Raw genomic sequence first — 57,671 nt, 5'->3', positions numbered from 1 at the left:
AGCCCATTGGAGAACCTGCATTCCTCCCATAGATCCCCCGATTACACAGAGTAATTGTTTAATTCCTAATGAATCAATTAATTTCTTCTCGGCATGAACCATATCTGAGATTGTAATAAATGGAAAATTAAGACCATACTCTTTACCGGTTTCAGGGTTGATTGATGCGGGACCTGTTGTTCCAGAACATCCTCCTAAAACATTAGATGCTATTACGAAATATTTATTGGTATCTAAAGCTTTACCTGGTCCTATTAATATTTCCCACCATCCCGGTTTTTTATCACCTTCATGCCATCCTGCTGCATGTGCATCTCCACTTAAAGCATGGCAAACTAAAATAGCATTATTTTTTTCTTTATTTAGTTCTCCATATGTTTCATATGCTATTGTAACATCTTTTAGGCTTTGGCCTGACTTGAGTTTCAATTCATCATGAATTGTATAATATTGTGTTTCTACAAGACCAATAGATTTTTTTTCCATTTTCATCCCTAATGTAATTCTTTTTTTTTAAATTGATTAATTATTAATATTATATATTTTCTATCTTATTTAATTAATATATATAAATATAAATTATATAATATAAATAACTATTGTTATAATATAATTTAAATATTATTTCATATAATAAAAAAGTGTTATAGGTGTATATAATATAAAAGAAATAATTTTATATGAGAATATTAAATATTTATCTAAATTAAAGGAGGCTTGAATGGTGAAGATTTGTCCTCAGTGTCATAGTGAAAATAAAGATGAAGCTAAATCTTGCATTAAATGTGGGTATACTTTTAGGGATGATGTACCATATTATCACAGGGTACAATTAAAATCTATTCGATGTCCTCAATGTCATAATGTTATAACAAATTTAAGTTATGGATTCTGTCCTAAATGTGGATTTGAATTTCAAAAAAAGGAGAAAAATGTAACTTATAACTATTTGGAAGTTATACCTAAATCCGAACATGAAAACTCAATAACTTTTGGATATATATTCTCAGTTTTCATACCAATAATAGGTCTTGTTTATGGAATATATAATTTTACAAGAAAAGGAGATGTTGAGGCTAAAAAAGCTGGTATTAATCAGATAATAATGTCTGTACTATTTCTAGTTATGGACATAACATATTTCTATTTCTTGTTTAATATGGGTTTATTTAAATTTTAATTATTTTAAATTAATTATTAAACCCTTTATGTAAAAATGCTATTTTTTTTAAACTATCCCTCTTATGGAATAAATTTAGTTTTTAATGAGATTTAATAAATAAAATTCAAAGTCATCAGCTTATTTTAAATATATTGTAGACAATCAGAATATACATTCTAGATTATTTTAATGGATTAAAGAAATAGTTGGTTTATTTTAGTTATCTTATGAATTAACTATAGAATAGTAAACTTATTTTAAATTAGTTTTGTATGAAAAAAAGTTATAAAAACAGTAGATTTATTCTACTGCCTTATTTAATGCTTGATCAAGGTCGGCTATAATATCTTCCACATTTTCAATACCTACGGATAACCTTATAAAATCAGGTGTTACACCACTTGCAAGCTGTTCCTCAGGTGATAGGTTTGAGTGTGTGGTAGTTGCCGGATGTACAACCAATGTTTTAGTATCTGCAATGTTTGCAAGATGACTTGCTAAATCCACATTTTCAATGAATTTTCTACCTTCTTCAAGACCACCCTTGATACCAAATCCTATAATGCCTCCATACTTACCATTTAAGTATTTTTTTGCATTTTTATGTGTTGGGCAGGATTCAAGTCCAGGATAATTTACCCAAGCAACTGCAGGATGTTTTTCTAAGAATTTAGCAACCTCTAATGCATTTGCACAATGTTGGTTGACCCTTAGGGACAAGGTTTCCAGACTTTGCATAAATAAAAATGAGTTAAATGGACTAATACAGGTTCCAAGATCCCTCATCATTTGAACACGTGCCTTTGTAATGTATGCTTTGTTTCCAAATTCCTCACTATAAACAATTCCATTATAACTTTCATCAGGCTCTGTAAATTCCGGGAATTTACCGTTTGTCCAGTCAAAGTTACCACTATCTACAATCACACCACCCATACTTGAACCATGACCGCCTATAAATTTAGTGGCGGATTCTACTACAATGTCTGCACCATGTTCAATTGGTTTAACCATTGTAATTGCTGAAGTGTTATCAACAATTAGTGGTATGCCATGGGAATGTGCAATTTCTGCTAATTTATCAAAATCAGGAACATCTAATTTAGGATTTCCAATTGATTCACAGTAAATAGCTTTAGTTTTATCGTTTATCGCAGCCACATATTCTTCAAGATTCTGGGAATCTACAAAATTAACTTTAATGCCCATTTTTGCTAGTGTTTTTTTAAAGAGTATAAATGTTCCACCATACAGATTATCTGCAGATACAATCTCATCCCCACATTTTGCAATATTAAAAATTGATAAAAATATTGCTGATAAACCTGAGGATTGAGATAATGCACCTACTCCCCCTTCAATTGCATTAACACGTTCCTCAAATGCTGAATTTGTAGGATTTGATAACCTTGTATAAATATGTCCCTCTTCTTTAAGGGCAAATAATTTAGCAGCATATTCTGTACTTTCAAACATATATGAAGTAGTCTGATAAATAGGTAATGCCCTTGAACCAGTTGCAGGATCTGCCTCTTCCTGACCTGCATGAACTTCTAATGTACGTTCACCATATTTTTTATTTTTATCCAATTTATCACCTTAATATAATTGATACATTAATGATTTATTAAAATAATATTATATAAATTTAAATCATTTCTAATTTTCAAATATTAATTAGATAATTTTACTTGTATTTTTATTAAGAGTAACTTTAGCTAATTTTATTCATGGATTTAAATATAACGATAAAATCTATAAAAAATCAGTATTTCTTTTATAACTCTTTAAACTTGATTTATTAAAGTTTATTTTACTTTTATAATGAGACAATTATGTAGATATGTAGCCTTTTTTTGAAAATTATTGTTATTTCTTAAAAATATTTTATAAAATCATTTAAATTTAAATATGATAATTAACATAATATTTTTAATATGTTAATTAATATAAGTGGGAGAGTAATTAAATACATATTTTAAACATGATTTTTCATGGTTTAATTAAATGAATAAAACTTATTTTTTCTTTAATGGGGTATTTGAATAAATATAATTCTTAAATCCTAATTATTAAAAGAAATAGCTTATATATCAATTTTTTAATTAATTATTTTATAAAAAAACTCTTGAATTTGATAGCATGTGTGGAATTGTAGGATTAATTGGAAATTTTAGGGGAAACGATTTAATTTCAATGATGAAAACTATTGAAAGAAGAGGTTTAGATGCACATGGAGTGTATTTAGAAAATGATGAACATACTGTTTTTAATGATAACATTGATTTAGATTCTTTTAGCGATAATAGTTCATATGATGTAGGTTTTGGACATAATTTATTATCAATTACTAATTTTTATAAGGAGGATAATACTCTTAATTTACAACCTAAAAGAAGGGATAATCTTGTCTTGTCTTTTAATGGTGAAATCTATAATTATAAAGAAGTCTTAGATTTTTTAAAGTCTAATTTATACAACGATGAACCACCTAAAAGTGATAGTGAACTGTTAATTATTCTACTTGATTATTATTATAAAAAGGATCATAATCTGTTAAATGCCGTAACCCGTACTAATATGATTATAGATGGGGATTATGTTTACTCTGTTTATGACGGTGAAAATCTTGCGGTTGCAAGGGATAAAGTAGGGGTTAAACCAATTTATTATGGACAACACAATGAGCTTAAGGGATATGCGTCTGAAAGAAAAGCATTGTGGAAAATAGGAATTGAGGATATAAACTGTTTAAAACCGGGATATATTTTATATAATTTTGAGGAAATTCCACCAAAGTACTTCCTATATAATTATGAATCTCATAAGAATCATAAATATGAAACTTATAAAAAAGAATTGGATAATCTAATTACAAAATCTATTAAGGATAGAATCGCAAATATTGATGATATTGCTGTAATCTTTTCAGGCGGTGTAGATAGCACATTACTTGTATACTATATTTATGAAAATCTGGAGGAAGGTCAAAGTTTGAGCTTATATTCCGTTGGTAATGAGGATTCACAGGATTTAAAATATTCCAGAATGTTGGCTGAAAGATTAGATTTGCCTCTTAGAGAAGCAATTGTCAATGAAGAACTTGTTAGAGATTGTCTAGATGATGCTTTACTTGCAATTGAAGAGCCGAGTATGATGAAGCTTGGTGTTGGAATGACCATGTATATTGCATGTAGAATGATACATGAGGATGGAATTAAAGTTGCAATATCAGGTCAAGGTGCCGATGAGTTATTTGCAGGTTATAAGCGATATTTAAATACTTATAATGAGGGTTATGTCGATGATGACGGTTTGATTTATAAACGTTTTAGAGCTGTAGAACATGAACTAAGACATGACGTTTCTAAAATCCATAGTGTTAACTTAGAACGTGATGATGCTGCAGCAATGGCTAATACTGTAGAGCTTAGGGTACCTTATTTGTCAGAAAACCTTGTTAAATGGACATTGGATATACCTGCTAAATATAAGATATCTGGTGGAGATGACAATGTTCGAAAGAACATATTAAGGGATTTAGCTATTGATAAAGGCATCCCCGAATTTATTGCTTATAGAAATAAAAAAGCAGCACAGTACGGTTCTGGAATTGATAAGATCTTAAGAAAAAAAATATTTAAAAACCAGAATATTAATAAGTACTTTAATAATCTAAAGGAAAATATCTAATCAAACTATTTTTTTTACTTTTTTATTAAATTCTAAAATATTTTATTTTATTATCTTTTTTTTATTTAATTTTGTATTAAAATCTATAAGTTTATTAATATAAAAATATAAACACTAAAACATAATATATAATTTATTTATAATTATAATTTTTTTATTTAATTATTAAAGGAGACTAATAATGGAAATTAAAGAAGATGCAGAAAAAATTCTTAATGAATTTTCAAAAACCTTAGATAGTATTCCTGATTTAGAAGAAACATATTATATTACAGACAACTTAAATCTTACTCGTAAAGATGAGGCTGTTAAAAAAGATCCAAGCAAAATCTTAAGGAATGCTAAAATTGATAAAAAAGGCGGTTTAGTAGTTAAAAAAGCAAAATGGACACAATAAAGGCGATAGTATGAAAATGGATTTAGTACTTGAACTATCAGACACTCCTGGACAATTAGTCACCTCACTTAAACCGTTTAAAGATTTAGGTGCTAATCTTGTTACTGTTATTCATGATAGAACTTTTAAACAAGAAAATGGTAAAATACCAGTTCAGATAACAGTGGAAGGAGAAAGAGAAAATCTTGAAAAGCTTATTGAAAAATTAGAATCTGAAGGAATAACCATTCTTAAAGTAGATAGTACAATTTTAAAAGTAAAATATAGTACTATACTTATAGGACACATTATTGATACAGATGCTAGAGATACGGTAGACAAATTAAATGAATTGGAAAATGTTACTGTAACAGCTTTAGACATTGAATTTAATAATGAAGAAAAATCATCTGCATTAATAACTGTTGAAATGGCTTTAGGATTAAAACAAAAAGTACTAAATAGAATTAACGAAATTGCTGCATCCAAAGACCTTTTAGTTATTAATGAAGTATAATAATGAGGGTATTTTATGAAAGATTTGAAATTATGTATAATGGGATTTGGTGCTGTTGGTCAGGGAGTAGCAAAAGTCGTCTCATTAAAGAAAGAAACAATCAAGGATATTTATAATGTAAATTTAAAAATTGTATCAGTTGCTGATTCATCAAGCTCAGCTATCTGTGAAGACGGATTAAATGAGGATGAATTAATCAAGGTTAAAAATGAAACAGGAAAATTAAGTGATTATCCTGAATATGGTAGTAATATTTCTGGTCTAGATGTATTGGATGCATGTGACTATGATGTACTTATGGAAGCAACTCCTACAAACATTAAAGATGGTGAACCTGCAAGATCATTAACTTTAAAAGCATTTGGTGATGGTAAGGATGTGGTAACATCCAATAAGGGACATCTTGCTTTAAACTATCAGGAATTATTAGATGCATCTAATGAAAATGATTGCATATTTAAGTTTGAGGCTAGTGTAGGTGGAACAATGCCTATTATTAACCTAGCTCAGGAAACCTTACCTGCAAATAAAATTGAATCAATTATAGGTATTTTAAATGGTACCACCAATTATATTCTTTCAAGAATGACCTCAGAGGGTACTTCATATGAAGATACCTTAAAAGAATCACAGGAGTTAGGAATTGCTGAAACTAATCCTACACAGGATGTGGAGGGTATTGATGCTGCTTGTAAAACTGTTATTCTTGCAAACTCTGTACTTGGAATTCCTGCAAAATATGAGGATGTTAAGGTTAAAGGTATTTCAGATATAACATCTGAAGCTATTTCACTTGCAGATAAACAGGGATATTTGATTAAACTTATTGCCGAGGTATCCCCTGATAATCTTGAAGTTTCTCCAAGACTTGTTAAGAAAGGTAGTCCCTATGATATCAATGGAACATTGAATATGGCTACACTTAAAACAGATTTATCTGGAGAGGTTACTGTAATGGGTATTGGTGCAGGTTCTGTAGAGACCGCATCAGCAATGATGACTGATTTAATTCATGTTATAAGAATAAGAAACAATTAAATATTCTTATAATCTATTTTAATCTACTTTTTTTATATTAAGGAGACAACTTTTATGAAATATGTTGTAATTATTGGAGACGGTATGTGTGATTACCCTATTGATGAATTAGGTGGTAAAACTCCATTGGAATATGCCAATATTCCAAACATGGATAGAATAGCTAAAGAGGGAAAATGTGGTCTTACTAATAATGTACTTGACCAGTATCAACCTGGTTCTGATGTAGCTAATATGAGCATATTCGGTTTTAATCCCGCTAAGTATTATACTGGTAGAGGTCCACTAGAGGCAGGAAATATAGACATCGGTCCAACAAGTCAAAAGGATTTAATATTTAGATGCAACACTGTCACTGAAAAGGATGGTACATTGGATGACTTTAATGCTAATCACATTACCACTGAAGAAGCTACAGTATTACTTAATGATTTAAACATATATTTTAAGGACAAATATCCTGATTTTCCCGGAACTTTCTATCCAGGTGTAAGTTATAGGCATGTATTTGTATATACTTGTCCTGATATAGAGACAGCTTATGAAAATTCTGATTTTCCAACAGCTGCACCTCATGATATTGTCGGTGAAAAAATCGATGATTATACCAATTGGGATACAGATTTCCAAAAGGGCATTAAGACTATTATGTTAGAGTCTAAAGACTTTCTTGAGAATCATGAAGTTAATAAAAAGAGGATTGAAAAGGGATTAAAACCTGCAAACATGGTTTGGTTATGGAGTCAGGGAACTGTTCCTACTCTTGACAATTTCACAGATCTCTATCATAAGAAAGCAGCTGTAATAACCGGTGTGGATTTACTTAAAGGTATTGCAAACTATGGTGGATTAGATGTAATCAATGTACCTGGAGCAACTGCATACTTTGATACTGATTATAAGGCAAAAGGCCAATATGCAATAGATAATATTCCAGATTATGATATTATCTTTGTTCATATTGAGGCTCCGGATGAGGCAGGCCATGCTAAAAATGTTGGGGAAAAGGTTAAGGCGATTGAATCAATTGATAAATATATCCTTGGACCTATCTGGAAATATCTTGATGAGAACTATGATGAGTATAAAATAGCTGTTTTACCGGATCATCCAACTCCAATACCTGTTGGAACCCATACACGTGATGATATTCCACAGGCAATATATACCAAAAACGGTAAGGCAGATGATGTTGAATCATATACCGAAAAGAATATCGCAAAAGGTTCCCTTAAAAAAGAGTCTGGATATAAACTTGTAAGTAGATTGTTTAATAATGAAATTTAAAATCCTTTCTACTTTTTTTTAATTTTTTTTATAGATTCTTTGCTATTTTTAATATTTTTTTTAACTTTGACCTAATTTTAAAACATAATTTTCAATAAAATTTATATATATAATAATTATAAATATTATAAATATATATTTATATTATATTTAAAGGGTTAAATTATGCAAAACTTTAACGATACTACAAGTGTTAAGATTAATCGTGAAAAGAAAAATCTTGCAAAATCAAAGGGATTAAAGTTACAAGATCTTTTAGATAGTGCTTTAAATGATGAACTTGGTTTATGTAATGAAGAGGATAAAGTAAATGAAAGAATAGAAAGATTAAAACAGGAAATAAAAAATCTTGAAATTGAAAAGGAGAAAAATCTCGCAGACTGTGATAAGAAAATTAACATTCTAATGAGGAATCTTCGGGATATGAGAGATCGGGAAGAAGAAAATTACAATGATAAGATTAACATTCTTAAAGCTAAAATCGAATATTTAGAACAATTTTAAATAGATTTATTTATGATCTTTAATATTTTTGAATATGGAAATTGATTAAAATTTCATAATTTGGCTGATGGTATTTTGATATGTGGACCTGTTTAAGATTTCATATCTAAAATGGATAGTTTTTTAATTTTTCAACTTAATTAAGTTATTATGATTTAATAAAGATTTCTTTCTGTGGTAATATGGTGGATTTAATTAAAGGTACTTGGATGGAACAAGATGATGAGGAATTGAAATCTAGATGGATTAAAGGTAAAGATTTATTATATGAATATAACAATCATAGTTTAGCAGATGTTGATGAAATAAATAGACTTAAAAAGGAACTTTTTAAATCTGTTGGTGATAATGTAACTGTCACTCCTCCTTTTTTCTGTGATTTTGGTTCTAATACCAGTATTGGTGAAGGTACTTTTATAAATGTGGGCTGTGTCTTTTTGGATACTTGCGAACTTACTATAGGAAAGTATTGTTTAATAGGTCCAGGTGTACATATTTATTGTGCAAACCATCCGAGTAATATTGAAGAACGTATTGTTCCAAGAGACGATTCATTAAATACAAAAGACTATCCCTATATCAATAATAATGGTAGGTTCAATGAGAATATTGAATATACTTTTACAGAGTTTGCAGAACCTGTAAGGATTGGTGATAGGTCCTGGATTGGTGGACAATCCATTATATTGCCAGGTGTTACAATTGGGGAAAATGTGGTAATAGGTGCAGGTAGTGTTGTTACACATGATATACCATCAGATACAATTGCATTTGGAAGTCCTGCTAAGGTTGTAAGGGAAAATAAAATTTCTGATTATTAGTGATTAAATTGAGGAAAGATATTAAACTTGATAAAGGCAACTGGACTGAGCAAGGTGATAAGGACTTAGTTTCTAAATGGAAAAAATCAAAGCGATTGAATTTTCAATTGAATCATCTTAAACCCGATGAGAATATTGAAAGAATCAATATTCAAAACGAATTATTTAAATTTATTGGACCAAATGCTGTTGTGGCTACTCCTTTCTATTGTGATTTGGGATTTAATACAAGTATTGGTGAAGGTAGTTTAATTAATTCTAATTGTGTATTCTTAGATACTGATGATTTAACTATTGGAAAATATACTTTAATAGGTCCTGGTGTACATATTTATTGTGCAGATCATTTAACTGACACTAAATTGAGAGTAATTCCTAAGGATGATAAATTGAATGACGGAAATTATTCTTATATTGACGGCAAAGGTCGATTTGATGAGGATATGGATTATACAATCACCGTTTTTTCAAGACCTGTAAGTATAGGTGATAATTGTTGGATAGGCGGTGGCTCTATAATAATGTCTGGTGTGAAAATTGGAGATAACGTTATAGTAGGTGCAGGTAGTGTTGTTACACATGATATACCATCAAATACAACTGTTATAGGTAGACCTGCAAGGATTATTAATAAAGACTAAACTTCTAAAATTTATTTAGATAATGGAAGATTATATATATTCATAAAATTAATATATATTATATATATTTATTTTTAATTATGGGTGAAAATATGGTAAAATATGGCTTAGGACTTATGAGATTACCTCTTCTAGATGAAAATGATCAAACAAGCGTAGATATTGATGAAGTTCAAAGAATGGTTGATGAATGTATGGAAAATGGAGTTAATTTCTTTGATACTGCAGTTCCATATCATTTAGGAAAAAGTGAAGAGGCACTTAGGAAAACTTTAGTTGACAAATATCCGAGAGATAGTTTTCTAATCTCAGACAAATTACCTTTATTTAATATTCAAAAAGAAGAGGATATGGAATATTACTTTAATACAAGTTTAGAAAAACTTGGAATCGATTATTTTGATTACTACATGTTACATAATGTAAGTAACTGGACAAAAACCATATATAGAAATATAGATTGCTTTTCTTTTATAAAACAGAAAAAACAAGAGGGGTTAGCTAAAAAAATAGGTATATCTTTCCATGATAAACCTAAATTACTCAGAAAAACATTAGAAGAAAATCCGGAACTTGACTTTGTACTTTTGCAGATAAATTATCTTGACTGGGATAGCCAATCATTTAAAGTAAACGAGCTTTATGATATAGCTGTTGAATATGGTTTAGAAATATTGGTAATGGAACCTCTTAAAGGTGGAACCATTATAAACATTCCTGATGAAGCAGAGCAATTACTTAAAAATTACAATCCGAAAGATTCTACTGCAAAATGGGGATTAAGATTCTCAGGAAGTTTGGATAATGTTTCATATGTCTTATCTGGTGCTAAAAACCATAATCAAACTAGAGAAAATATTGAAACATTTAGAAATTTCAAACCTCTTAATTTAAATGAGGTCGAATTACTTAGAAAAACAGCAAAAATCATTAATGACTCTATTGCAATACCATGTACCGAATGTAGATACTGTATGGAGGATGGAATATGCCCTCATAATATACCAATTTCCGAGTACTTTTCATTGTATAATGATGCTAAAAGAGTGGGTTTTAAGGATTTTTCAACACAGCAGGTAATGTATAGGACAATTGGATTAAATCCTGATTATGGTTTGGCTTCAGATTGTGAGGAATGTGGGAAATGTAGTAAGATCTGTCCACAGAAACTTAAAATCCCTAAACTTCTAAAACAGGTCTATGAGGAATTTGAAACTACAATGTAATTCCTTATAAATTTTATTTTATAATTATTAATTAAATCTTTTTTTTCTTAATTTTTTTTTAAAGTTTTAAATACAATTTTTAGTTAAATATTTTTTTTAAACTTAATTTTTATATTTAATAAATTACAAAGTTTCATATCATGGCAACCAAAGTAACTTCACCAGATAATCTTCCCCTTAAACCTGGCGTTTATATTATGAAAGATATTAATGAGGAGGTTATCTATGTTGGAAAATCAAAATCCCTTAAGAAAAGAGTAAGCTCTTATTTTAAAGATAAGGTAGATAGACCAAAAACAAGAGTTTTAATGAACCATTTTCATTCATTAGAGTATATTGTAACTGCTTCTGAGAAGGAAGCATTGATCTTAGAGGCTAATTTAATCAAAAAATATATGCCGAAATATAATATTCGCCTTAAGGATGATAAACAGTATCCTTATGTTAAAATCACTGATGAAGATTTTCCAAGGCTTATCATTACAAGAACCATTGGCAAAACCGGAAGTTATTATGGTCCATTTACAGATGTCGGATCAGTACGTTCTACAGTTAAATTCTTAAAACAATTGTTTAAAATTAGAACATGTAAAAATATGGATGGTCCTTGTTTAAATTATCAAATTAATTTATGTTATGCCCCTTGTGATGGAAACATCACAAAAGAGGAATATGCGGAAATCATAGAAAAGATAGATTTGTTTTTCCAAGGAAAATACAATGAAATAATTAATAATCTTAAAAAAGAGATGAAGGACGCTTCAAAGAATCTTGAATTTGAAAAGGCTGCAGTTTTACGTGATCAGATAAACTCCATTGAAGAGGTTATGGTTAAACAATTTGTTGATTTAAATGATGAGTTGGATCAGGATGTAATAGCCAGTGCTGAAAATAAGAACAACACTATTATTGTAGTTTTATCCATACGTAAAGGTAAAATTATATCAAAGGAAGACTATCAAATGGATAATACTCAAAATCAGGATTTAAATGAAATTTTTTATAGTTTTATTCAACAATATTATGGAATTAATCGCCATATTCCAAAAGAGATTATTGTTGAAGATAAGGTTAGAGATTCTGAATTGATTGAAGATTGGTTATCTGATTTAAGAGGCAATAAAGTTAATGTTGTTATACCCCAGAAAGGTAAAAAATTACGTCTTATACGTCTTGCGAGAGGTAATGCAGATATAGTTAAGAAACAAAAAGAAAAAGTATCTAATGCTTTAACAGAACTTCAAAATTATCTTAAGCTTAAGAATGTGCCTCATGTTATAGAGGGTTATGATGTAAGTAATATATCTGGAACATTACAAGTTGGTTCCAAAGTAAGTTTTTTTGATGGAAAACCTAATAAGAAACTATACAAAAGATTTAAACTTGAAACACCAGGGCCTAATGATTATGGTATGATGAGAGAATTATTAACAAGAAGATTTAAATCACTTGTAGGTGAGGAGGATTATAAAAAACCTGACCTAGTACTTATAGATGGTGGTAAAGGTCAGTTACATGTTGCATGTGAGGTTCTTGAAGAGTTAGGTCTTGATGATATACCTGTAATAGGTCTTGCAAAGGAATATGAAGAAGTATTTGTACCTCAATCAACTAAACCTATTATAATCCCCCATGATAAACAGTCGTTACATATTCTACAACAAGTGAGAGATGAAGCACATAGATTTGGTGTTACTTACCATAGGAAATTACGTTCTAAAAAGATCACAGAATCAGAACTTGATGGTATTCAGGGTATTGGTAAAAAACGTAAACTAAATCTTTTAAGGGCATTCGGAAATATTGATTCCATTTCAAAGGCTAGTATTAATGAGTTAAATGAGGTTGACGGAATGAATCAGAAAGTATCAGAAAATGTTTATAATCATTTCCATCATTCCAAAATTTAACTGGTTTATTTTTTCATTGTTTTTAAAATATTTTTTCTTTTTCTGTCTTATAATTTTTCATTATAATGTATTTTTTTTATATTTTTTTAAATTATTTTAATTAATTTTTATGAATTCATAAATTATTAAATCTAATTTTATTTTATATTTTTAAAATATAATTGAATGTTTGTATTAAAACTAATAAGTTTATAGTAAAATATTTATTAAACTCATTATAAAAATGAATTTAGATTTGATATTGCATATATTTTTTTAAGCATAGATTAAATTTGTATAATTTTAATTTATCTTAATATTTTCGATATTGAATCTTAAATGTCTTATTTTATTTAATAAATAAGGTGTTATGAAAAAACCAAGGGAGGTGAAAATATAAGAATAAGGAGAAGTTTATTAATCATTATAATATTCTTTGTAAGTATTGGCGCCATATCTGCTAGTGATAATATAAGTGATTTAAGTGAATCAGGGATTTTAGCAGACTCTCAAACTGGTGGATTAAATTCAAATTCATATGATAATCAGAGTTTAAATACGAATAATCCCAAAACATATCAAGATCTGCAGGATATTATTGATGCCAATACCAATGGTACAATAGATATTAATGATGATTATAAATTTGATTCAAATATTGATTCTAAAAATGGAATAAAAATTACCAAAAATCTAACTATTAACGGTAACAATCACATCATAGATGGTGATGGGAAATCATTTATATTCAATATTACAAATGCAGAAGTTACAATTAATAATTTAACTTTAATGAATGGTAATTCATCAGGAATTGGAGGATCTAATATTGGGGGAGCTATACATTCTACTGGAGATAAATTAGTTGTATCTAATTGTAATTTTTTAAATAATACTGCAAAAATGTATGGTGGAGCCATATATTCAAGATCTGCATTGATTATTATTAATAATTCAAATTTTAATGAAAATAAATTGGAGAAAAACAATTTTATACACCAAGGTGCTGCAGTGTATTCTATAAATGATATTAAGGTATATAATTCTAATTTCACTTATAATGATTTAAATGATTATAGTCCTAATGGTGAAGGTGGAGCAATAGTCAGTAAAAAAAGTGTGGAATTATATAAAAGCAATTTCATTTCCAATATTGCAGGTGATTACACAGTATATGGAAAACAAGTTAATGCTACCAGATGTCTTTTTAGGAACAATACTAATCAATATGGTTCAGGAGCACTTGTGGGAGAAAATGTAACTGTAGATGACTCTGATTTTATTAGTAATATGGCAGGAAAATGTGGTGCATCTATACGTGGATCATATGTTTCTGTAAACAATTCCAGATTTATTAATAATACTGGAAATGCCAATACAAATTATTTAGGTTCTGGAATCTTTTCAACTAATGAATTAAATGTTTCTAATTCCTATTTTGAAAATAATGTTGCCGGTTATCGTGGTGGTGCCATATTAGTAAATGGTGTTGGAAATATTAATAATTGTACTTTTGTTAATAACACTGCTCATAAAAGTGGTGGTGCAATTAGTGGAAGTGTAATAAATGTAAATAATAGTAATTTTATCGGAAACGGTGCAGATAAGTATGGTGGTGCAATATTCGCTACAAATGCTACTGTAATCAATTCTAATTTCACTGATAATTATGGGGAAAATAATACTTCAATAGTTACAATAACAAATAATGCGATTAAAAATTCTAAAATTGATGGAAATGTATTAAATCTTAATTTAACTGAAGTAACTTTTGCTAATTATTCTGGTTTGATTAGATTTAGTAACGGTTATTATGGATATTGTATTGAACCTGCATCTTTTACTGGTGGTAGTGGTTTTGCTACAGATGATTTAAGCCATCTTACAAATTCATTAACTGGAGAAGATGTTTCAGAATATCTTAAAATATTCGTTTGGTATTATTACAATAATGAAAATGCCACCCCTTCTTTAGGTGGTTATATTCCTCAGCAATATCTTTATGTATTTACCACTACTAATTTCACCATTTATGCACAATACTACCCTCCTATTAAAAAAGTGATTGACTTATATGATAGTGGATTTAGAGTACCAAGTAAAAATGCGGTTAAGCTATTAGATAACGGTTCTTATATGGTATTTAACTTTAAAACATTTCTAACTCCAACTAGTTACCAAAATGACATTATGTTTAAAGTTGATTATTTAGATGATATCGATACTCATATGAAAGTTGAGAAGATTACTGTTACTCCTGTTGTTGGTCTGGGTAATAGGACTTCTTTTATTATCCGCGTTACTAATGATTGTAATTATACCTTGCATGATGTTTTTGTTGTTGAGGATAGTTGGGATGATGGTTTGGTCTACGACTCCTGGAGTGGTAATGATGATTGGACCTATTCTGGCAGTTATAGATGGTCTTATAATCATGGTTTAGCACCAAATGAGTCTGCAGAATTTATCGTTTACTTCAACACCACAAAGCCTGGTAACTTTACAAATTATATAATTGCAGGATCAAATGAAACTGGAAATATAACTACCAATAATTCTACTGAGGTTATAAATAGTACTATACCTGAGAACAATACAAATAAAACAGATAATGAAACTAACAATACGCCTGCAAAACCAGAAAATAATAATCATAATAAAACTAATAGTGTAAATATTGAAACTACTCCTAAAACAGGTAATCCGTTAGTAATTTTATTACTAAGCATTTTATGTCTTGGAATTATTCCATTTAAGAAACATTAAACTTTTATAAAAAAATTATGTTTTAATACATAATTTTACTTTTTTTTAAAAGAACTTATTTTAATTTATATTTAAAAATTAATTATGTTTTAATACATAATTTTACTTTTTTTTAAAAGAACTTATTTTAATTTATATTTAAAAATTATATTCTAAAAAAACTATTTACATATTGAAACTAATTTATAAATTAATTTTAAATTTTACATAATCTATTACTTTTAAAGTAATTATTTAATATATGAAGATTGATTTAAAATATAATTTATAATGATAAATAATAACAAATTATATAAGTTTTATAATTAGATATATTATTATGATACCTAAAAATCATCCGAGATACGAATCATTATTATTAAGAGATAAAGTGAAAAATGCATTTTTAGATGGATATTTAGCTGATTCTGGAATGATTGCACATGGTAGAGGCGAAACCTTCGATTATTTATTGGGTGAAAAAACTGTACCTGCTGCAGAGGAAGCTATGAAAGCTGCAGTTGCATCATTATTACTTGCTGAACATCCTGTTTTATCTGTTAATGGTAATACTACTGCTTTGGCTATTGATGAAGTAATAGAACTTGCCAAATCAACAGATAGTAGAATTGAAATCAATCTATTTTATAGAACTGAAGAACGTGTGGACAAGATTACAAAACTATTTAAAGATCATGGATATGAGGATATTTTAGGTACAAATTATGATGATTTATATTATTTTGATAAAATAACCAACCCAAGGGCAACTGCAAGTCGTCAAGGAATATATATTGCAGATGTTATTTTAGTTCCACTTGAAGACGGTGATAGAGCAGAATTGTTAAAAGAGGCTGGAAAGAAAATAATTTGTATTGATTTAAATCCTTTATCAAGAACTTCTAAAATGTCTGATATTTCAATTGTAGATAATGTAGTCCGTGCAATACCTGAAATGACACGTCTTGCCAGTGAATATAAAAACAAAGATGAAGACTTTCTATTAAAAATAGTAAATGATTTTAATAATGGGGAGAATCTTAAGGATTCTTTGGATTCATTTAAGATTAAGGAATAAAAACTTTTATTTTTTAATAAATTTTTATAATTTTTTAGAGGAATTTTTTTATAAAATAAATTAAAATATAAGTGTTATTATGAATGTTATTGGAATTTCAGGACTTCCAGGATCTGGAAAAAGTTATATCTCCAAGTTTGCAATAGACAAAGGTGCTATTGTGGTTAATATGGGGGACTGTGTAAGGGAAGAGGCTAAAAAAAGAAATGAGGATTCAAGGGTTACAGCTATTAAATTGAGAGAGGAGTTTGGCAAATATGTTGTAGCCAACTTGACAATTAATAAGATTAAAGGATTATTAAACGAGAACGTTAATTCAAATCTTATAGTTGTTGAGGGTATTAGAAGTCCCTATGAGGTGGAGTTATTTAAAAATAACTTTGAAGATTTTAAGATATTGTCTGTCTTTTCTTCACCTAAAACTAGGTTTAATAGATTAAAACTTAGAAATCGTGTAGATGACTCTCAAAACTTTGAAGATTTTAAAAAAAGAGATTTGGATGAGTTAAGTTTTGGCATAGGTGATGTGATATCCACATCAGATTATTTAATTATTAATGAGGATGATCTAGACTCCTACAAAAAAGAGGTAAATAGATATCTAAACCTATTTTTATCTTAATCTTTTTAATTTTATTTTTTTTTGGATATTTTTAAAATTAGAATAATTATTCGGTTAGTTTTCTATAAATTTTTTAAACTTTTTTTTAAATTATTATATGATTTTTAATCCTTAATAATTTATTTTTTATACAAAATTATTATATTCTTTTAAAAACTATAATTATATTTATTTTTTTAAACAATTATTAAAATTTATTCATATTTTAAACTTGATAGTTTGTATATATACTAATAATATCGAAAGATTTAAATAATGTGTTTTTAAGATAAATATTAGTCTAATGCTAAAATGTAAATAATTAGTTTAACCACCCAACCACCACCAAACTCATTATTTATTTAGTATTAGACAATACTTTATTAAAATTAGTAAATTGACACTTTTTCTTATTTTAGATTTAATAAACGATTTTTATAAATAGACTTTAAATTAAAAAATTAGGTTATAAGTTTTTTAATTTTTAAAGCCATATAATATATTTTAAAAGCTATAATAAATATTTTTAATTCTAATTTTAAATTTAAGTTAAAAATTGGGTTTTTTTAAACACACATATACCTATTTTATTATTTTCTAAAAACAGTCAATTTATTTATAAAAAACATATCTGATCTGAAATTTTTATATATAAATCAAGTAGATAAAATATCTTTAAAATCTTATTCATTTACAAGGAAAATTGATATTCTTATAAAATAATTTTATAAAACCATCAATATTAAATTTAAAAATGGTAATGATAAAAAAAATGAGATTACAATTTAAAAAATAATGTTTATTAAATTATAGTAAATTAAAAAAATAATAATAAAATTCCATTAAATAGATTAAAGACATGTTTAAATAAATTAGTTATATCCTTAAACTATCAATATAATTAATCCTTATCTTCAAGTATTGCATCTTTAATAATGTAAGTTCCATTATCAACATGCCAATCTACATCAGCATCTAAAATTTTAATTCTTTTTTTAAATATAGGTCCATCAAGTACAAATGTCTCGGCCTCCCCACCTTCAAATGCGAGATTAATCGGAACTTTATCATTGACCTTTTTTAAATCTTCAATACATTGGTTATCAATATGCCTTCCCAAATATTCCTTACCTAATCCGTAAGCAAATACGCCACAGATTATAACATCAAAACCTGCGTCTACAACTTCATGCATATACTCTTCCTGATTTACATGCCAGTAAGGGGATATTATCTTAAGACCTACATCCTCACCTAATTTTTCAATACGTGATTTTTGATAAGTTGAATATAACGCACCTGTGTATATGACCTCAACGCCTTGATCTTTTAATATTTCAAATTGAATCTTAAGATCTTTAAGTTCGTCTTCTTTAATACCATCCGTTTCTGCTTTTATTAAAGGTATATTGACGGCTTTAGATATTAAATCAGTTAAATTGATGTTGGGTACATGGAACATATAAGAGGATGAATTCTTACTTACCATAGAAAGTAAATATTTAACATCATCGCCATTCTTTATTGAATTGTATAATGCCATTGTGCTATCTTTACCACCTGAAAAAAGTACCGCTGATTTCATATTATCACATTTAATTTAAAAAAAAGTTTAAAAAATAAATAGAAGATTTCTATTTATTTCATTTATTCCTCTTTAAAGTCATCTAATGTTCTCTCTTTACTTTCCTTATTTTTAGATTTTTTGTTTAATTCATCAAAATCCTTGTCGCTATTTTTAAAGATTAATGATTTTTTTTCTTTTTTATCGATTACTATATCCTTTTGAGGGTTTGGTTCTACACTGTGTGTACCTTCCTCAAATACAGTTTCCTTCTCTTCTTCTTTTTTGGTTTTAGTTTTATTTGTCTTTGAGAAGTTTCTGTTAATTCTTCTTTTATTTCTTTTAGTTCCCATTCTTTTCCAGTTATTGTAGATAGTATCTGCAAATATACCTAGTAAAGCGGTGGCAATACCTATTAAACCACATATTACACTTACCATCCAAATCGGTAATTGTTGGCTTTCGGCTTTCTTAGTGTTATTTGCAATAGAACCTTCAACAGTATTTACAGGAACACTTTGGTTTCTTAAATCCTCGGTTACAGTATCAATATCAAGGGGACTTACACCAGCTTGAAGTCTTATAACAGTGGAACTTGGAGTTATATCATATGATTCAATTAAAAGCTCTCTAATATCATCAACAACTAATTGAGGATCGGATGAATTTTTAACGGTAGCATTAATAATACCGTTCTCACTGTCAATAGTCACATTCTCAATGTTTGATGATTGATTTATATTGTCTTCAATACTGGTTGTCATGTATTGAACATAGCTCGAAGAGAAATTTCCTGTAACCAAACTTACCTTAGTTGGAACAACCTTATCTACCCCTTGAGTAGACCTGGTTTTATTAATAATTTCACTAGTATTTAATCCATACTGAGAGCTAATATCAATATTAATGTATTGGTCCTGACCAGTAATGATAGCATCTACTTCACTAATAAACTCTGGAAAATCTTCATATATAGGACTTATAAAGAATAAACCACCAACAGCTCCAATTATAAATGCAATTAATAAGACCCCACCAATATCTTTCTTTTCAAGATATGGACTTAATATTGCCATTGAAAATATGAATACTAATAAAAATATAAATAATATAACATATATTGAAGTTGAAATTAATTCCATATAATTCACGCTCAAAATTAATATAATTATAGATTTAATTTTAATAATCTATATACTTTTATGTGAATTAGAGGATTTAATTATATGGCTTTTAAGATTATAGTAAATTTTTTTATATTTTATCTATTTCTATTTGTGAACTATTATCTTTCCATTCTATAATTACCCTATTAAGTCCCTTATTTAGGATAATCCTATTATTTAAACTTAAGTCATTGGATCTCACTTCAACCTTTTTATAGCTGTTATCGGATAGTAGGACATCGCCAGTCAATATACCATTATTAATATCAATTTGAGAATCCTTTTTCATGTTGAGATATACTGTACGTTTTGAACCTGAACCTGATGCATAAACCTGATTAATACCCGTTACCAGTTCTTCCATTTGTGATTTTGTGTTATATGCCATATTTAAATCATCGATATTATCTATTGATGTTGATATCATCGGTAGGATGAAAACGTTAATTAAGATCAGGGATATTATAAAAAGCAATAAATATTCAAAGGACATCTGACCATTTTCTTCATTTAAAACACCCATTTAATCACCTGTTAATATTTAAATAAAAATCAATATGATGTTGCCGTAAACTAAACTTAAGATATATCCGATACATATGAAAGGTCCAAATGGAACTGAGATTTTAATGAAAACTCTTTTATCCATTATTTTTTTATTACATAATTCTCTAAGACTTTGAATATCGTAATCTGTTATGCCCGCTGAACTTTCGCATTTTATATAAAGTTTATCATCCTTTATTTTACATGATAAGTTACTGTCTTTCTTGTTTTCAATAATATTTTTAATTTCAATAAACTGATCCTTGTTGGTAAATATTATTGTGTCAAGTATCATGCCTTCCCTTAACTGGTTAATCTCCTTTATATATGTAGAAAAACTGTTAGTTGATCTTATAAGATTAAAAAATAGAATCTCATATTTAATTCTATTTTTAAGATTTGCTTTTTTAATGTTCCTAAACTTTATAGATAATACATAGAAAATTATTGGTAAAAAAGAGATTAAAATACTGTTTATTATCACATCAAAAGTAAAAGGAACGAAAAGATAGTTTTGAGAAAATACTGGACTTTTCAAATAATTTATAGGTATTGCAGAACTGATTCCACATAAAAGCTTAACATCACCACCTGCCCATAGGCCCATTGTCCAAAGAATGTAGCTTACAGAAAATATTATGATTAGGGAGACGATTGATGTGTAGATAAAGAATATGGATTTAAAATATAAGGTATAGATAAGGTTAATTAAAAGGCCAAAGCCAGTTAGGGATAAACTTATCTTATTGCTGATTCGACCATACTCAAAATCAGAAATAGCTGAGATTATGGTATAAATTAAAGTAATAATTATGGGCATTGTAAAAATATTCATATTCAAATCTTGTTCATTTAATGCATATGAAAATTTTTTAATTTAAATTAAAAAAATTAGTATAATCTAAATTTTATTTTAATTTTTAAAACCTGTGTTTTAATAAAAAAATCAGTTATATTTAATCAACCATTGGATAGAAGAGGTGTTTATTTACAATACCTATTCCAAATTATTTATCATGATTTAATAAAAAAAAGAGGTATTTAAAATATTTACATATTTGTAAATATTAAAAATCATTTTTTAGAATAGTTATAAGCTGCATCTACAAAGGATGTAAATAGTGGATGTGGCCTATTTGGTCTTGATTTAAATTCGGGATGGAATTGACAGCCGATGAACCAAGGATGATTAGGAAGTTCAACAATTTCAACTAAGAAATCATCAGGTGATACTCCAGATAATACAAGACCTTTTTCCTGTAAAATCTCACGATAATCATTGTTAAACTCATATCTGTGTCTATGACGTTCCTCAATTAGATTAGTGTCCTTAAATATTCCTCCCAATTCTTTATATGCCTCATATGTTTTGGTTCCAGGAACTAATTTACAATCGTATGATCCTAAACGCATAGTTCCACCCATGTTTTTGATTTTCTTTTGCTCTTCCATTAAGTCAATGACCGGATGTTTGAAGTCATTACCGAATTCTGTACTGTTGGCATCTTCAAGTCCATTACGTCTTGCAAATTGGGTAACCATAGATTGCATACCTAAACAAATACCAAAGATAGGTACCTCGTTTTCTATTGCATATTCAACTGCCTCAAGTTTTCCCTCGAATCCACGTTCACCGAAACCACCAGGTATTAAAATACCGTCAAGTTCATCTAAAACTTTAGTATCCAGATGTTCTACATCGGCACTGATATAGGTGATATTCATTTTTACTCCAACTTTAGCGGCACCATGTTGCAATGATTCTCTGATACTGATATATGCATCTTCAAGTTCAACATATTTGCCTACAATACCAATGTTTACAACAGGCTCCTGAATTTCAAGGGATTTTACAACACCTCTCCATTCATCAAGTTTTGCACTATCTGGTTTTACATCTAAGTGGATTCTATTTACAATAAATTCTCCAACATTATTTTTATCCAATACGAGAGGAACTTCATATATTGATTTGGCATCAGGTGTATTTACTACGGCATTTTCATCTACATCACAGAAGTTAGCTATTTTAGCTTGTAGGCCTTCATCAATTGGTGAAGGAGATCTACATACAATCATATCCGGTGCAATTCCTGTACTTCTAAGTTCTTTAGTAGAGTGCTGTGTAGGTTTTGTTTTAAATTCTTTAGCAGCCTCAAGATAAGGCACATATGTTACATGTACAAACATTACATTTTGACTGCCCTCTTCATTTCTAAGTTGTCTTAAAGCCTCTAAAAATGGCTGAGATTCAATATCTCCAACGGTACCACCAAGTTCCACAAGGACAACATCAAAATTTTTTAATGTGGCAGCATTTCTAATCATTCTTTTGATTTCATCTGTAATGTGAGGGATGATTTGCACACATGCTCCCAAATAATCTCCCCTTCTTTCCTTATTGATTACAGAACTATAAACCTTTCCTGTTGTAATGTTTGATATACCTGGAAGTTCCACATCTAAAAACCTTTCGTAATGTCCAAGATCCAAATCAGTTTCCATTCCATCATAGGTCACAAATACCTCACCATGTTGATATGGGTTTAATGTACCTGAATCCCAATTGAGGTAGGGATCAATTTTAATAGCTGATACTCTAAGTCCATAAGATCTTAGTAATCGACCAATAGAAGCAGAAGTAATTCCTTTTCCAATAGAACTTACTACACCACCAGTAATTATAATATATTTTGTCAGAATAATCCTCTCCATATTTTAAAAATAATTGTAAATAAAAATTTATACATTACTATTTTAGTATTTGCTAATATATAAAAATTTATTAGTGGTTTTTTAAATTATTTTTTTGAATATTTTATATATTTTTTAAATTTTTAACCCATTTATTAAAAACCATATATTTTTATAAGGATTAAACATAATATCTTTTAATCTTTTATAAGGATATACTTAAAAATTAAGGTATACTGGATTATTGAATTTAGAAAAATAATAGTGATAAAATATCTGTTTTTAATTTAAATCTTTGGTGATAATTTAAATCCATTTAAAAAATTATTTAATCTATAATAGACAATAATAAAATAGATTTTAAATCTTACTAGTAATAGAAAGGGAGATTATGGAAAGGGACATTACTAAAGTTTTAGAGGTTTTAACTAAGGATTCTAAATATCATCTGAACATAATTATTGAAGGTTTACTTATAGGTATTGTATCAGGTCTTATTGTTTCTTTTTACCGATTTTTGATTAATTCCGGAGAATCTATTGTTTTTAATGTAATTTCTATAGTTAAAACCAACGTTTTTTATACTGTATTGTGGTTTGTAATTCTTATTTTAATGGGTCTTTTTATCTGTTATCTGATAAAATTTGAAGGGGATACTGCAGGTAGTGGTGTTCCTCAGGTAACCGGTGAAGTAAAAGGATATATTGATGCTAATTGGTTAAAATTACTTTTTACCAAAACCATTGGTGGATTTGTATCCTCTTTAGGTGGTCTGTCACTTGGAAGGGAAGGACCTTCAGTACAATTAGGTGCAATGGCTTCCAAAGGTTTGTCAAAAGTTTTAAAAGCACCAAACACAGATGAAACATTATTTATACTTGCAGGTTCCGGTGCAGGTTTGGCCGCGACTTTTAATGCTCCAATTGCAGGTTTACTTTTTACATTGGAAGAAATTGATCATACGTTTAATAAAAAGGTTGTCTTTGTTGGTTTAATTGCTTCAGTTACAGCTGACTTTATTGCAAAGATATTTTTCGGACAATCAACTGTTTTTAAAATAGCCTCTCCAAACATTCCCCTTGATTATTATTGGTTACTTATATTCCTGGGAATCTTGTTAGGTTTTGCAGGTTACCTTTTTAATAGGGGTTTAATTGGTGCCGGTAATTTATGGGAGAAATATAATGTTCCAATAGAACTCAGGATAGTTCCAACCTTTATTATCTGTGGAATATGTGGTTTTTTCATTCCCCAGATATTGGAGGGGGGATATTCAATGGTAAACTCACTTAATTATTTAATTCCTGGAATTACTATAATATTGCTATTATTAATCGGTAAATTTTTACTTACAATCTTGTCCTCATCATCAGGTTCACCTGGAGGCATATTCTTCCCAATACTTGCTATCGGCGCATATGTTGGTGCATTATTCAGTGCTATAGCTATTCCATTGTTTGGACTTAACCCTACAATTGCATACAAGTTTATTATAATTTCTATGGCAGGAATGTTTGCATCTACAATACGTTCACCAATTACTGGTATAATACTTGTTACAGAGATTACAGGCTCAGCCCATACATTGGTGGCGTTAGCTATTGTAAGCATTATTGCCTATATGATACCTACAATATTAAACAATGATCCAATTTACACATCCTTATTAAATAATATTCTTGAAAAACGTAATCAGCACAAATATGAGGATTCAACAAAACCAATACTTGCAAATTATACTGTTCCATTAAGTAGTTCATGTGAAAATAGGAAACTAAATGATATTCCACTTCCTGATACGATTCTTGTTATTTCAATTATAAGGGATGATAATTATATTATTCCTGATGAGGATACCGTTTTAAAATATGGTGATGAACTGTATATCCTAATGGAATCTGGAAGATTTTCTAAAGATAACAGGAAAATAGAAAAAATCATCTATGACGGTAAGGTTTAATCTCTATTTTCTTGTCTGGTTTTATCTTTTTGTTTGAAATTTTTTAATTTAACTTTTTTTTAATTAATCCATTTTCTTTAATCTATGTTTTTATAGTCATATACCCCTTTTTATATCCTTTAAAAATAGTATTATACAAAGTATATATAAAATGTAAAAAATATTAGATAAAAATAATTATTTTATAAATATTTATAAAAAATTTTTATTTTAATTTGATATTTTGAAACTTTTTTGCAAAACATTTAAATACTAGGTTTTAGTTATATTATATTGATTTAAGTTTAAGACTTAAATCATGCTAGGAAAATTATAGGAATTCATACATATTCACCCCCTTAAACGTATGTTTTTTTTCAAAAGTATATTAAACCTTTTATTTTTCCTATAATTTTTCTATACATTTATAACTATTTTTCAATTAAATTTTAAACAATTTTTAGGCGTTATTTTATATTAATTTTTTCTACTTTTATCTTATTATTGTAACTCCTTTTAATATTCTATTTCTACATGAAACATGTCTAAAATAGATTAGTTTTTTTAGATATCTATTGAATTTAATCCTATGGGATTATAATAAAAATATCATGTTTTTCAATCCATAATACTCCAATTAAATAATATAAAAGAATGGAATATATCTTAAGCTCCATATATATCATGCCTATCAAGTAATAAAAAAATAGATGCCTCTTAAACATTTATCATGTTTACTAAATTATATTGGAAGAATAAATCATTTACTTGAAAATCTTAATCTTAAATTATTTTAAAAAATAGATTGTTTGTTAAACTATATGGCTATTAGAGATACTAAAATATTATTAAAAAAAGGAATATTATATATTATTTTTATTAAAAAAAGTAAAAAAACCATTAAAAAATGATCTAGTATACTAGGATTATAAAAAAGTAGTTTAAGGAGAATGGCTATTTTAATTGTATTTCTCCTTCCACATTTTCAATTATTCCTTTTGCAAGCATTAAATCAATAACACTATCAATTCTTTTTGCTGTTTTTTTAGATGTTGATTTAAATCCAAAATTACGGGCAACGGCTTTTGTCAATTTCTCGGTTTTCAAATGTTCTTTAAATATTAGAACCAACTTAATATTGGATCCGATCTCGTCATTTGATATATAGTCAATGTTTGGTTTTTCTCTTTTTCTTACTGTGATTTCAGTGTTATTACTGGAGTAGATAAAATCATCAATAACAGTAAATAGGCTTTTTTCCTCACCATATTTTATACTGTCATTAACTACTGATTTAAGTTTGGAACCTGCTCTCTTTATACCAGATTGATCTTTAATTCTTTTAATAACTATATTCTTATGAACAGGACCTTCAACATCTGCAATATGGGATATGGTTTCTGCAAGGTAGGATATGGATTTATCATAAACGTCCTCTGGAGATTTTAATCCTAAATCTGAGACAGTATTGTAAGGTTTAATGTAACTTTTCATTGTTTTTCCTTTTGACGGTAATGTTCTGTTATCAAAAGATTTAAGACTGTTTTCGGAATTTTTCCTTTCCTTTTCTTCTTTCTGATAATCCTTATCTACTGTTTCTATAAACTCTTCAAGGGTATCATCATCTAAATTGATTGACTCCTTATTATCATGTGTATTTTTATTGTTGGAATTTGTGTAATTGGTATTTCCAGTTAAATCATTGGAGCTTCTATAGTTTGAGTTTTTGTTAAATTCCCTAACATAAATATCCAAGTCATCTGAATCAATAACTGTGGTGTCTGTAATATATTCCTCATTTAATCTATTATTTGAATCACTGATATATTCATCGTATATATTTTCTTGATTGTCTTCAGATTCAACATCATCATATTGTGTATCGGATAATCTATCAATCACATGTACCTTTTCTGGAGGTGTCGGATTTTCTATTTCGTTTAAAGAATTATTGATGTATTCTATTTCTTTAATGAATTTGGAAGCCTTATCAAGTATTGACTCGCTTTTAGTGTTTTTAGGTTGATAGTAAATATTGTTTTTCTTTAATGGATTGTTGATATCAGATATTGAATAGAAGTCATCATAGGTATTTGAACTTTCATCAACTTCAACAGGATATTCCTTTTGATTATTATGGTTTTCATGAGTATTTTTTGAATTAACATTTGATTCTTCTTTATTGGAGTTAAGTTTTTCATCGTTTAAGATATTTAAATCTGAATTATCATTTACTGCAGGTTTTGTTTCTGAGATTTCACCATAAGTGTTTAAAGGACTTGCTTCCTGGGAGTCATAATTTTCACTTTTTATGATATCTGAGATAACTTGATCAAGTTCATCTTCATCATCGGAGTTACTAGTCTCTTCATGGAATTTTTTTCTAAAGCGGGCTTTAGGAATTTTTCCCTTATCGTCTACATCCTTTCTATTGGTGGTTTCATTATTGTCTGAGTCTTTTTGATTAGAATTTTTATTATCCCTAGTTTTTTCCAAACTATCATCAAAGTCAAATCCCACATATTCGTCAAACTTGTCTTTAATATCCTTGTTTTTAATGTCTTTATCGTTTGGAATAAATTCAATAAACTCCTCATCGTCCTTAAGTTCCCTATCAGCCGGAACTTCCAAATATTCATATTCATCATCAGAGGTTATTACAACCTCATCATTGTCATTATAGTCAACCTCATCGCTTTCTTCATCCAAGGAGCTGTCCTCAACACTTATATAATCATTATCTTCATTATTATTATCTTCTGGATTTATATAATCATTATTATATTCATTTGAAGCCTTATCTTCAACGGTTATATAACCATTATCTTCATTGCCATTAGATGGATTATCCTCTACAGTTATATAATCGTTATCTTCCTTATCGTTATCTGAGGATAATCTAGAACCGATAAACGAAGTGATTATATTATCTTTATCATTGTTTTTTCTTTTATCCATGATTTGATTTACTTTATCCTCAGATGATTTTGAAAATTTTTCCACAATGTCATTAACTTTATTCAATGAGGAGCTTGTAAAACTATCAGCTCCAGATCTTTTAAGTAATTCCTCATCGGCCTCGCTTTTAATTTGATTAATAATTTCATCATCAATAGAGATTACATCCTCGAGACCACTATCAGCATCAAACTCACTTTCAGATATATAATCATCATTGTCTCTAGGACTATAATCCTCCACAGATATATAATCACTATTAGAGGAGCCATTATTTGTATCTACGGAGATATAATCATCGTTAGAAGATTTTTTATCATTGCCTCCAGATTTCACTGGGATATGATCATCATCTGATTTATTTTTATCCTTTGAGAATTGATTGATTAATTCCATAGATCTTGATTCTTCCTTATCAATGTTTTCTTTAGAATTATCATTAGCCTTAACGGAATCTTCTTTATTATCGTCTTCACTGGAAACTTCCTTAAAGTCATCGGTTGTTTCACGATTTTTCTCCTCTTCAAGACGTTTTTCCTCTTCTTCTGCTTTTTGTAGCTCTTCTAATCTTCTTTGTTTTTCAGCTTCCATTCTCTCCTGGAATTTTCTCTCCTCTTCAAGACGTTTTTCATCCTCTTTTATTGTATCTATTTTAGCTTGTTCAATTCTTTCGATAAGTCTTTCTTTAGATACTTCACGATTTCTATACCAATCGGTAGACCATAAATGGTATATTTTCCAGCCTAGACCATCAAGAACTTGCTCTCTAAGTCTATCCCTATCTCTTGCAACTTTACTTGATGCATACATCTTACCGTCAGTGGTAATACCTAAAATATATCTTCCAGGATTGTTATCATCAATAATAGCCAAATCTACTCTAAAACCTGCACATCCTACATGTTTGTCAACATTATAACCTTTTTCTGTAAGGAATGTATAAACTGCCTCTTCAAATGGTTCGATTGTATCATCATTACTTGGAATATTTCCCATTGTTAAATTTTCAGCATATTCTAAGAATTCCCTTAAAGCCCTTACACCGAATGGCGGATTGGCAGTTAAATGCATGTCACTTGAACGGAAATTAGAGAATACAACACATTTCTCTTTTGCACGTGTTACAAGTACATTTAAACGTCTTTCTCCACCGTCCTGGTTTAATGGACCAAAGTTTAAAGACATTTTTCTATCCTGGTCAAAACCATAACCTACACTAATAAAGATAACATCCCTCTCATCTCCTTGTATGGTTTCAAGGTTCTTGACAAAGAACCTGTCCTCACGGTTTTCAGAGAATAATGGTTCCAATTCGGGATGTTTATTTCTTTCTACTTCCAGTTCCTCCAGGATAGCATTTCTCTGTGCAACTGAAAATGTTCCAACACCTAAGCTTTTGCTGTCACCGTATTTTTCAAAATGTTCAAAGATTGCCTTTACAACTTCTTTAGCCTCACCGTGATTATAGGATCCCTCACCACGTTCATAAACAGTGTTGGGACAGTATTTAAATTTAAGTCCTAATTCAGGATCATCATGTGAAGGTGACGGATAAACAAGTAGATTATTATCATAGAATTCCTTATTGGATACATTAATTAGTGATTCATGACGACTTCTATAATGCCATTTTAACATTTTTACAGGAAATGAAAGTTTACATAAATGAAGAATACTTTCCATATCCAAAGCACCTGCAACTTCATCATGGGACTCCCCGCCTATAATCTGGTCAAAGAAAGAAGTAGGAGGTAATTGTTGTGTATCACCCATAACAACTGCTGTTTTAGCACGCATAAATGCACCTAAAGCATCCTCAGGTTTGACTTGACTTGCCTCATCGAATATTACAACATCAAACTGTAGTTTAGGATTTGTAGGATCCAAATACTGGGCAATGGATAAAGGACTCATCATAAATACAGGTTTTATCTGTTTTATAATTCCTCCTGCCTTTTCAAGTAATGATCTTACGGTTAAGTGTCCACTTTTTCTTGTAAATTCCCCTGCAAGTATTCTTGCCTCTTCATTACTTGCTCCTCCATAAATCTTAGGAACGTTCTTGTTAAGTTTGTTGAAAACACGTTTCCTATTTAACTCCAAGATTTTTTTATCCAGATCTCTGAAATCTTTTATCTTGTTTTCATGTAACTCTCCTACAAATGAGTTTAATTCCTCGTTTTCCTCAAATACAATGTTAAGTAAACTGTCAGCAAAGTTACCTGAAACCAAAGCTTTAACGTCATCCCTATGAATGTTTCTTTTTTCTATGGTGTCTATGAATAGTTTTGCTTCACTATCCATACAATCCTGTTTGGATTTTAGATATTGGCTCCATAAATGAAGTGAGGACAAATGTCCCTTCCATTTATTAAACTGTTTCACCCAATCATCAAATGATACCTTATCCGCATCCTTATGGAATATTAATCTGGTGTTTGGTTTAAGTTTTGATTGGAGTTTGTTGAGTTGCTTTTTAAAGTTTTCACCCTTATCTATAAAGTCACTTAAAGACTCTTTAATAGCTGCTGTTTTAAAGTCATTTGTAATATAGTCATAAATCTTTTCGGTGAATATGCCTTCATTACATAACTGCTTAAATTCAAACATCCAACTATAAATCTTTTTAAGTTCATCCGGATTTTGATTTAAGTTCCATTCACCTGAGAAGTATCCACGACCTAAATCCTCTTCTGAAAGGATTCTTGCTTTCTGAGATTTGAATTCATTAATTTCTTTTAAATCACTTATAACAGTTGAGTCCCTTGGAACTTTACCGATATAGTACTCTTCAACATCCTTTTTAGGTGATTTTGAAAAGAATGAGAATTTTTTATGTGAAGCTTCCTCGAATTCCCTTATTAAACCATCGATATCCTCATTTAATATTTCTTTGTGGAATTTATCTAAAACTTTTGCTGATTTTTGATATTTTTCCAAATCCTCGATTAATTTCAATCCTTCTTTTGGGCTGTTCCATACTGATGATTGAAGTAAGTTTTTGTCTACAATAGGATATTCTCCATCCAAGAAGTTTAGAGATTCTATTGTTTTATTATAGCTTTCAAGATTAACAGGTTCCTTAATTCCATATGTTTCCTCAGCTATTTCTGCCTCTATTTTAAAATCGTCTAAAGCCGCTGAGGAATCAGTGATTAATAGTTCAATTTCTCTTAAATCACTTGGAAGCAAACTATCTGGTGAACAATAACTCCATGGATTCTCCTGATTAATGGTTCCATGTAACTCTGCAAGATTTTCAAGTGAAATAACAATGTCATCAAGATCCTTCATTGTTAAATCTTCAGGATGGTCAAATCTTACAAGAGGTAATATTTTTCCCTGTTTTGAGAAATACTCCTCGGCATATTCCTTCTTACCATATAAATCATATGGGGATAATTGAACAGCATATAAAGGTTTATGAATTATCTCTGCATAATCGTCTAATTGAACTTTTAAAGTTTCAAGTTTTCTAATGGTTCTATCAATATTCAAATCCCTGGTGGAACGTACATTAGCTGATTTTTGAAGTTCTTTTAGGAATTTTTTACGTCTTGTTTTATGGGAATGTAATTCCAGGACATATTTTCCCAAACCTACTGAACTTAATCTATTCTTTACTACTTCCAATGCAGCCATTTTTTCTGCTACAAAAAGAACTGTTTTACCGTCAGCTATTAATTCGGCGATTAGATTGACAATTGTCTGAGATTTACCAGTACCCGGTGGACCTTCAACAACCAAATTACGTCCGGCTTTGACATCCTCAATTACAGCAATCTGTGAGGAATCTGCATCTAGAACCTGATACATATCCCTATAGTTTACTTTCTTGTCAATGTCTGCCTCATTAAATCCTTCTTGGTCGTTTACAGATGGATCAAATATTGCCTGTATAAGAGGATGATTAGTTAAATCCACCCCATCTTTCCAGCTTTCAGGATTTAAATCATTATACATTATAAACTTGGTAAATGAAAAGAATCCTAATGCCACCTTGTCTGTAACTTCCCATTTTTTCATATGGCTTACAGCTTCAGATACCTTTTTCATATACCTTTCTGGAGCCTCAACATAGTTTCCACCTTCAAAGTCAGGTATCTCAATTCCATCCTCACTTAATTTAGTTTTGAGTGAAATGTTTGTTTGAATATCCTCACCACTCCAATGTAGATAAAAGTTATTGCCTATTTGTTTTCTTTCCATTGTAACAGGTATGAGGATAAGTGGTGCAAGATTAATCTTTTTAGGCTTGGACCTATCAATCCATTTTAGAAAACCGATTGCCATATAAAGAATATTATAACCCTGCTCCTCCAACATTGTTTTAGATTGGTTGTTAATGTAGAAAAGTCTTTTTTGAAGCTGATTAGGTGTTAAATCCACATCTAATTTATTGTCATCATGGGTAAACTTTGGTTTACGTATATTAAAAATGCTATGGGATTCCTTTTCATCTTCAGCCTTTCCTGTTGATACAAACCTCATGGATTTGTTCTGTAAAACAAGGAAATTATAAACATTAGAAGGAGATTGATCAGATATGTTTAGAGTTTGATTACGATCCTTAAAGTTCAAAAGTTGATTTCTAAGTGTTAAATCCAGAAGGTTTTTACGTAAATCCTTAAACTCCTTTTCAATTTTTTTTGAAGATGATGATTTGCTCATTTTTACCCCATTTTCTATTAATGAATTATAATAAATATTGATAATTTTTAGACATTATTCATAATTTTAGATTAGGTTATTAGTTTTCTTTAAATTATGAAAAATAGAATATAATAATGTAATTTATTATATTTAATATATTTAATAAACTTTACTAAATGAATTAAAATCATTTAATATTTAAATTAAATTTGATTAAGACATTTGTTGTTTATCAATTATTCTTAAACTAGTTTTTTTGATTGTTTTTAAAGTATATGATGAATTTTTAAACTATTTTTAATTGATTTAAGTATCCACTATTTTAATCTAATATTGGTTGTATTTATTTTAAAATTATAATTACATATTCTGATTTTTTACAGGTTTATTAAAAATCAAAGGTATATAAAATTAGATATAAAATCATCTTAAGAGATTGGTTCAAAAACTAGTTTAATATATATTAATAAAAACAGATTATTGTTTTTTTTTAAAAAATATGTCATAAATTCTTTAAGAATTGAATAAAAAAAGAAAAAAGGGAAATTAATTTTAAGCTAATGACTCAATAGCTTTAACAATTAATTCAATAGTGTTTTCAATATCCTCTGCACTAGCAACACTGCATGGAGTGTGGATATATCTTGTTGGTACAGAGAATACTCCTGTTGGAATACCTTCCCTTGTAAGACTGATTACACTACCATCGGTAGTTCCACCGTCACCAACTTCTAATTGGTAAGGTATATCGTTTTCATCACCAGTTTTAATAAGTAAATCCCTTACTTTTTTAGGGGTGATGATTCCTCTACCTGCCGCATCGATAAGTACTATAACAGGTCCGTCACCCATCTTTCCAGGAGCTTCATCAGGTTTAATTCCTGGGTGGTCTCCAGATAATGTGGTATCTAAAGCAAATGCCCAATCAGGATTTAATTTAAATGCAGAAGTTCTAGCACCTTTAAGACCTACTTCTTCTTGAACAGTTCCAACACCATAAACTGTAGCATCGGTGTTTACTCTTTTAAGTACTTCCATTACTACATAACATCCTGCACGGTTATCAATAGCTTTTCCCATAAAGCAGTTGTGAGGATATTCTGCAAATATTGTATTAATGTAAATAGGATCTCCTATGGAAACCATTGATTCTGCCTCTTCCTTATCTTTAGCTCCAATATCAATAAACATTTTATCAAATGGAACTACTTTTTTCCTTTCTTCAGCAGTTGTAATGTGAGGTGGTTTAGAACCAATTACACCAGTTACATCACCATGGTCTGTATGAATTGTAACTGTTTGGTTTTGTAACATTTGATCATTAATTCCACCAATTTTTGTGAATCTTAAAAATCCATCATCATCAATGAAACGAACCATTAATCCAATTTCATCCATATGTGAAGCTAACATAACAGTTGGTTTACCTTTTTTACCTTTTTTGGTACAGATAATATTTCCCATATTATCCCTTTCAATTGTGTCTGCTACACCAGTTAATTCTCTTTCAAAAATATCTGCAATATCATCTTCAAAACCAGAAATACCGTTGGTTTCACATAGTTCTTTCATTAAATCCATATTAAAGTATTTATCTGCTTTGGATTCTTTTTTATCACTCATATTTACACCTCGTTATAATGATAAAATTATTTTAGACAATATTATTTCTAAATAAAATCTTTAAAATAATATTTAATTTAAAAAATTCACATATTAAAATTATTTTCAAGAACTTTACTTAGTATAATTTATTTATGTATATAAATAGTATTTTATATTATAATAACTTTTGGTTACTAATTAAAAAAATATGATTTTTTTTAAATTTTTCAGGATATTCATTAAAAGATAGTATCAGAATAAACTTCTTTAAGGAATCTCCTATTATAAAATAATGATCTTTAAGAATATTTTATGCAATTAGCCTGGTTTAAATCAATCTATAATGTAGATAATGTTTAAAAATATAAAATTAGTATCTTAATGTTTTAAATGGATAATCTTTATAATTTAGTTAAATTGAATAGAGAAATAGAATTTTTAAATCAGGAATTAAATATAAATTTAAAAAATAGTTGGTCTTTTTTTTTATCTGATTTTAAAAAGAGTAAAAAGAAGATGTTTAATCTTCCCTATCTGTTAATGCTTTAAAACCGATTGGTACAGTACTGTATTTGGTTCCAGCTGCTGCAATAACATCTGAGACTTTACCAGATACAAATGACTTAGGTTTCCATGGAATATCCTCATCCTGACCTACAAGGAATACCTCATCAACCTTATTTTCATTCAATAGATAGGTTAATATTCCACTTACTACACCACCGTCTTGACCATTAATGCTATTTGACTTAAGAGATAAAATCTTTTTATACTCTCCTAAAGGTTTATCATCAATATCCTCAGGTAAAATATCAGTACTTATATATGTTCTAGGACATGCAAAGTAACATGCATGACAATCTTCCTTACATTTTCCAAATAACTGTGGTTTCCTATCATTAATCTGAATAATATCTATTGGACATACATATTCACATGCACCACATAATACACATCCACCTACATTAATAACATCTGCTTCCAAATTATTAAATTGACAATCTTTGGATTGAGTGACAGCTGATTTTTCGGATAAATGTCTTTGTGATAAAACTTGTCTTGCAACAGATTCCCTTTCTTTAATGTTTTCCTGATTTTCATGGATTTTTCTGTTAGCAATTATTTCAAGAAGTTTTAAACCACTGTCTGTTAATTCTCCAACTTCCAATAATTCCTTATTAATCATGTCATTAATGATTTCTTCACCTTTATCTGTTCTAACAATTACAGTTGAATATCCTTTAGAACTACCTACAGATCCAACAGAAATATCAGATAAATCGGCGGTATAATCAGTACATACCTCACAGTTTTTACGTGTAAATATTTTTGTTTCACGGACAGGTATTGAAAACTTGTTTCCATCATTTAAATAAACTATAAATTGTCCTTTTTCAATACGGAATTCTTTAATTTCATGCATTTCAATGTTGTTACTGTTTAAAAATTTTTCCAGGTATGTATATGAATAATTTTCCATACAAAATAGGCCTATTTTAATATCAATAGGAGATCCGCCAGTTATATCGCTATATTTATTGATTTTAGTTGCAGCTGTAATTTGACATGGAGTTCCCACCATTGCAGTTCTTAATTCATCCATTAAATCACCTCAAGAATTAGAATAAATTTCTTAAATTATGAATTTATTAACAATATTATTATAATGTATATATTTTTATAGATTTAAACTTTATTAAAAATTATACAATTTTCTAAAAAATTAGTTTGAATTAAATAAAATATTGAAAACTATATGAAATCATATGTAAAATTGAATAACCTATAAAATTCTATTGATTCTCATTAGGTTTAAACTTTTAATTTAATTATAATCTAGATAAATGCCTTTCAGTCTCGGATTCTTATATAAATTCTAAGTTTATGTTTCAATTGAATTATATTATATTAGAAAATTAATATCCTCATAAAAATTTATAGTTTAGAATTTAATTTAAAAGTTAATGTCATCATAAATCCTCATAAATATTTCCACAAGGGATATAATATCAAGACGATTATGTCTTATAATAGGTACAAGTGGTCCAATGTTTTGACTGTCTACATATGTTTTATAGTATTCAGGAATGAATTGTCCTGGAACATCATTAAATCTTTCAAAACCACATATATAAGACTCCACAGTCTGTAATCTGCAATTTTCTAATCTTTCCTTATAGAGTTTTCTTGCAAAATACAATAAATCGTAATGTAAATGTTTGTCATATTTTATTCCAAAGTAGTCCGCCCTATTTTTAATAAATGGTATATCAAATCTGGCTCCATTATATGTAACATGTACTGAATCCTCATCAAGGTTTGATATGTAAGCATCGATAATACTGGATTCCTCCTGACCGTTTCTTTGTAAATATTGTTTGGATATAAGTTTATCATTTTCAATATATGCGATTCCAATAAGGATTATTGGTACATTTTTAAGTCCCAGTGTTTCAATATCCATAAATCTGAAGTTTTCAACATCTACTTTATCTGCACACATCATCGTGTTATATTCCTTTAATTTTCTCATCAATCTGAAATAATCCTGGAAGTTTTGATTGTTAATTGTATCAATTAAAGATTCTGCTTTTTTAGAGTATTTTGGATGATTCTTTAACTTATAAAGATTATCGTAACCATTATCTTTTAAAGCTATTTCCTTTTTATTACCAATACCTGATACAAGTTTTAAATCGTTAATCAAATCCCTTTCAACTTCATTATCTTTAAGGTTAAAGTTGATCTTTTTGCTGTTTACTATTTCCAATGCTTGTCCATAATCATTGTCAATGGTATGAACTCCTTTAAAATCCGTGAAACTTTTATCTTTATATCTTTCCAATAATTCTATTTTATATTGATTAAAATAGGAGTTAGAATTTTTGTAATATTTTAGATATGTTTCCTTTGAGGGATTTTCGCTTGATAATGAGCCCATTAGTACTTTCCTTAAATATTCTTCATGTTGATTATATCTTGACATACTATATACCAGAAAATTATATTTAATTTAAATAAGATTCTACCAAAAACAATATTATTATAATAATATATATTATTATATATAATAATATTAATTTTTCAGGATTGATAATATGGAAATGGAACTTAAGGAGTTTACAATTGAAAAAACAATAATTGGCCCTATTACTATTGTTTTTCAAGATTCTGATAATGTTTTAATTAAAAACATTATATTGTCTACTCCAGATTTAAAATCTAAAGAAATTGCATATGAAAATTATGATAACTTAGATTCCGTAAGTTTTAGTCATTTGAATAAAAGAATTAAGAAGCTCGTTTTAGATATTCAAGATTATTTAAATGGGAAAGACTTTAAGTTCCCATTAGATAATTTTGATTTTTCCGGATGTAGTCCATTTGAAAGAGAAGTTTTAAATGCAGAATATAATACCAAAAGAGGATCTGTAAATACCTATGGTGAATTAGCTAAAGAAATTGGTCATCCCAAGGCATATAGGGCTGTAGGTAATGCATTAAGAAAGAATCCATTTCCAATTGTAATACCGTGTCATAGAACCATTAAAAAAGATAGAACCATTGGTGGGTTCAATGGATATCAGGGAGGAATTGAATCTAAAGAAATACTCTTATCCTTGGAAAATGTTGAGGTACAACAGAGAAAAGTAATTAGTGAAAGTCCTGTCATATCCTTAAATAAAAAAGCACAAAAGAAATTAGATATTGATAACTAATTTCATTTACCAGCTTAATTAGCCATTTAGCCAATAATAATTACTATTAAAAAATGATTAATTTTATTTTTATTGAAGTCTATTAATATTAAAGTTAATTAAATATTAACGATTAAATTTATCATTATAAAAATTAAATTATTAATTGAATAAATATTTCAGGTTATATAATGAAGTGGAGAATAGCTACAGTCTATGGAATACTATCTTATTTATTGGTATTTATTTGTTCTTCATTAACCAATAGGGTTATTAGTGCAGATTTACCATTATTCAATACATATATGCCATTATGGATCATATTCTGGGCTTTAATATTTGGTATTATATATATTAGACCATTGCCTGATAATGAAATAGCCGAAGGTTTGGTTTTAGGTGTATACTTTATTGTAATTTCAATAATATTGGATGGCATACTTGCTTTATTTAATATTTCACCAGGTAATTCAAGTAATATTGATTATATTTATAGAATAGCTTACATGTATCTCTTCTATCCGATAATCACTACAACTTTAGGTTATATGGCTAATTTTGATGTTCAATTGAAATAACTTTCATTTTAATCTTTTATTAAAAATAGAATTTTATTTTAATTAATAAATATTTCAATAAGATATATGATATTTTATTCATTTTTTAAGTTATTCTATTTATTGTAAAGATTATGGAATATTTTTTAACTTTTTTTGAAAAACATTCAATAAATTTCTAAAAACTTTAATTTATATATTTTTTTAAATTACTTTTAATATTTTTTCTAATTAAAAAGAAATAAATTTATACAAGTTTTAACATAATATTACTGTTTTAGTTTTTATATTTTTAAATTCTTGTTTTTAAAAATATGATAATTTTTTTATAAATTTTTTTTAAAATGGGTTTTATAATGACTGAAAAAAATCAATGGAAAAACAATATGACCTTTTTACTAGCTATGATAGGTTCTGCTGTAGGTCTGGGTAATATTTGGCGTTTTCCATACATATCCTATACAAATGGTGGTGGAGCATTTTTGGTTCCTTACATTATAGCTATAGCATGTGTGGGCTTGCCATTTATTTACATAGAATATGGTGCAGGATACAGATTTAAAGCTAGTTTAAGTAAAATATTACGTAAGATAAATAGAAAATTCGAATATATTGGATGGTTCATTTTAATGGTACCATATCTAATTCTAACATATTATACATGTATTCTTGGATGGAATATCATATATTTATTTTTAAGTTTTAATAAAGGATGGGGACAGGATACAAATGGATTCTTTATGAATTCCGTTCTTCAAGCATCTAATAATCCAATGAGTGCACTCCATATGGTATTGCCTGTATTATTCGCCATATTTATAGTATGGTTCATTGTATGGTTTATCTCCCATAAAGACTTAAATGATGGGCTTGGTAATGTCTGTGCAGTTTTAATTCCTGTTCTGTTTGTACTTATGGCAGGAATTGTAATATATTCATTAACATTACCTGGAGCATATATTGGTGTAAAAGCTTTATTTACTCCTGATTGGAGTCAAATCACAAATATAAACATATGGCTTGCAGCATTCGGACAGATTGTATTCTCACTAAGTTTAGGCCTATGCATTATGCTTACCTATGCAAGTTATTTGCCGAAAGGAGTGGATCTTGTTAAAAACGGTTTGACTGTTGGTTTAACAAATAGTGGTTTTGAAGTGTTTACCGCCGTAGGTATGTTTAGTATTTTAGGTTTCATGAGCTTATCCAGTGGATTACCATTAGACAAAGTAGTTTCTGCAGGTACTGGTCTTGCATTTATTGCTCTTCCTAGTGTATTTGATAAAATGGGCTTTGTTGGATATATAATTGGACCTTTATTTTTCATATGTTTATTCTTTGCAGGATTAACCTCTGCATTATCTCTTGTTGAACCTATATCCTCAGCACTCATCGATAAATTTGGAATTAGTCGTAAAAGAGCATCTACATACATATGTATTGTTGGGTTTTTAATAGCGATAATATATTCAACCTCCTATGGTAACAATATATTAACCTACTTCGATCAATTCCTAAATCAGTTTGGTTTACTTCTAACCATGATTATCGAATGTGTTATATTCGGTTGGATTTATAAAATAGATGATATAGTTGATAGTATTAATAAATACTCCAAACATAAGATTGGTAAAACATGGAAATTTATTATCAGATACTTTATACCAATTGTAATAGGTATTATGTGGATTACAGGTAATATTCAGAACTTCGCAAGTGGAGATTCCAATCAAATAATCATACAGGGCTTGTTACTCCTTGTAATGATAGTAGTTCCAATATTGTTTACTAAAGCAAAACCGAAAGTTGATGATTACTGAGTAAATCTCAGTAAACATTCCCTTTTTTTAGATACTAATTATTAAATTTAATTAATTAAAATGATTTTGTTAATTTAAAATTGCATATTATTAAAACCAATTAATTACACTAAACATTATTATTTTTAACGATTATTTAATTAAAATCAGTTAGTTATATTAAATCTTATTATTTTTTAAATAGCATACACACATTAGTAAACTAATTCTTTATTTTTTTAAAAACAATATAATGAATATCAGTTAATTATAGTAAAACTATTAATTGTCAAATTTGATATTATAACTATTAAGGAAATTTTTAATTTTTTATAGATGATTCATATGAAGAAAACAGGAGTAATATATGGGTTTTTGACGTGGATTGTTACGATTACCCTGATTTTAATGTCCCATAATTCAAATCCCTATATTTTTAACATAATTTTAGATATTATAATCACGGTCTTATCATTAATATTAGGTATTAATTATTTAAAATCATTTAAAGAGGATTTTTTAAAAGAAGCTTTGGTATTTGGTATTCTAATATTTATAATAAATGTGGTTCTTGATCAATTCTACTATAATGCAGTAGGTTTGCCAATGAATTTTATCGAATACATGTTAAATGTTGGATTAATCTATTTAGTATACCCGATCATTATTGGATTTATGGGTTTTGTATTTGATAATATTGATACCATAATTAAATAGATTAAAAGCATCCATATGGAAATCTAATATTAAAATATTTATATAAGATAATCCATAATAATAAAATAACAAAAAGTTAATAAAATTAAACTAATTATTTTTAATATATAAAAGAAATATTTTTATTAAAATTTAGATTTAATTATAAAATACTTTTTTATTATAAAATCATATACAGTTATTAATTAATAAGAATATAAAGGAGGATACTATGCCTGAAGGAAACCATCATGGTAACCCTAATATGAGCAAAGAAGAGCAGAAAGCAAGAATTCAACAAGAAATTAACATTGCTAATAATATGTCTCATATTAAACATAAGATTGTAGTTATGAGTGGTAAGGGTGGAGTAGGTAAATCTACTGTAGCTGCTAACATAGCAGAAACCTTTGCTAAAAAAGGATACAAAACAGGTATTCTTGATGTAGATATTCATGGACCTAATATACCAAAATTGTTTGGTAAGGAAGGTCAGGTATTAGGAATTGAAGATAATAAAATACTCCCTGTAATGTCAGATGACAATGTTGCCATTATGTCTATGGGATTTTTACTCGATTCACAGGACACACCAATTATATGGAGAGGACCTCAGAAAACAGGAGTAATCAGACAATTCATCTCTGATGTAAAATGGGGAAATCTTGATGTATTGATTATTGATAACCCGCCAGGTACTGGAGATGAACCATTAACTGTACTTCAAACTATTCCTGAGGCAGACGCAGTTGTAATGGTAACAACACCTAACTCCTTATCACAAGAGGATGTATTAAAATGTGTTACAATGGCTAAAAAAATGAACATTAAACAGATTGGTCTTGTAGAGAACATGGCATACTTTGAATGTCCACATTGTGGTGAGAAAATCAATATCTTTGGTAAAAACCAGGGTGAAAACTTTGCAAAACTTATGGATATCGACTATTTAGGAGACATTCCTCTAACTGAAGAGGTCTCAAATGCTGTAGATGAGGATACCATAACCACAGTCGAAGATCCTAAAAATCCAGTATCCAAAGAGTTTAAGGATATTGTTGAAAAAATTGAAGACAAATTCTTTAAAAAAGACGAATAATTCTCTTTTTTAATTACTTTTTTTAATATTTAAATATTTATCGACTTTTTCTTATTTTGACATTTTGTATATCCATATAATCCTTTTCAATTGTTAATATTTTCATTTTAATTTTTATAATTCATAAAGCTTTTTTTAAGATTATCTTAAAAATTTTCATCTTTTCATAGAATTTTTTTATATATTTAAAGATTCAAGAAGGAACTATTAAATATGAGATTCTATAAATCATAAATCGATATGAATAATATTTCATATCTATAAATAAGGAGAAGAGGCAATGAATTTTAATAAAAAGAAAGTGTTATTAATATTAACTATATTATTAGTGCTTATTCTAATACCAACATCGTTTGCTATTGATTTGAACGATAGCAATCAAGATATTGCTTATAACAATGATAATATCCATAAAAATATTAATAACGATACCAATGTTATTGGTGAAGATAATCATACTGGTGATGAAGGATTTATCCAATTCGATAATGACTATATCACAGTAAAAGAAGGTCAAAAAGCCAATATAACAGGTACATTATATTACTATGATGATTATCCTGATTATGATGATGCTTTGGAAGTTGGTTACTCGTATATAGATGGTAACGGAGTTAATAGAACTGGCAGTACTTATATTTATTACTCAGTACTTAACTTAGACATTTCCAGCCTAGAAGGTTTAAGTGCCAGAAGTGAACCTTATGCTATTACTTTTACAAGTGATTCCTCAAAATATGGTTATGATGCATTTATAGAAGATAGTGAAGGTCTTGCTCCTAGTACTGTTTATATAAATGTTACGGATGATAGTATCTCATCTAATGTCAATATTACAATTCCAGACATGTCAGTTACAGATACCATATATGTTTCCAAAATCGGTTATGATGGTAATGACGGAGCAATTGATGCACCATATGCAACAATCACCAAGGCCTTAGATAGGAATAAGGAGTTAGGTGGTAATTGTCTTATTATAATTAATGAAGGTACTTACGAATTAAATGGCTATTATATTAAGGATAATGTGATTTTGGCTGGAAGGGGAAATGTGGTTATCTATTCCAATGGAAGTAATTATCATATCCTTCTGGGAAACAACATTACAAAACTATATAATATTACTTTTATAAATGGTTCAGGTCAAACATCTGGAGCTATTTCCTCAACAACCACATCAGGCGGTTCCGGAAATAAGGATAAATATTTACTTATCTCAAACTGTACATTTTTAAATAATAAAGGACCTACTGGGGCAGTTGTAACTTATGCAAACACCATAATTGAACATTGTACTTTCTTAAACAATACAGGTACTAGTTCATATAGCAATATGCAGGGAATAATCAGTGCTCGTGATAATAAGATCATTATAAAATATTGTATATTTGATAATAATACTGTTAAGGCAGGTACTCCCATAGTTTATTCTGATGTATCCGGTTCTGTAAATTACAATTTCTGGGGTAATAATACAAAACCAAATACAAGCTTCTACAGTGATAGATTAGGATTAACCAATTGGGTTGTACTTATACCAAGTATTAATAGTAATGTTAACCAATATACCAAAGAAGATTTAACATTGGAATTTAAGTTAACTAGTAATGGTACAGGTTTTGAAACTTTAAACCAATCTATGCCAAATTACAAAATTAATTTAACAAGTAAACTAGGAACTTTAAATCCAAATTCAACTACCGTTGTAAACAACTCAGCAACAATAACCTATGTTGGATTAAACACAGGTTTTGATAATGTTTCTGTAATGTATGATGATGAAATCACAAATGTCCAATTCCATGTAAATGGTCCTACTGTAGACAGAATCTATGTATCTAAGGATGGTGACGATTCTAATGACGGATCTTATGAACATCCATTTAAAACTATAAAAGCTGCTGTTTTAAAGAATGAGGAATTAGGTGGTGGAAAAACCATTATCATATTTAATGGTACATATGAAGAGAATGATATTGTAATCAATAAAATTGTAACCATTACTGGAGAAAATGTTATAATATCCGGATCAAACCGTTCTCGTATATTTGTCATTAAAGCAGATACTAACATATCCAATATCAAATTTATAGATGGAAAAACATCTGATAATGGTGGAATTATATTACTAGATTCAAGTAAATTAACACTTAATAATACAGAGTTTACCAATGGTAATGCTTTAAATGGTGGATCTATTGCATCAGTTGACGGTATTTTAATAATCGGCAATTCTAAATTTACAGACAATGTTGCGGAAAATACCGGTTCTGTAATCTATACAAATAGCCCTTTAATATTAGTTGATTCAACAATATCCAATAATGGTAAAGATGCCATATTTACAAATGGTTCTGCAAATATTACAAATAACATATTCTCCAATAATGAGGCTTATGATATTAACATAGCTGAATCTTCAACTACTTATTTAAGAAATAATACCATGACTGGAGATACATGTAACATCAACCTTAACGGCGGAATAATAAATGGTGTTAAAGTCAGCTATTTAGGAAACTCTACTGTAAATGGTAGAAATGCCACTCCAACAGAAGTATTTGCAACAGTTACTGATGATATGTTAAATCCGATTAATGGAGGATATCTTTCATATTATGTAAATGATGTTAACAATGAATTAATTAATGATTCAGTCATTAATGGTACATCCAGATTTAGCCTTAGATTCGATGAAGGTTCCTATCTAATTCATGGAAATGAGATAAGCTATTCAGGATCAAATACTGATAATCCTATTATCGATTTAAAATCAGGTTTCTTAAAAATCAGAGGAGCTATCAATCGTTGGTTTATTAATGATACTGGATATGAAACATTACAAGAGGCTGTAAATGCTTCAGGATTTAATGATACGATTAAAGGTATTCCTGGAACCTATGTTGTAGATGAGGTAATGATCGGTCACAGGTATATGCCTTCAGAACCTTACAGTATAAACAAAACCATAACTATCACTTCCTTAAATGAAACCCCTATTACCTTAGTGGGTAATGGTGATAGAATCATAGATATTGATTATAACTGTGATGTGACCTTTAAAAACATTATATTTACAAATGGTACCTATAACAACGGATGGGCAGGTGCTATCTATACCATGGGTCATGGTAATTTAACTGTTATTAATTGTACTTTCATAAATAATAAAGCTGAACAAGGTGGAGCTATTAATGGATGGGGAAATCATTATATCTATAATACAAGCTTCATTAACAACTCTGCAAGCTCCATTGGTGGAGCATACTTTAAAGATGGTGAAGGTGACTTAATACTTGAAAATGTTTCATTTTTAAACAACACTGCTGTGTCATATGGTGGAGCACTTTACATCTTAGGCTATTCCGGTTACGACTACACATTTAATAATGTTTTATTTGATAATAACCAGGGACTTAGAGGTGGAGCTGTTTTCTCATCTTCAGGTTCTAACAGATACTTCAACAATGTAAGATTTACAAATAACAGAGCTGTAGACTATTTAAATATAAGTTCCATGGGTGGAGCATATTACACTACTGGTAGTAACAGTACTTTTAATGACTGTGTATTCAAAAACAATACCGCTAGTTATGGTGGTGCCCTTGAATTAGATCCTCTCATGTACTATATTACTTCCGTAGTTAATAATGAGGTTATAACCGAGACATATATATCCTATGTCAATTTAAACAATTGTACTATAGAAGACAATCATGGAAGAGTAAGTGGTGGAGCAATATATATGGGTCAATCAAATGTACCTCATGTAAATATTGCAAAATGTAGAATCATTAATAATACAGCTGATTTAAATGCTGCTGCTATCGCAAACGATTACGGCTTTTTAAATATTGTTGAAACCTTATTTGAAAATAACACTGCTAAAAATGATTATTTAATTACAGGTTTAGGTACATATAACTATCCAGACACATTTTATTCTAATACTACCATAGTTAATTCAACATTTAAAAACAATAATGTTAAAAATCTAATTTACCTTTCAAATGAATATTCCAATATAACTGTAATTAATAGTAACTTCATTAACGAATCAACAATATTATACAATGACAATGGATCTGCCATTTTAATAAATAATACCGCTAATACCTCAAACTATTCAATTATAAACATTGGTCTTTTATCATTAGATAAAAATAATTTCACAGAAGCAATTTTTAACAAGAATTACATCAATACTCAAACATATGTTGTTGTTTTAAATAATCAGACCAAAATTGGTTTTATTAATGAAAACAATACATTAGACGGAATTATTTTAGATGACAATAATAACACAATAATATTGGATGAAAATGCCTTTAGATTTAATGTAAAATTAATATTGTTATCTGGTGTTAATTTCCCAATGAATAGGATTTCCAATGGTTCCACAAGTCAAAACTTAATAAACGGAACACTTAATAACACTACCTATTATGGTAACTTTATTCCAACTGTAGGCGGCAATTATCTTGTTAGTGCTAATTTACTTAATAGTGGTTTACTTAAATTATCCATTAAAACTGGAATATTAAAAATAATTAATAAGGACCTTAACTTAACAGTAAATAATATTACTAAATTTTATAAAGGTCCAGAAGGATTAAGTGCTAAATTAGTATATTCAGACGGTAACCCTGTTGTAAATGCTGGATTAAGAATTACCATTAATGGAACAGAATATAATCTTACAACTGATTATAATGGTATTGTTTATTTACCTATTGAATTAGATAGTGGAGCATATAATGTAATTACAACATATAATGGTTCTGATTTATATAATCCAATTATTGTTCATTCAATCATTGTAGTTAAATCTACTTTAGAGGTAAAGGATGTTGTTAAAGTCTATAAAAATGATACCCAATATTATGCATTATACTTAGACAGTGAAGGTAATCCATTGGCAAATACTAATGTAAACATTACTGTCTGTGGAAAAACCTACCTAAAACAAACTAACGATCAAGGAATCGCAAAGTTAAACATTAACCTTTTACCAAGAGAATATACGATTACAACTGTAAACCCTATAACTGGAGAGGAAAAAACCACTATGATTAGTGTTATTTCACCAATTATTGAGAATAAAAACATTGTAATGTACTATAAAAATGGTACTAAATTCTCAGTTAGAGTTTTAGGTAATGATGGAAATGTTGTAGCAGGTGCTGCAGTTAACTTCACTGTCTGTGGAAAAACCTATACCAAAATCTCTGATAGTGAGGGTATTGCAAGTTTAAATATTAATCTAGCTCCAAAAACATATACCATCACTACAACTTACGGTGACTATAAAGTCTCTAATAAGATTACAGTACTTCCAAGAATTACTGCTCAAAATCTTAATATGAAATACAAAGATGGTTCTAAGTATGCTGTTAAAGTTGTTGATAATCATGGAAATCCATTAGCAGGTCAAAGAGTGAAAATTACTGTCAGTAAGAAATCCTATTATAAAACAACTGATAATAATGGTATGGCTTATTTAAACATTAATTTAAAACCAGGCAAATATTCCATTGTCTAGAATTTGGAGAACATAAGGTTACAAGTAAAATAACAATTTCTAAATAGGAATTAAACATTAATCCCTATTCTTTTTTTATTTTTTTAAAAAAAAAGTTTTCATCACATCTATTCAATTTAAATTAGGTGCCGATTAATTCTATTTTTAAATTTTGTAAATTGAAATATGCATTATTTTAAAATAAATCATAATTTTAAAGTATTATTATTTATAATAAAATCCTTTTTTTAAACTGGAATTAAATATTTTTATAATTTTTATTCTAAATATTTAGTTTTAATATATAATTTCGCTATTTTTGTAAAAAAAATTGAATAATGTTTAATTTTTTATTAATCAGGATTATATTACACGAAAATAAACCAATATTTAATAGGATAATATCCAAATTTACTAGATTAAATATGAAAATTTAAATATAATGCTTAACAAAGTTTTAATAAGTATAAAGGAAAAGATTTATACAAAAAATTTTAGAATGAGAGATTTATTATGTCTTATGTAGATGAAGTAATTAATCAAATAAAAAAAGAAAATCCAAGTGAACCTGAGTTTCATCAAACTGTTACTGAGGTTTTAAAATCAATAGAACCTGCAGTTCTTGAAAAGGAAGAGGAATATAGAAGAGATGCACTTCTAGAAAGATTAACTAATCCTGAAAGACAAATTAAATTTAGAGTTCCATGGGTAAATGATGAAGGAGAAGTGGAAGTAAATACCGGATATAGGGTACAGTTTAATAGTGCAATTGGTCCTGTTAAAGGAGGGCTTAGATTCCACCCATCAGTAAACTTAGGAATTATTAAGTTTTTAGGATTTGAACAGATTTTCAAGAATTCATTAACAGGACTTCCAATTGGTGGAGCTAAAGGAGGTTCTAACTTTGATCCTAAAGGTAAATCCGACCGCGAAGTAATGACTTTCTGTCAAAACTTTATGACTGAATTATATAAATATATTAATGCAGATAGAGATGTACCTGCTGGAGATATAGGCGTGGGTGCTAGAGAAATTGGTTATTTATTTGGTCAATATAAAAAGATTACTGGACAATTTGAAGGTGTTTTAACTGGTAAAGGATTAACATATGGTGGATCACTTGCTAGAACCGAAGCAACAGGTTATGGACTTCTTTATTTTACAGACACACTTCTTAAAAATGAGGACATTTCTATTAAGGATAAGGATATAATTGTTTCTGGTGCTGGAAATGTGGCTATATATGCAATTGAGAAAGCTAAACAATTAGGTGGAAATCCAATTACTGCATCTGATTCAACAGGATGGGTATATGATCCTGAGGGTATTGACTTAAAATTACTTAAGGAAATTAAAGAAGTCAGAAGAGGAAGAATGTATGATTATGCTGCAGAAAGACCTTCTGCCGAATATCATGAAGGTAAAGGTGTATGGACAGTAGATGGAGACATAGCTCTTCCATGTGCAACACAGAATGAAATCGACCTTAATGATGCTAAGGCTTTAGTGGATAATGATGTAATTGCTGTATGTGAAGGTGCAAATATGCCTTCAACTATTGATGCAACCAATTATTTCCTGGACAATGACGTATTATTTGGACCTGCAAAAGCTGCAAACGCAGGTGGTGTTGCTGTTTCCGCACTTGAAATGACCCAAAACTCAGAAAGAATCCACTGGACATTTGAACAAGTCGATGACATGTTAAAAAATATCATGGTCAATATATTCAACAACATTAGTAATGCTGCCGATAAATATAACCAACCTAAAAACTTTGTTGTAGGTGCAAATATCCATGGATTTGAACAAGTAGCAGACGCTATGCAATCACAAGGAATTGTATAAATTATGAAATTTAATTTTCACAATTTCTTTTTTTTAATTTAAGTTTACTTTAATTAGTAAATTCCTTTTTTTATAAAAATAAGATCCGGTTAGGTTCATTCTTTAATTTGAAAAAATAAATAATTATTAAACAAGTTTAAAAACCTTTCTGAAACTTTATAAGTTTATCTATTTAAAATAAAAACAAGTAGGAATATTAAACAGAAGAAAAACTATTTATTTAATTATATTAATAAAATTAATAATTTTAATAGTTTTAATAGATATAATATAGTAAAATATTTTTTAAAAATAAGAGTATTTTATTCCTAAAAATCTAAACAAAAAATAAGCTTTTTTTATAATATTTAATTAATTAAAATTTAAAATCAGATAAATATCAAATGATTAAATGTAAAAGAATTATTAAGAATATATTATTCATTATCATTTTCAATTTCTAAAGTATCCCTAAACTCATCTTTAATCATATCTCTATCTGAGTCTTTTAAATCAAGATAATAAGAGTCTGTATCAATAGTAAATTCAGCCAATTCAAATAAAACTTTGTTTAATCTTTTACCCTTCTCAGTTAGTTTATATTCAGTTTCAAGCTTATTATCAGGATTTCCTATTTTTATTACCAATTCATTTTCTTCCATATACTTTAAACATTCTGATAATACCTTATTGGATAGTTTTGGTTTATTTTCTTTAAACTGATTAAAATGAGTTTTTCCAAAAAACATATCCCTAATAATTAAAACTAACCATTTTTTCTGAATCAAATTTACAGCTTGTTCTATAGGACAAGATTTACATAATGACATAGCATCAGACATTTTTTAAACCTCAGATATATTATATTTGACTATATTTATATAAATAAGGTAACTTAGAAGTTACATAAAATATAATTATAACTATATAATTATTATACTACCTTTTAAAAAAAACAATAACAAAACTATTTATTTAATTATTATATATTATAGTTTGAGTTGAAAATATGAGATATGACTTTGATACTATTATAAATCGTAAAGATACGAACTCAGTAAAATGGGATTTCTATGATTGTGAAGTCCCTATGTGGGTAGCGGATATGGATTTTAAAGTAGCAACTGAAATAAAAGATGCTTTAAGTTCAAAAGTAAATGAAGGCATATATGGATATACCCTAATTCCAGATGAGTGGTATGACGCTTATATCAATTGGTGGAAAAAATATGGTGTTGTTCATAAAAAAGAATGGTTAAAATTTACAAATTCTGTAATGCCTGCAATATCCTCTTTAATTAGAGAATTTACAGAGGAAAATGATAAAGTCCTTATTCAAACTCCTGTTTATCATGTATTCTTTTATGTTATTGAAGACAATAATAGGATGGTTGAAGAGAATAAACTAATTTATGATGGTGAAAACTATTCAATTGATTTTAATGATTTAGAAGAAAAATTTAAAGATCCCAAAGTTAAACTAATGCTTTTATGTAATCCTCATAATCCTATTGGTAAAATTTGGACCAAAGATGAACTAAAGAAAATTGGAGAACTAGCAGACAAATATGATGTTATTGTAATTTCAGATGAAATTCATTGTGATTTAACAAATCCGGGTCTTGTTTATACTCCCTATATCTCAGCATCCAATAAAAACAGGAATAATAGTATTACAACATTATCACCAAGTAAATCCTTTAATATTGCAGGAATTAAAACCGCGGCAATTAGTATTCCAAATGAAAACATTAGAGAAAAGGCATTCAACCATATTCAAATTGAGGGACTATCAGATCCGAATTTATTTGCATGTTCAGCTGCAATTGCAGCTTATAATCATGGTGAAGATTGGCTGAATCAATTAAGGGATTATATATACAACAATAAACTATTTTTAGATGAATATCTAAAAGAAGAAATACCCGATTTAAAATTAGTTCCATCAGAAGCAACATATCTTTTATGGATTGATTGTAGTAAATTAAATATTAAATCCAAAGAGTTTAATGATTTTTTACTTGAAAAAACTAAGGTAGTATTTTCTCCAGGTTATGAGTTTGGTGAAAATGGAGATCAATTTATAAGAATAAATATAGCTTGTCCTAGAAAATTATTAGAGGATGGATTTAAAAGATTGAAGAAAGGCGTTGAACTTTATAAAGAAGAGTTTAATATTTAAAATTTAAATATTAAAAATCCTTTTTATAAATTTTTAATAAAAAAACAGTCAATTTACACTAACTATATATAACAGTTAAAATAATGATATTTTTTTTTACTCTTTTTGATTATATAAAATTATCAAGTTAATTTATTTAAAAAAAATATTGAATTCTTTAATTTCTACAGCGGAAGAAAATAGATTTTGATATTCTATTATATAAAAGATAATCTTTAAAAATTTAATTAAAAAATCGGCATTTTCCTTATTTTTATAAAAATACAGAAAACTTTGATATTTTTTATAAAACAATAACAATTTTCAATATAAAAATAGGTAAATATTTTCTTTAAAGAAAAAAAGAATCTGAAAATTAATGTTTTTTGATAAACCATAAAGTAAGTAAATATTTTCTTTAAATGATATTAAAGTAAGCTTATAAAATTTTAAATTTATTAAGAAATCATATAAATTGAAGTTCTTAAAATGTAAAATATTAAAGGAAAAAATATTAGGAATTATTTTTAAGACCTTTAATATATAATCTACACCATATATAGGCAATCACACTACCTATAGCTGCAGCTAAAACCATACCACCATAAATACCTCTTTGACCTATGTGTAATATTACTCCAAAGAAGTATGCAAGTGCTATCTCAAGTAATAATGCCCTAAACAATGTAATAACAAAAGATATTACACCTTTTCCTATTCCTTGGAATACCATAGCAGAAATCATACCTGCAGGTACAGCAAGTAAGAACAAACATAATATTTTAAGTACCTCTGATATTAATGGAGCTAACATTGCACTTTGATCCGTATATGCAAATAATAATGCTATATAATCAGATCCAAAGAACATTACTATACATAGAATAATTGATACTATATATGATAATTTTATAGCATATTTATGTGCGAATTCTAGTTTATCATAATCTTTTGCACCATAAGCTGCCCCTGCAACTGTAAGCATTGCAGTACCTACACCAATAAGTGGAATCATTGCAAGTTGGTTAATTCTTCCGGCAGATGTATATACAGCTACTGCAGTTGTACCTGCAACTAATGTAAGCATCCAATTCATAACCATCATCATAACAGAGAAAACAATTCCCTCTGCCATGTTTGGAATAGCAACTAATCCTATTTGTTTTAAAATATATGAGTCATATTTAAATGCTGATCTTGTAATGTTTAAGTATGTATCTTTATTAACCCATATCCAATAAGCCATTACAAAACATGCGATTAATGAAGATATAACAGATGCCCATGCAGCACCTCCAACACCCATTCCAAATACATAAATGAATATTGGATCTAATACTATGTTTAAAACAGCTGTAACTGCAACCGCATACATTGATCTTGTTGCATCACCTTCAGATCTTAATATTGCAGCAAGTACACCATTGAATATAAATGAAAATGTACATATAAACACAACATTACCATAATCTAAACCCATTTGTAATGAGCTACCAGCACCCATTAATAATAGAATTTCTTTTAGAAATGGAACCAATAAAACTGGAACCAATACGGATAATATTACTGCAATTAGTATTGAGTGAACTGCGGAGTTGTCTGCAAGTGGTTTGTTTTTTGCCCCAATAGCACGTGCAATTATTGAATTTGCACCTGCTCCTATACCATTTCCTACATTAACTATAATAAAGAATAATGGTGAAATAAAACCTAATGCTGCTAATGCATTTGATCCAAGACCTGCCACCCATAAACTGTCTGCTATATTATATAACATGACAAGAAACATGGATAACATTGTTGGATATGACAACTTACGAATAGCAATTTTAGGATCTCCACGTATTAATTCAATGTTTCGTTTAGTTCTATCATCGTTTTTACTCATTACACTCCTCCTTATAAATTAATTCAAGTGATTTTCCCGTAATATATTGTACATGTTCAAGAAATTCTTTCTTATACTCATTATCATTATCACAGATAGCATTTTCCCATTCCTCTTCATATTTTTTAATTCTATCTGCAAATTCAATTCCTTCATCAGTTAAAAAAAGTAAATTTTGGCGTTTGTCATTGGGATCCTGTTCTTTTTTAAGTAGACCTTTCTCTTCAAGACTTTGTACACTTCTACTAATAGATGCTTTATCTATTTGTAAATCATATGATAGTAATTCCTGGTTAATTTTCTTATTTGACCTATTATACAATCCCATTTTATTTAATATCTCAACCTGACTTTTTCCAATATCCGGGGAATTAAGTTTTTCCATTATATATATGGTTTTTGAACGAATTATTATGGTTAATAAAAGGGTTATACTATCAATTGATAGCCATCCTTTATTCTTAATAAAATCCGACAGAATATCACCCCAATTTTAAAAAAATTAGTAAAAAAAATAACTATTGATAAATCACACTGTAATTAAAAATAATAGTAAAAATAAGATTATTGATATATCAACAATTAAATTAATATTTGAACATTTTAATATATAAATGTTGTCATATCAACAATTAAAAATTTAAAAAAAATAAGATTTTTAAAAATTAAAAATGAATCAAATATTAAAAAAGCTTTTAGTATTTTTATAAACTTGTTTTGAAAGCTTATCTGAATCTAAACCCATTTCAGATGCGATACGCTCCAATATATGAGGTAAATATTTTGGTTCATTTCTATGTTTTTTTGGTTTAGGTTTCAAGTCCCTAGGAATTAAAAATGGTCCATCTGTTTCAATCATAAGTTTCTGAGGAGGAATACACTTAACAGCTTCACGAAGTTCATCACCCCGTCTTTCATCACATATCCAACCTGTAACTCCTATATAACAACCTAAAGACAGATACTCTTCAACCTCATTCTTGTTTCCTGTGAAACAATGTACCACAGATTTCTCTGCTACACTTGGAAATTGTTTTAAAATATTTGAAAAATCGGGATATGATTCTCTATCATGAAGAAATACTGGCATGTCTAATTTTTCTGCAAGTTCTAATTGTTTTTTAAACCATTTCCTCTGAATATTTTGAGGGGAATAATTTCTATTATAATCAAGACCACATTCACCTAAAGAAACTACAGAATCCTTACTAGCCAATTCTTCTAAAATTTTTATTGTATTTTCATCACATGTTTTTGCATCATGAGGATGAACACCGGCAGTTGAATATAAGATACCCGGATATTTTTCTGAATATTCTGCCGCCTCAATACTGGATTGAATATCTGCCCCTGTAATAATGGCATTAGTAACTCCTACATTTTGAGCATTTTTAATTACTTCTTCACGGTCCTTATTATAAGATTTATGCATTAAATTTAAACCAATATCTATATACTTCATAAAAATTCCCTCTTAATAAGTTATTTATAAACTATTTAATATAATCTAACTTTATTAAAAAAAATTAATATGCACTAATTTAAATATATTAATATTTATAAATAAAAACTAAGTGATATTATGAATAATCTAATTATATATTTTTCAAGAAGGGGAGAAAATTATCTTAACGGTTCTTTGGTCAATTTTGAAGTTGGAAATGCAGAGGTTTTAGTAGAACATATTAAAGAATTTATTGATGCTGATACTTTTCAAGTAGAAACCAAGGAAAGTTATCCAGATTCTTATATGGAAACAATTGAAATTGCAAAAAAAGAACAAGAAAACAATGTTTATCCCGAACTTAAGGAATACCTTGATGATATAAGCCAATACGATACAATTTATATTGTTTCTCCAAACTGGTGGGGAACTTTACCAATGCCTTTACAAGGACAATTGAAACAACTCGATTTTACAGGAAAAACCGTGAAAACCCTCATTACTCATGAGGGATCTGGATTAGGAAATTCCATGAAAGATATTAAAAAGCTTTGTAATGGTGCAGATATTAAAGATGGACTTGATATTAAAGGTTCCGATGTACAAAAAGCTAAAGATGAAATTAAAGAATGGATTGAATATTAGTCTTATTAAAAATTAATTAATGGTGTTCTTATTGGATTCAGGTCGTTTTGAAACTTTTATTGATGCTATACTTGCTATAATGATGACAGTTATGGTACTTAAAATACCACAGCCCGAAACATTAAGTTTATCTGGAATTATGGATTTAAGCGTAGTATATCTCAGTTATTTAATTAGCTTTATTATTATTGCAAGTATCTGGAATAGTCATAGAAAACTATTTGATAAAATTAAAAAAATAGATAACTATGTTATTGCAATATATATGGTATTAACATTTATTATCACTTTAGTTCCATACTTTACATATTGGGTTTCTGGAAACCCATATTCATTAGCTCCAGAAATATGTTATGGAAGTCTATTTATTTTAACAAATGTTTTATATTTACTGGCTAGCCATATTGCGGTAAAACATGATAAATTTAATAAAAATAGTAATCTTGACAGTTCAAGATATGTTAATTTGAATTTAATAATTTATACCATATTTATTATAGGATTCTTAATAGGCATATATATTAATCCTATTGCAATCTTAATATCTTGTTTGTTAAGTGCAATTGTTTGGAATTTACCACTTAAAATTATAAACATATTGGATAATAGTGATACTCATGGATACTGAAAGATTTGAGGCATTAATCGATGCTATTTTAGCAATTATCGTTACTTTAATTATTTTGGAAATTCCAATACCAGCACATCCGGATTTTGCCAGTTTATGGGAAGTAAGAATAGAGTTTCTTGCATATTTAGTAAGTTTCTTTATTGTTTTTAATATTTGGAATTCACACCATAATCTATTTATTAGAATAAATAAATTAAACAGTACAATTGTTTGGACAAGTTTGGCAGGAATATTCATTTTAAGCTTTATTCCATACTTTACAACTATGGTTTCAGAACACTTTAATTCATTTTTTGCTCAAGCTTGTTTTGGATCTATATTTATACTTCTCCACATACATTATGTTATACAAGCAGAAATAATTAAAAGGGCTGACCCAGCCAATGTTGCACTTATTATTTATTTAGATAAAGGAGAGCATAACTCATTATTTGAATTTATACTATTTACAATATCATACATTCTTGGATATTTCGTTTATCCACCTTTAATAATGGTAGGCTGTCTCATTGCAATGAGTTATTGGATAATTTCCGATCAGTATTTAACTGATTAACTTTTTTTTATTTTTATATTTAAATCTAAATATATTACATTTATTATTATAAAATAAACCATTGATTTTATTATTGAATAAAAAAAAATTAATTTCTATTTCTTTAAAAATAAAATTTTAATATAAAATCAGAAAAACGTACAATATATAAAATATTTTATACCTTTTAAAAGATTTAATAACCCTTATTAATGTATATTTTCTTCAATAAAAGACAAATCTTTTATATTATTATTGATTAAAATACTAATGTAGTAATCTAATAATTATAAAACTCCTTGTTTATTATATTAAAGTATTATTAATTTTTTAATATAAATTTTAAAAGTTTTATAATGCTTCGAGGTCTATTGAATAGAATGGAAAAATACTGTAAATATTAAAAAATTTTTAAATTCAATGAATTTAATGTATAATCTTTTTAAGTTTTACATGGATTTTTC

At 28.2% G+C, this 57,671-nt stretch carries 41 protein-coding genes (1 of these 41 running past the window's edge); 26 read left to right on the top strand and 15 right to left on the bottom strand.

Translation table 11 applies throughout. The features are described 5' to 3' along the window. Positions 1–486: the 5' end (the start) of a homoserine O-acetyltransferase MetX gene (metX, locus tag ON24_RS02950; RefSeq protein ID WP_040681908.1), read on the bottom strand. 987 nt of this gene lie to the left of the window's left edge; only the first 486 of its 1,473 coding nucleotides appear in the window; the start codon lies at positions 484–486; its stop codon lies beyond the left edge, outside the window. A 235-nt stretch (positions 487–721) separates the two neighbouring features. Between metX and ON24_RS02945 the strand changes: the two genes are divergently transcribed. Next, positions 722–1,180 carry a double zinc ribbon domain-containing protein gene (locus ON24_RS02945; protein WP_040681907.1) on the top strand — a complete coding sequence of 153 codons (459 nt, stop codon included), beginning with the start codon at positions 722–724 and terminating at the stop codon, positions 1,178–1,180. 282 nt (positions 1,181–1,462) lie between these two features. On the opposite strand, the gene ON24_RS02940 is transcribed toward ON24_RS02945, so the two are convergent. Further along, positions 1,463–2,752: an O-acetylhomoserine aminocarboxypropyltransferase/cysteine synthase family protein gene (locus tag ON24_RS02940; protein WP_040681906.1), complete on the bottom strand. Its 1,290-nt coding sequence runs from the start codon at positions 2,750–2,752 to the stop codon at positions 1,463–1,465. 552 nt (positions 2,753–3,304) lie between these two features. On the opposite strand from ON24_RS02940, the gene ON24_RS02935 reads away from it, so the two are divergent. The 13 genes from ON24_RS02935 to ON24_RS02875 all read left to right on the top strand — a co-directional run bounded on the left by ON24_RS02935 (position 3,305) and on the right by ON24_RS02875 (position 17,599). Beyond that, positions 3,305–4,855 carry an asparagine synthetase B family protein gene (locus ON24_RS02935; protein ID WP_040681905.1) on the top strand — a complete coding sequence of 517 codons (1,551 nt, stop codon included), beginning with the start codon at positions 3,305–3,307 and terminating at the stop codon, positions 4,853–4,855. Between the two features lie 181 nt (positions 4,856–5,036). After that, positions 5,037–5,252: an Asp-tRNA(Asn) amidotransferase subunit GatC gene (gene gatC / locus ON24_RS02930; RefSeq protein WP_016358400.1), complete on the top strand. Its 216-nt coding sequence runs from the start codon at positions 5,037–5,039 to the stop codon at positions 5,250–5,252. A gap of 10 nt (positions 5,253–5,262) precedes the next feature. Then, complete coding sequence (locus ON24_RS02925) at positions 5,263–5,748, top strand: allosteric regulator of homoserine dehydrogenase (protein ID WP_016358401.1); 486 nt, start codon at positions 5,263–5,265, stop codon at positions 5,746–5,748. Between the two features lie 15 nt (positions 5,749–5,763). Next, positions 5,764–6,786 carry a homoserine dehydrogenase gene (locus ON24_RS02920; RefSeq protein WP_040681904.1) on the top strand — a complete coding sequence of 341 codons (1,023 nt, stop codon included), beginning with the start codon at positions 5,764–5,766 and terminating at the stop codon, positions 6,784–6,786. A 54-nt stretch (positions 6,787–6,840) separates the two neighbouring features. Next, positions 6,841–8,073, top strand: a complete 1,233-nt coding sequence (locus ON24_RS02915; protein WP_040681903.1) for a cofactor-independent phosphoglycerate mutase — start codon at positions 6,841–6,843, stop codon at positions 8,071–8,073. Positions 8,074–8,238: 165 nt separating this feature from the next. Continuing rightward, positions 8,239–8,577 (top strand): hypothetical protein, encoded by a 339-nt coding sequence (locus ON24_RS02910; RefSeq protein ID WP_040681902.1) that lies wholly within the window; start codon positions 8,239–8,241, stop codon positions 8,575–8,577. A gap of 182 nt (positions 8,578–8,759) precedes the next feature. Beyond that, complete coding sequence (locus ON24_RS02905; RefSeq protein WP_040681901.1) at positions 8,760–9,398, top strand: sugar O-acetyltransferase; 639 nt, start codon at positions 8,760–8,762, stop codon at positions 9,396–9,398. After that, the gene (locus ON24_RS02900) at positions 9,398–10,039 is read left to right on the top strand and encodes a sugar O-acetyltransferase (protein WP_081585232.1); all 642 of its coding nucleotides are present in this window, start codon (positions 9,398–9,400) and stop codon (positions 10,037–10,039) included. Before ON24_RS02905 ends, ON24_RS02900 begins: the two co-directional genes overlap by 1 nt. A gap of 92 nt (positions 10,040–10,131) precedes the next feature. Continuing rightward, positions 10,132–11,265: an aldo/keto reductase gene (locus ON24_RS02895; protein WP_040681900.1), complete on the top strand. Its 1,134-nt coding sequence runs from the start codon at positions 10,132–10,134 to the stop codon at positions 11,263–11,265. Positions 11,266–11,405: 140 nt separating this feature from the next. Next, positions 11,406–13,175 carry an excinuclease ABC subunit UvrC gene (uvrC, locus tag ON24_RS02890; protein ID WP_016358408.1) on the top strand — a complete coding sequence of 590 codons (1,770 nt, stop codon included), beginning with the start codon at positions 11,406–11,408 and terminating at the stop codon, positions 13,173–13,175. 771 nt (positions 13,176–13,946) lie between these two features. Continuing rightward, positions 13,947–15,920 (top strand): hypothetical protein, encoded by a 1,974-nt coding sequence (locus ON24_RS02885; protein WP_040681899.1) that lies wholly within the window; start codon positions 13,947–13,949, stop codon positions 15,918–15,920. Between the two features lie 319 nt (positions 15,921–16,239). Beyond that, positions 16,240–16,977, top strand: a complete 738-nt coding sequence (locus tag ON24_RS02880) for a 4-phosphopantoate--beta-alanine ligase (RefSeq protein ID WP_040681898.1) — start codon at positions 16,240–16,242, stop codon at positions 16,975–16,977. 79 nt (positions 16,978–17,056) lie between these two features. Beyond that, a complete protein-coding gene (locus ON24_RS02875) occupies positions 17,057–17,599 on the top strand; it encodes an AAA family ATPase (protein ID WP_016358411.1) in 543 nt (180 codons plus the stop codon). 880 nt (positions 17,600–18,479) lie between these two features. Here the strand turns inward: ON24_RS02875 and ON24_RS02870 are convergent. From ON24_RS02870 to pyrG, 5 genes are all read right to left on the bottom strand, one after another. Continuing rightward, positions 18,480–19,163, bottom strand: a complete 684-nt coding sequence (locus ON24_RS02870) for a diphthine--ammonia ligase (RefSeq protein ID WP_040681897.1) — start codon at positions 19,161–19,163, stop codon at positions 18,480–18,482. A gap of 62 nt (positions 19,164–19,225) precedes the next feature. Next, positions 19,226–20,284, bottom strand: a complete 1,059-nt coding sequence (locus ON24_RS02865; RefSeq protein ID WP_040681896.1) for a hypothetical protein — start codon at positions 20,282–20,284, stop codon at positions 19,226–19,228. 112 nt (positions 20,285–20,396) lie between these two features. After that, the gene (locus ON24_RS08930) at positions 20,397–20,831 is read right to left on the bottom strand and encodes a hypothetical protein (protein WP_050553537.1); all 435 of its coding nucleotides are present in this window, start codon (positions 20,829–20,831) and stop codon (positions 20,397–20,399) included. 18 nt (positions 20,832–20,849) lie between these two features. After that, positions 20,850–21,689, bottom strand: a complete 840-nt coding sequence (locus tag ON24_RS02855; protein WP_076621398.1) for an A24 family peptidase — start codon at positions 21,687–21,689, stop codon at positions 20,850–20,852. Between the two features lie 239 nt (positions 21,690–21,928). Beyond that, positions 21,929–23,569, bottom strand: coding sequence for a glutamine hydrolyzing CTP synthase (pyrG, locus tag ON24_RS02850; RefSeq protein ID WP_040681894.1), 1,641 nt, complete (start codon positions 23,567–23,569; stop codon positions 21,929–21,931). Positions 23,570–23,939: 370 nt separating this feature from the next. On the opposite strand from pyrG, the gene ON24_RS02845 reads away from it, so the two are divergent. Further along, complete coding sequence (locus ON24_RS02845) at positions 23,940–25,508, top strand: ClC family H(+)/Cl(-) exchange transporter (RefSeq protein ID WP_040681893.1); 1,569 nt, start codon at positions 23,940–23,942, stop codon at positions 25,506–25,508. Positions 25,509–26,441: 933 nt separating this feature from the next. Here the strand turns inward: ON24_RS02845 and ON24_RS02840 are convergent. The 4 genes from ON24_RS02840 to ON24_RS02825 form a co-directional block, all read right to left on the bottom strand. Beyond that, a complete protein-coding gene (locus ON24_RS02840; RefSeq protein ID WP_040681892.1) occupies positions 26,442–33,116 on the bottom strand; it encodes a DUF3320 domain-containing protein in 6,675 nt (2,224 codons plus the stop codon). A 534-nt stretch (positions 33,117–33,650) separates the two neighbouring features. Next, positions 33,651–34,721 carry a M42 family metallopeptidase gene (locus tag ON24_RS02835; protein ID WP_236254916.1) on the bottom strand — a complete coding sequence of 357 codons (1,071 nt, stop codon included), beginning with the start codon at positions 34,719–34,721 and terminating at the stop codon, positions 33,651–33,653. A gap of 502 nt (positions 34,722–35,223) precedes the next feature. After that, positions 35,224–36,306, bottom strand: coding sequence for a Coenzyme F420 hydrogenase/dehydrogenase, beta subunit C-terminal domain (locus ON24_RS02830; RefSeq protein WP_040681891.1), 1,083 nt, complete (start codon positions 36,304–36,306; stop codon positions 35,224–35,226). Between the two features lie 351 nt (positions 36,307–36,657). Further along, positions 36,658–37,689 (bottom strand): ribonuclease H-like domain-containing protein, encoded by a 1,032-nt coding sequence (locus ON24_RS02825; protein WP_040681890.1) that lies wholly within the window; start codon positions 37,687–37,689, stop codon positions 36,658–36,660. 112 nt (positions 37,690–37,801) lie between these two features. Here ON24_RS02825 and ON24_RS02820 point away from each other — a divergent pair, with 112 nt between their 5' ends. The 7 genes from ON24_RS02820 to gdhA all read left to right on the top strand — a co-directional run bounded on the left by ON24_RS02820 (position 37,802) and on the right by gdhA (position 49,924). Next, positions 37,802–38,422: a methylated-DNA--[protein]-cysteine S-methyltransferase gene (locus ON24_RS02820; RefSeq protein ID WP_040681889.1), complete on the top strand. Its 621-nt coding sequence runs from the start codon at positions 37,802–37,804 to the stop codon at positions 38,420–38,422. Positions 38,423–38,592: 170 nt separating this feature from the next. Continuing rightward, the gene (locus ON24_RS02815) at positions 38,593–38,979 is read left to right on the top strand and encodes a hypothetical protein (RefSeq protein WP_040681888.1); all 387 of its coding nucleotides are present in this window, start codon (positions 38,593–38,595) and stop codon (positions 38,977–38,979) included. A 335-nt stretch (positions 38,980–39,314) separates the two neighbouring features. Continuing rightward, positions 39,315–40,778 carry a sodium-dependent transporter gene (locus tag ON24_RS02810; RefSeq protein WP_040681887.1) on the top strand — a complete coding sequence of 488 codons (1,464 nt, stop codon included), beginning with the start codon at positions 39,315–39,317 and terminating at the stop codon, positions 40,776–40,778. A gap of 324 nt (positions 40,779–41,102) precedes the next feature. Next, positions 41,103–41,474 (top strand): hypothetical protein, encoded by a 372-nt coding sequence (locus ON24_RS02805; protein WP_016358425.1) that lies wholly within the window; start codon positions 41,103–41,105, stop codon positions 41,472–41,474. Between the two features lie 211 nt (positions 41,475–41,685). Next, the gene (locus ON24_RS02800) at positions 41,686–42,552 is read left to right on the top strand and encodes an Mrp/NBP35 family ATP-binding protein (RefSeq protein ID WP_040681885.1); all 867 of its coding nucleotides are present in this window, start codon (positions 41,686–41,688) and stop codon (positions 42,550–42,552) included. 280 nt (positions 42,553–42,832) lie between these two features. Further along, positions 42,833–48,097, top strand: a complete 5,265-nt coding sequence (locus ON24_RS02795; protein ID WP_040681884.1) for a right-handed parallel beta-helix repeat-containing protein — start codon at positions 42,833–42,835, stop codon at positions 48,095–48,097. Between the two features lie 492 nt (positions 48,098–48,589). Next, positions 48,590–49,924, top strand: coding sequence for an NADP-specific glutamate dehydrogenase (gene gdhA, locus ON24_RS02790; protein ID WP_040681883.1), 1,335 nt, complete (start codon positions 48,590–48,592; stop codon positions 49,922–49,924). 416 nt (positions 49,925–50,340) lie between these two features. Here the strand turns inward: gdhA and ON24_RS02785 are convergent, their stop codons facing one another. Beyond that, positions 50,341–50,745, bottom strand: coding sequence for a winged helix-turn-helix transcriptional regulator (locus ON24_RS02785; protein WP_050553536.1), 405 nt, complete (start codon positions 50,743–50,745; stop codon positions 50,341–50,343). A 167-nt stretch (positions 50,746–50,912) separates the two neighbouring features. Here ON24_RS02785 and ON24_RS02780 point away from each other — a divergent pair, with 167 nt between their 5' ends. Continuing rightward, entirely contained in the window at positions 50,913–52,085 is a 1,173-nt protein-coding gene (locus tag ON24_RS02780; protein WP_040681882.1) for a MalY/PatB family protein, read from the top strand. Between the two features lie 493 nt (positions 52,086–52,578). On the opposite strand, the gene ON24_RS02775 is transcribed toward ON24_RS02780, so the two are convergent. The 3 genes from ON24_RS02775 to ON24_RS02765 form a co-directional block, all read right to left on the bottom strand. Then, positions 52,579–53,952, bottom strand: coding sequence for an MATE family efflux transporter (locus tag ON24_RS02775; RefSeq protein ID WP_016358431.1), 1,374 nt, complete (start codon positions 53,950–53,952; stop codon positions 52,579–52,581). Then, positions 53,945–54,337, bottom strand: coding sequence for a MarR family winged helix-turn-helix transcriptional regulator (locus tag ON24_RS02770; RefSeq protein ID WP_040681881.1), 393 nt, complete (start codon positions 54,335–54,337; stop codon positions 53,945–53,947). The genes ON24_RS02775 and ON24_RS02770 overlap by 8 nt, the downstream gene beginning before the upstream one ends. Positions 54,338–54,628: 291 nt before the next feature. Next, positions 54,629–55,414, bottom strand: coding sequence for a TatD family hydrolase (locus tag ON24_RS02765; RefSeq protein WP_040681880.1), 786 nt, complete (start codon positions 55,412–55,414; stop codon positions 54,629–54,631). A 120-nt stretch (positions 55,415–55,534) separates the two neighbouring features. Between ON24_RS02765 and ON24_RS02760 the strand changes: the two genes are divergently transcribed. The 3 genes from ON24_RS02760 to ON24_RS02750 are packed head-to-tail and all read left to right on the top strand — an operon-like array spanning position 55,535 to position 57,228. Continuing rightward, positions 55,535–56,041: a flavodoxin gene (locus tag ON24_RS02760; RefSeq protein WP_016358434.1), complete on the top strand. Its 507-nt coding sequence runs from the start codon at positions 55,535–55,537 to the stop codon at positions 56,039–56,041. A 31-nt stretch (positions 56,042–56,072) separates the two neighbouring features. Beyond that, positions 56,073–56,669, top strand: coding sequence for a TMEM175 family protein (locus ON24_RS02755; RefSeq protein ID WP_050553535.1), 597 nt, complete (start codon positions 56,073–56,075; stop codon positions 56,667–56,669). Next, on the top strand, positions 56,659–57,228 hold the full coding sequence (locus tag ON24_RS02750; RefSeq protein WP_040681879.1) for a TMEM175 family protein: 570 nt from the start codon (positions 56,659–56,661) through the stop codon (positions 57,226–57,228). The genes ON24_RS02755 and ON24_RS02750 overlap by 11 nt, the downstream gene beginning before the upstream one ends. The last annotated feature ends 443 nt before the right edge of the window (positions 57,229–57,671 follow it).

The sequence above is a fragment of the Methanobrevibacter boviskoreani JH1 genome, from assembly GCF_000320505.1.
Classification (GTDB): Archaea; Methanobacteriota; Methanobacteria; order Methanobacteriales; family Methanobacteriaceae; genus Methanarmilla; species Methanarmilla boviskoreani.
Note: the sequence above shows the minus strand (reverse complement) of the source record. Positions and strands in the feature narration are given on the sequence as shown.

Coding starts and splice junctions, on each gene's coding strand:
- ON24_RS02865 (WP_040681896.1), bottom strand. CDS start 20,284: ATGGAATTAATTTCAACTTCAATATATGTTATATTATTTATATTTTTA.
- ON24_RS02895 (WP_040681900.1), top strand. CDS start 10,132: ATGGTAAAATATGGCTTAGGACTTATGAGATTACCTCTTCTAGATGAA.
- ON24_RS02825 (WP_040681890.1), bottom strand. CDS start 37,689: ATGTCAAGATATAATCAACATGAAGAATATTTAAGGAAAGTACTAATG.
- ON24_RS02835 (WP_236254916.1), bottom strand. CDS start 34,721: ATGAGTGATAAAAAAGAATCCAAAGCAGATAAATACTTTAATATGGAT.
- ON24_RS08930 (WP_050553537.1), bottom strand. CDS start 20,831: ATGGGTGTTTTAAATGAAGAAAATGGTCAGATGTCCTTTGAATATTTA.
- ON24_RS02915 (WP_040681903.1), top strand. CDS start 6,841: ATGAAATATGTTGTAATTATTGGAGACGGTATGTGTGATTACCCTATT.
- ON24_RS02945 (WP_040681907.1), top strand. CDS start 722: ATGGTGAAGATTTGTCCTCAGTGTCATAGTGAAAATAAAGATGAAGCT.
- ON24_RS02840 (WP_040681892.1), bottom strand. CDS start 33,116: ATGAGCAAATCATCATCTTCAAAAAAAATTGAAAAGGAGTTTAAGGAT.
- ON24_RS02810 (WP_040681887.1), top strand. CDS start 39,315: ATGACTGAAAAAAATCAATGGAAAAACAATATGACCTTTTTACTAGCT.
- ON24_RS02845 (WP_040681893.1), top strand. CDS start 23,940: ATGGAAAGGGACATTACTAAAGTTTTAGAGGTTTTAACTAAGGATTCT.
- ON24_RS02800 (WP_040681885.1), top strand. CDS start 41,686: ATGCCTGAAGGAAACCATCATGGTAACCCTAATATGAGCAAAGAAGAG.
- ON24_RS02870 (WP_040681897.1), bottom strand. CDS start 19,163: ATGAAATCAGCGGTACTTTTTTCAGGTGGTAAAGATAGCACAATGGCA.
- ON24_RS02780 (WP_040681882.1), top strand. CDS start 50,913: ATGAGATATGACTTTGATACTATTATAAATCGTAAAGATACGAACTCA.
- ON24_RS02905 (WP_040681901.1), top strand. CDS start 8,760: ATGGTGGATTTAATTAAAGGTACTTGGATGGAACAAGATGATGAGGAA.
- gatC (WP_016358400.1), top strand. CDS start 5,037: ATGGAAATTAAAGAAGATGCAGAAAAAATTCTTAATGAATTTTCAAAA.
- ON24_RS02830 (WP_040681891.1), bottom strand. CDS start 36,306: ATGGATGAATTAAGAACTGCAATGGTGGGAACTCCATGTCAAATTACA.
- ON24_RS02925 (WP_016358401.1), top strand. CDS start 5,263: ATGAAAATGGATTTAGTACTTGAACTATCAGACACTCCTGGACAATTA.
- pyrG (WP_040681894.1), bottom strand. CDS start 23,569: ATGGAGAGGATTATTCTGACAAAATATATTATAATTACTGGTGGTGTA.
- uvrC (WP_016358408.1), top strand. CDS start 11,406: ATGGCAACCAAAGTAACTTCACCAGATAATCTTCCCCTTAAACCTGGC.
- ON24_RS02805 (WP_016358425.1), top strand. CDS start 41,103: ATGAAGAAAACAGGAGTAATATATGGGTTTTTGACGTGGATTGTTACG.
- ON24_RS02795 (WP_040681884.1), top strand. CDS start 42,833: ATGAATTTTAATAAAAAGAAAGTGTTATTAATATTAACTATATTATTA.
- ON24_RS02760 (WP_016358434.1), top strand. CDS start 55,535: ATGAATAATCTAATTATATATTTTTCAAGAAGGGGAGAAAATTATCTT.
- ON24_RS02765 (WP_040681880.1), bottom strand. CDS start 55,414: ATGAAGTATATAGATATTGGTTTAAATTTAATGCATAAATCTTATAAT.
- ON24_RS02920 (WP_040681904.1), top strand. CDS start 5,764: ATGAAAGATTTGAAATTATGTATAATGGGATTTGGTGCTGTTGGTCAG.
- ON24_RS02880 (WP_040681898.1), top strand. CDS start 16,240: ATGATACCTAAAAATCATCCGAGATACGAATCATTATTATTAAGAGAT.
- ON24_RS02815 (WP_040681888.1), top strand. CDS start 38,593: ATGAAGTGGAGAATAGCTACAGTCTATGGAATACTATCTTATTTATTG.
- ON24_RS02770 (WP_040681881.1), bottom strand. CDS start 54,337: ATGGAAAAACTTAATTCCCCGGATATTGGAAAAAGTCAGGTTGAGATA.
- ON24_RS02785 (WP_050553536.1), bottom strand. CDS start 50,745: ATGTCTGATGCTATGTCATTATGTAAATCTTGTCCTATAGAACAAGCT.
- gdhA (WP_040681883.1), top strand. CDS start 48,590: ATGTCTTATGTAGATGAAGTAATTAATCAAATAAAAAAAGAAAATCCA.
- ON24_RS02820 (WP_040681889.1), top strand. CDS start 37,802: ATGGAAATGGAACTTAAGGAGTTTACAATTGAAAAAACAATAATTGGC.
- ON24_RS02935 (WP_040681905.1), top strand. CDS start 3,305: ATGTGTGGAATTGTAGGATTAATTGGAAATTTTAGGGGAAACGATTTA.
- ON24_RS02885 (WP_040681899.1), top strand. CDS start 13,947: ATGAATGGTAATTCATCAGGAATTGGAGGATCTAATATTGGGGGAGCT.
- ON24_RS02775 (WP_016358431.1), bottom strand. CDS start 53,952: ATGAGTAAAAACGATGATAGAACTAAACGAAACATTGAATTAATACGT.
- ON24_RS02855 (WP_076621398.1), bottom strand. CDS start 21,689: ATGAATATTTTTACAATGCCCATAATTATTACTTTAATTTATACCATA.
- ON24_RS02750 (WP_040681879.1), top strand. CDS start 56,659: ATGGATACTGAAAGATTTGAGGCATTAATCGATGCTATTTTAGCAATT.
- ON24_RS02875 (WP_016358411.1), top strand. CDS start 17,057: ATGAATGTTATTGGAATTTCAGGACTTCCAGGATCTGGAAAAAGTTAT.
- ON24_RS02910 (WP_040681902.1), top strand. CDS start 8,239: ATGCAAAACTTTAACGATACTACAAGTGTTAAGATTAATCGTGAAAAG.